Origin of the sequence: Vibrio hangzhouensis (genome assembly GCF_900107935.1) — a bacterium.
GTDB classification, from domain to species: domain Bacteria; phylum Pseudomonadota; class Gammaproteobacteria; order Enterobacterales; family Vibrionaceae; genus Vibrio; species Vibrio hangzhouensis.
The window spans coordinates 1-49,148 of the sequence record NZ_FNVG01000031.1 but is presented as its reverse complement, the minus strand read 5'-3'; the positions used below and the strand labels follow the sequence as shown (position 1 = coordinate 49,148).

44 protein-coding genes, 1 tRNA gene and 1 pseudogene are annotated in these 49,148 nt (G+C 46.6%); 20 read left to right on the top strand and 26 right to left on the bottom strand.

Annotated features, from left to right (window positions below):
- Positions 1-17 precede the first annotated feature (17 nt).
- Together C4S60_RS20830 and C4S60_RS20825 are read right to left on the bottom strand one after the other, a co-directional pair.
- Positions 18-94: transfer RNA gene (locus C4S60_RS20830), tRNA-Val, on the bottom strand.
- 174 nt (positions 95-268) lie between these two features.
- Entirely contained in the window at positions 269-928 is a 660-nt protein-coding gene (locus tag C4S60_RS20825) for a DUF2726 domain-containing protein (RefSeq protein ID WP_103882224.1), read from the bottom strand.
- A gap of 214 nt (positions 929-1,142) precedes the next feature.
- On the opposite strand from C4S60_RS20825, the gene C4S60_RS20820 reads away from it, so the two are divergent.
- Positions 1,143-1,655: a lipocalin family protein gene (locus tag C4S60_RS20820; protein WP_103882223.1), complete on the top strand. Its 513-nt coding sequence runs from the start codon at positions 1,143-1,145 to the stop codon at positions 1,653-1,655.
- A 12-nt stretch (positions 1,656-1,667) separates the two neighbouring features.
- On the opposite strand, the gene C4S60_RS20815 is transcribed toward C4S60_RS20820, so the two are convergent.
- Positions 1,668-2,429, bottom strand: a complete 762-nt coding sequence (locus C4S60_RS20815) for an MBL fold metallo-hydrolase (protein ID WP_103882222.1) — start codon at positions 2,427-2,429, stop codon at positions 1,668-1,670.
- Between the two features lie 120 nt (positions 2,430-2,549).
- Here C4S60_RS20815 and C4S60_RS20810 point away from each other — a divergent pair, with 120 nt between their 5' ends.
- Complete coding sequence (locus C4S60_RS20810; RefSeq protein ID WP_103882221.1) at positions 2,550-3,266, top strand: glycerophosphodiester phosphodiesterase family protein; 717 nt, start codon at positions 2,550-2,552, stop codon at positions 3,264-3,266.
- On the opposite strand, the gene C4S60_RS20805 is transcribed toward C4S60_RS20810, so the two are convergent.
- Positions 3,250-4,176 carry a LysR family transcriptional regulator gene (locus C4S60_RS20805; RefSeq protein ID WP_103882220.1) on the bottom strand — a complete coding sequence of 309 codons (927 nt, stop codon included), beginning with the start codon at positions 4,174-4,176 and terminating at the stop codon, positions 3,250-3,252. The two genes, C4S60_RS20810 and C4S60_RS20805, sit on opposite strands and share 17 nt — an antisense overlap.
- 101 nt (positions 4,177-4,277) lie before the next feature.
- On the opposite strand from C4S60_RS20805, the pseudogene C4S60_RS23985 reads away from it, so the two are divergent.
- The 3 genes and pseudogenes from C4S60_RS23985 to C4S60_RS20795 form a co-directional block, all read left to right on the top strand.
- Positions 4,278-4,709: pseudogene (locus C4S60_RS23985) on the top strand (EamA family transporter); the annotation flags it as partial.
- A gap of 3 nt (positions 4,710-4,712) precedes the next feature.
- Positions 4,713-5,210: a DMT family transporter gene (locus tag C4S60_RS23820; RefSeq protein ID WP_244183162.1), complete on the top strand. Its 498-nt coding sequence runs from the start codon at positions 4,713-4,715 to the stop codon at positions 5,208-5,210.
- A 110-nt stretch (positions 5,211-5,320) separates the two neighbouring features.
- A complete protein-coding gene (locus C4S60_RS20795) occupies positions 5,321-6,427 on the top strand; it encodes a M20/M25/M40 family metallo-hydrolase (protein ID WP_103882218.1) in 1,107 nt (368 codons plus the stop codon).
- Between the two features lie 56 nt (positions 6,428-6,483).
- Here C4S60_RS20795 and C4S60_RS20790 read toward each other — a convergent pair whose 3' ends face one another.
- The 3 genes from C4S60_RS20790 to C4S60_RS20780 all read right to left on the bottom strand — a co-directional run bounded on the left by C4S60_RS20790 (position 6,484) and on the right by C4S60_RS20780 (position 7,727).
- Positions 6,484-6,837: a ribosome recycling factor family protein gene (locus tag C4S60_RS20790; protein WP_103882217.1), complete on the bottom strand. Its 354-nt coding sequence runs from the start codon at positions 6,835-6,837 to the stop codon at positions 6,484-6,486.
- Positions 6,816-7,253 (bottom strand): DUF3859 domain-containing protein, encoded by a 438-nt coding sequence (locus C4S60_RS20785; protein WP_103882216.1) that lies wholly within the window; start codon positions 7,251-7,253, stop codon positions 6,816-6,818. The genes C4S60_RS20790 and C4S60_RS20785 overlap by 22 nt, the downstream gene beginning before the upstream one ends.
- Before the next feature lie 105 nt (positions 7,254-7,358).
- The gene (locus C4S60_RS20780) at positions 7,359-7,727 is read right to left on the bottom strand and encodes an ATP-binding protein (protein ID WP_103882215.1); all 369 of its coding nucleotides are present in this window, start codon (positions 7,725-7,727) and stop codon (positions 7,359-7,361) included.
- Between the two features lie 182 nt (positions 7,728-7,909).
- Between C4S60_RS20780 and metA the strand changes: the two genes are divergently transcribed.
- On the top strand, positions 7,910-8,851 hold the full coding sequence (gene metA, locus C4S60_RS20775) for a homoserine O-acetyltransferase MetA (protein WP_103882214.1): 942 nt from the start codon (positions 7,910-7,912) through the stop codon (positions 8,849-8,851).
- A gap of 51 nt (positions 8,852-8,902) precedes the next feature.
- Here metA and C4S60_RS20770 read toward each other — a convergent pair whose 3' ends face one another.
- A complete protein-coding gene (locus C4S60_RS20770) occupies positions 8,903-9,154 on the bottom strand; it encodes a DUF3081 domain-containing protein (RefSeq protein WP_103882213.1) in 252 nt (83 codons plus the stop codon).
- Between the two features lie 96 nt (positions 9,155-9,250).
- Positions 9,251-10,918 (bottom strand): AMP-binding protein, encoded by a 1,668-nt coding sequence (locus C4S60_RS20765; protein WP_103882212.1) that lies wholly within the window; start codon positions 10,916-10,918, stop codon positions 9,251-9,253.
- 228 nt (positions 10,919-11,146) lie between these two features.
- On the opposite strand from C4S60_RS20765, the gene pilW reads away from it, so the two are divergent.
- The gene (gene pilW / locus C4S60_RS20760) at positions 11,147-11,887 is read left to right on the top strand and encodes a type IV pilus biogenesis/stability protein PilW (RefSeq protein WP_244183160.1); all 741 of its coding nucleotides are present in this window, start codon (positions 11,147-11,149) and stop codon (positions 11,885-11,887) included.
- Here the strand turns inward: pilW and rlmF are convergent.
- From rlmF to C4S60_RS20740, 4 genes are all read right to left on the bottom strand, one after another.
- Positions 11,879-12,937, bottom strand: coding sequence for a 23S rRNA (adenine(1618)-N(6))-methyltransferase RlmF (gene rlmF, locus C4S60_RS20755; protein ID WP_103882210.1), 1,059 nt, complete (start codon positions 12,935-12,937; stop codon positions 11,879-11,881). The genes pilW and rlmF overlap by 9 nt on opposite strands.
- On the bottom strand, positions 12,921-13,430 hold the full coding sequence (locus C4S60_RS20750; protein ID WP_103882209.1) for a M48 metallopeptidase family protein: 510 nt from the start codon (positions 13,428-13,430) through the stop codon (positions 12,921-12,923). Before C4S60_RS20750 ends, rlmF begins: the two co-directional genes overlap by 17 nt.
- Positions 13,431-13,644: 214 nt before the next feature.
- The gene (locus tag C4S60_RS20745; RefSeq protein WP_103882208.1) at positions 13,645-14,829 is read right to left on the bottom strand and encodes a D-alanyl-D-alanine carboxypeptidase family protein; all 1,185 of its coding nucleotides are present in this window, start codon (positions 14,827-14,829) and stop codon (positions 13,645-13,647) included.
- A 412-nt stretch (positions 14,830-15,241) separates the two neighbouring features.
- Positions 15,242-16,510 carry a sensor domain-containing diguanylate cyclase gene (locus C4S60_RS20740; RefSeq protein ID WP_103882207.1) on the bottom strand — a complete coding sequence of 423 codons (1,269 nt, stop codon included), beginning with the start codon at positions 16,508-16,510 and terminating at the stop codon, positions 15,242-15,244.
- A gap of 310 nt (positions 16,511-16,820) precedes the next feature.
- Here C4S60_RS20740 and C4S60_RS20735 point away from each other — a divergent pair, with 310 nt between their 5' ends.
- From C4S60_RS20735 to C4S60_RS20705, 7 genes are all read left to right on the top strand, one after another.
- Positions 16,821-17,099 (top strand): hypothetical protein, encoded by a 279-nt coding sequence (locus C4S60_RS20735; RefSeq protein ID WP_103882206.1) that lies wholly within the window; start codon positions 16,821-16,823, stop codon positions 17,097-17,099.
- 102 nt (positions 17,100-17,201) lie between these two features.
- Entirely contained in the window at positions 17,202-17,426 is a 225-nt protein-coding gene (locus tag C4S60_RS20730) for a hypothetical protein (RefSeq protein WP_103882205.1), read from the top strand.
- A 278-nt stretch (positions 17,427-17,704) separates the two neighbouring features.
- The gene (locus C4S60_RS20725) at positions 17,705-18,829 is read left to right on the top strand and encodes an ABC transporter substrate-binding protein (protein ID WP_425275151.1); all 1,125 of its coding nucleotides are present in this window, start codon (positions 17,705-17,707) and stop codon (positions 18,827-18,829) included.
- Positions 18,830-18,835: 6 nt separating this feature from the next.
- Positions 18,836-20,542: an ABC transporter permease gene (locus tag C4S60_RS20720; RefSeq protein WP_103882203.1), complete on the top strand. Its 1,707-nt coding sequence runs from the start codon at positions 18,836-18,838 to the stop codon at positions 20,540-20,542.
- On the top strand, positions 20,508-21,155 hold the full coding sequence (locus C4S60_RS20715; protein ID WP_103882202.1) for an ATP-binding cassette domain-containing protein: 648 nt from the start codon (positions 20,508-20,510) through the stop codon (positions 21,153-21,155). Before C4S60_RS20720 ends, C4S60_RS20715 begins: the two co-directional genes overlap by 35 nt.
- Positions 21,148-21,753 carry a CDP-alcohol phosphatidyltransferase family protein gene (locus C4S60_RS20710; RefSeq protein ID WP_103882201.1) on the top strand — a complete coding sequence of 202 codons (606 nt, stop codon included), beginning with the start codon at positions 21,148-21,150 and terminating at the stop codon, positions 21,751-21,753. Before C4S60_RS20715 ends, C4S60_RS20710 begins: the two co-directional genes overlap by 8 nt.
- Before the next feature lie 166 nt (positions 21,754-21,919).
- A complete protein-coding gene (locus C4S60_RS20705) occupies positions 21,920-22,267 on the top strand; it encodes a YajD family HNH nuclease (protein WP_103882200.1) in 348 nt (115 codons plus the stop codon).
- Between the two features lie 60 nt (positions 22,268-22,327).
- On the opposite strand, the gene dkgB is transcribed toward C4S60_RS20705, so the two are convergent.
- The 5 genes from dkgB to zwf form a co-directional block, all read right to left on the bottom strand.
- Positions 22,328-23,134 (bottom strand): 2,5-didehydrogluconate reductase DkgB, encoded by an 807-nt coding sequence (gene dkgB, locus C4S60_RS20700; RefSeq protein ID WP_103882199.1) that lies wholly within the window; start codon positions 23,132-23,134, stop codon positions 22,328-22,330.
- A gap of 126 nt (positions 23,135-23,260) precedes the next feature.
- Positions 23,261-25,630, bottom strand: a complete 2,370-nt coding sequence (locus C4S60_RS20695; RefSeq protein ID WP_103882198.1) for a putative bifunctional diguanylate cyclase/phosphodiesterase — start codon at positions 25,628-25,630, stop codon at positions 23,261-23,263.
- A 9-nt stretch (positions 25,631-25,639) separates the two neighbouring features.
- On the bottom strand, positions 25,640-26,629 hold the full coding sequence (locus tag C4S60_RS20690) for a polyamine ABC transporter substrate-binding protein (RefSeq protein ID WP_160111392.1): 990 nt from the start codon (positions 26,627-26,629) through the stop codon (positions 25,640-25,642).
- A gap of 288 nt (positions 26,630-26,917) precedes the next feature.
- On the bottom strand, positions 26,918-28,366 hold the full coding sequence (gene gnd / locus C4S60_RS20685; RefSeq protein WP_103882196.1) for a decarboxylating NADP(+)-dependent phosphogluconate dehydrogenase: 1,449 nt from the start codon (positions 28,364-28,366) through the stop codon (positions 26,918-26,920).
- A gap of 93 nt (positions 28,367-28,459) precedes the next feature.
- Entirely contained in the window at positions 28,460-29,962 is a 1,503-nt protein-coding gene (zwf, locus tag C4S60_RS20680; RefSeq protein ID WP_103882195.1) for a glucose-6-phosphate dehydrogenase, read from the bottom strand.
- A gap of 360 nt (positions 29,963-30,322) precedes the next feature.
- Between zwf and C4S60_RS20675 the strand changes: the two genes are divergently transcribed.
- Entirely contained in the window at positions 30,323-31,693 is a 1,371-nt protein-coding gene (locus C4S60_RS20675; protein ID WP_103882194.1) for an L-serine ammonia-lyase, read from the top strand.
- 47 nt (positions 31,694-31,740) lie between these two features.
- Here the strand turns inward: C4S60_RS20675 and C4S60_RS20670 are convergent, their stop codons facing one another.
- Both C4S60_RS20670 and C4S60_RS20665 read right to left on the bottom strand, forming a co-directional pair.
- Positions 31,741-32,343: a response regulator transcription factor gene (locus tag C4S60_RS20670; RefSeq protein ID WP_103882193.1), complete on the bottom strand. Its 603-nt coding sequence runs from the start codon at positions 32,341-32,343 to the stop codon at positions 31,741-31,743.
- 42 nt (positions 32,344-32,385) lie between these two features.
- A complete protein-coding gene (locus C4S60_RS20665) occupies positions 32,386-34,188 on the bottom strand; it encodes a sensor histidine kinase (RefSeq protein ID WP_103882192.1) in 1,803 nt (600 codons plus the stop codon).
- A 170-nt stretch (positions 34,189-34,358) separates the two neighbouring features.
- On the opposite strand from C4S60_RS20665, the gene dsrO reads away from it, so the two are divergent.
- From dsrO to C4S60_RS20645, 4 genes are all read left to right on the top strand, one after another.
- Positions 34,359-35,123, top strand: coding sequence for a sulfate reduction electron transfer complex DsrMKJOP subunit DsrO (gene dsrO, locus C4S60_RS20660; protein WP_103882191.1), 765 nt, complete (start codon positions 34,359-34,361; stop codon positions 35,121-35,123).
- Positions 35,120-36,235: an NrfD/PsrC family molybdoenzyme membrane anchor subunit gene (nrfD, locus tag C4S60_RS20655; protein ID WP_103882190.1), complete on the top strand. Its 1,116-nt coding sequence runs from the start codon at positions 35,120-35,122 to the stop codon at positions 36,233-36,235. The genes dsrO and nrfD overlap by 4 nt, the downstream gene beginning before the upstream one ends.
- Positions 36,236-36,239: 4 nt before the next feature.
- Positions 36,240-39,332, top strand: a complete 3,093-nt coding sequence (locus tag C4S60_RS20650; protein ID WP_103882189.1) for a tetrathionate reductase subunit A — start codon at positions 36,240-36,242, stop codon at positions 39,330-39,332.
- 179 nt (positions 39,333-39,511) lie between these two features.
- The gene (locus C4S60_RS20645; RefSeq protein ID WP_103882188.1) at positions 39,512-40,528 is read left to right on the top strand and encodes a c-type cytochrome; all 1,017 of its coding nucleotides are present in this window, start codon (positions 39,512-39,514) and stop codon (positions 40,526-40,528) included.
- A gap of 63 nt (positions 40,529-40,591) precedes the next feature.
- Here C4S60_RS20645 and C4S60_RS20640 read toward each other — a convergent pair whose 3' ends face one another.
- From C4S60_RS20640 to C4S60_RS20625, 4 genes are all read right to left on the bottom strand, one after another.
- On the bottom strand, positions 40,592-41,611 hold the full coding sequence (locus tag C4S60_RS20640; protein WP_103882187.1) for a YcjF family protein: 1,020 nt from the start codon (positions 41,609-41,611) through the stop codon (positions 40,592-40,594).
- Positions 41,608-42,981 carry a YcjX family GTP-binding protein gene (locus tag C4S60_RS20635; protein ID WP_103882186.1) on the bottom strand — a complete coding sequence of 458 codons (1,374 nt, stop codon included), beginning with the start codon at positions 42,979-42,981 and terminating at the stop codon, positions 41,608-41,610. The genes C4S60_RS20640 and C4S60_RS20635 overlap by 4 nt, the downstream gene beginning before the upstream one ends.
- A 114-nt stretch (positions 42,982-43,095) precedes the next feature.
- The gene (locus C4S60_RS20630; protein ID WP_103882185.1) at positions 43,096-43,281 is read right to left on the bottom strand and encodes a hypothetical protein; all 186 of its coding nucleotides are present in this window, start codon (positions 43,279-43,281) and stop codon (positions 43,096-43,098) included.
- Positions 43,282-43,378: 97 nt separating this feature from the next.
- Entirely contained in the window at positions 43,379-44,899 is a 1,521-nt protein-coding gene (locus tag C4S60_RS20625; protein ID WP_103882184.1) for a fumarate hydratase, read from the bottom strand.
- A 181-nt stretch (positions 44,900-45,080) separates the two neighbouring features.
- Between C4S60_RS20625 and pabB the strand changes: the two genes are divergently transcribed.
- Positions 45,081-46,451: an aminodeoxychorismate synthase component 1 gene (gene pabB / locus C4S60_RS20620; protein WP_208623292.1), complete on the top strand. Its 1,371-nt coding sequence runs from the start codon at positions 45,081-45,083 to the stop codon at positions 46,449-46,451.
- On the opposite strand, the gene C4S60_RS20615 is transcribed toward pabB, so the two are convergent.
- Together C4S60_RS20615 and C4S60_RS20610 are read right to left on the bottom strand one after the other, a co-directional pair.
- Positions 46,437-48,134 carry an ATP-binding protein gene (locus C4S60_RS20615; RefSeq protein ID WP_103882182.1) on the bottom strand — a complete coding sequence of 566 codons (1,698 nt, stop codon included), beginning with the start codon at positions 48,132-48,134 and terminating at the stop codon, positions 46,437-46,439. The genes pabB and C4S60_RS20615 overlap by 15 nt on opposite strands.
- Before the next feature lie 7 nt (positions 48,135-48,141).
- On the bottom strand, positions 48,142-48,681 hold the full coding sequence (locus tag C4S60_RS20610) for a heme NO-binding domain-containing protein (RefSeq protein WP_103882181.1): 540 nt from the start codon (positions 48,679-48,681) through the stop codon (positions 48,142-48,144).
- Positions 48,682-49,148 lie beyond the last annotated feature (467 nt).

Sequence of the window (49,148 nt, the reverse complement as noted above, 5' to 3'; positions counted from 1 at the left end):
AAGCATTCAGAGAAGGATGGTGGGTCCGGGCGAACTCGAATCGCCGACCCCTACCATGTCAAGGTAGTACTCTAACCAACTGAGCTACGGACCCATCTCTCTGGAACGAGAAGGATATTAACCAGAGAGACCGGGCTGTGCAAGCACATTTTTGTGTTTTTGATACCGTTTGGCTTAGAAGTCATCAATTCGACTCTTTTTTACTCTTTTCTCCAGTAAAAACGTGAAGGCTATCAGATCCTTGCCTCAATCCTTCAAGGCTACGGTGTTAGTCATTAGCATCAAAAACGACGTTGTAGTTCTCGGTATACTGACACAACGGCTGGCGACTACAGGTAAAGAAGCGTCTTCCCTTAAAGTCGCCCTGAGTGGCCGTTTTAATGATCATCGGACTGCCGCAACGTTTGCAAAAACGGACCTCTTTATCGGCTTCAATCAGATCAATGTGCGCCGCTAACAAACGACGAATTTTGCTGACCTGATAACTCAGCTTAACCGATGCACCAATAAGCGGGATCCCGGCCGACTTGCAGACCTGCATGATCAATTTCTGCCGCTCTACCTTGCCTTTATCAAGCTTCTGGCCGTTGTCGTATTCAATAACAACCCTAGGTTGCATCGTGCGTGGGTCGCAGACAACAAAGTCAAAGTAACTACGAGCAATCACTTTATTGGCAATAAACCATTGCTTTTTATTAGTACCCTGTTGAGGTGTCACTACACTCGACATATTAACTTTGGTCAGAATGACACCATGCTCTCCCACCGCCTCTTTCAAAGCATTGTAGAAGGCCGTTTGAGCAGCGGACAACACAGGCCCCTTGATCTTGTACTGATATGTTTTTGTGTCTTCTTGCTTTACGAACACTTTGATCGCAACAAAGATAAATCCCACAAGTACAGCTAAAACAATGAATATCTCTAACATTGTGCGCATCAAACCTATTTGAGTAGACGGACGAGACCTTAGTTCGCTAAGCGCACTCCCGGCTCTTGGATTATTTAATAACTATGCAGATTAAGCTCTCTGATGTTTTGATGCAATCTTTGTGGTCTTTTGTTGTGGAACTAGCGTATATTTTAAGTAAATATAGTGAGTTACAGAACATAAGGAGTCTCCCTTGAAGCTATTTCCAAGCCGTATGCTTACCTTAGTGATTGCCCTTTTGGCGTTAGGCTGTACTGGTATGCCTGAGAGCGTCCAGCCAGTCAAAGACTTTGAACTAAACCGCTATCTGGGTAAGTGGTATGAGATCGCCCGTCTGGACCACAGCTTTGAGCGCGGGTTAGATAATGTCAGCGCCACCTACTCAATGAATGAAGATGGCACCGTCAGAGTAATCAACCGTGGCTGGGACAAAAAGGAAATGCGTTGGTCAGAGGCTGAAGGAAAAGCAAAATTTGTCGACGCGCCCAATATCGGCCACCTCAAAGTGTCCTTCTTTGGCCCCTTCTACGGCAGTTATGTCGTTTACTATCTTGAGCCTGATTATTCTGTGGCTTTGGTCAGCGGTTATAACTCAGATTATTTCTGGATACTGTCGCGCACACCCGAGTTAAGTCCGGATCAAATTGACCGCTATAAACAGCTAGCCTCTGAAGCTGGCTTTGCAGCCAACGAGCTGATTTTCCCTAAGCAGGATAAGTCGGAATGATGTTGTTAAACGCTACCGGGAATAAAAGCAGGAACGAAATATTCCCTTGAGCTTGATCTTAGTGACGCGCCAGTGTGTCAATGGACGCATTGGAGCGGTATCCAGGATATGCTGTTTAGACTGAGCATCGAACGTGACCGGACCGCGATGGGCCAGCAGAACCTGTTGCGCCCCCAGTTGATGGATCTTTTCGATAGAAGCGCGATATTGATTGGGGTGGAAGATAGGAAAAGGGGCGATCAATTGCTGCTTAACTTCCACCATTAAATCTGCCACGTACACCACTGATGCCATATGGTTGTAGACCGAAATGTCACGATCGGTATGGCCCGGTGTATCAAGAATGCGCCAGTCACTAAACAGGGGCACGCTATCCCCTTCTTTGACCTGATAATCGACAATCAAACGCTTTTTATACCAAAGGTTTTTTCTTGGCCTACCCATTCTGGCGGCCATCCACCAGGCAAGCATCAAATCGGTTAAATGCATCAAAAATCCATCCAGCCCTGAATACCATGCCTCCTCTTTCTCAGACGACACTATGTGTGCCCCTGTCAGTTTTCGCAGTCGATGGGCAGCTCCAGCATGGTCAGGATGCATATGAGTCACAATGATGGCCTTCAGATCTGTGATAGGTCGAGAAAGTTCATCACTAATGAACCTTAAAATGGTCCCCACATCGGCCCGACTTGCCCCATCCAACAAAAGCAGTTTATCCGGGTATTCAACAAGGTAAATTTGTTGTATATATCCTTGGATTTGGTGGATCTTCATCTCATAGTTAACTGGTCTGATGACTTTTCAACAAGATATCTTTATTGTTACATATTTGCAACATAAACATCAGCACGACTGACGACAACATCTCTATCAGCGTGGCAAATGAGGCTTAAAATGAGCTTAATCATCGCAGGACATCGTGGCGTGGCGGGTACTCATCCAGAAAACACGCTTTGCAGTATTCAGGAGGCAAAACACCTTGGCCTCGCCTGGGTTGAAGTGGATATCCAGCCAACGCGTGACGGGATATTGGTAGTGTGTCATGACCACACCGTGGAAAGGTGCAGTAATGGTTATGGCCGTGTGGACGAGCTGACATTAAGTGAGCTGAAACAACTCGACTTTGGCAGTTGGAAAGGTCCTGAGTTCACTGGAGAAAAAGTGCTTACGTTAGACGAGCTCCTCACCTATTGTCATGACAACACTCTGCACATTAACCTCGAAGTGAAAGTCGATACTCACGATGTCCAGTACGTTGTAAAGCTGTTGGCAGAGGCACTGTCCAAAAGCCCTATTGACCGAAACTTGTTACTGATATCAAGTTTCAGCCGAGAGGTGATGTTAACGCTGCACTCTGCTCGGCTCGGAGTCAAATTGGGGGTGTTAGGCAATCGCCTGAACCAGAAGGTCTTAAAAACCATTCAGGAAGTCGATACCTACAGCTGTCACCTAAATTATCGTTGGCTAACAAAGAAGCACATTCGATGGCTTAGGGAGCGAGAAGTAGAGATCTGGTGCTACACGGTCAACAATCCAAAGTCATTCCGCCACTTAGCAGAGGTAGATGCCATTTTCAGCGACTACCCGCAACGCTTTATGGATCACGCTTAACTGGTTTCATCGCCTCGACCATGTAGTCAATAAATGCTCGTCTGCGGACGGGCATAAACTTTGATTGGGGAAATTGCATGACGATCTCTCCCTGATACCGAGAGTTAATATTCCAATCCGGAAGCACTTGCAGTACGTCCCCTTGTTTTAATGCTTTCTCAACCACAAATTCTGGGAAAATACCTATTCCCATGCCACTTTTCACCGCGTTGAGGCGCATTTCAGAATGATTAACAGAATATCGCCCATCAACCTGAACCTTAACGTCCTCATCACCCTTCGAAAATAGCCAAACATTATCGTTAGGCTGTTCATTGAGGTACAAGCAATCATGGTTGAGCAAATTATTTGGATGGAATGGAATACCATTATTTTGTAGATAGGACTTACTGGCACACAAAACGGCTTTTATGTCTCCCAGTGTTTTTGCTACTAAGTTCTCTCGTGGAAAGTGGGTTAATTCAAAAACAATATCGAGATTATGCCCAAATGGATCAATAAATTCATCGCTGACCAACAGTCGTAATTTTGTTTTGGGGTAGCGCTCCAGAAACGGCAACATTAAAGGTTCTAATATGTGTCGACTAAATGCTTTCGGCGCCGAGATCCTTAGTTCTCCCACTGCTTCCCCACCCTCCTGACTGGCAATATTGGCAATGTCAGAGGCCGATTCCATTATCTTTTTACTAAACTCATAGACAACCTTGCCCGTATCCGTGGTGACCTGCTTACGCGTTGTACGCTCTAACAAATCAGCCTTTAGAGCAGCCTCTAAACGACTCACCTGTCGACTCACACCCGATGGCGTCATGCCCAACCTTTGCGAGGCCGCAGTAAAACTGCCTGCCTCAACCACAGTCATAAACGCGGCAATGTCTGGCAACAGCGCCATCAATTTATTTGAGTCCATCAGTCACAGGTCCTATGCATTTTGGAAGTATTATCACGTTGTTATTCATAAGTTAGCATAGCAACAGCGTCATTCATATGAAATATTATTAGGTAATTTAAATGGAAAGAAATTACGCACAAAGTTTCACTATAAATTGGGCCATCCTAGGTCTGCTACTCGTCTCAATCGTATGGGGTACAAGTTATGGGGTATCCAAACAAATATTAGAGGTCTTATCAGTGCCTCAACTCTTGTTTGCACGCTTTACTATAAGCTGTGCTTTTTTGCTCATCATCTTATATAAGAAAAATCTATTTAAGGAATTGGTCAAAAAACCACTACATTACCTAAAAGTTGGCGTGATAACAGGGACGATACTCAGCTGCATCTTTATTACCGAAACCTGGGCAGTACTATTAACCCAGGCAGGCCAAGTAGCGGTATTGATCAGTGTTTGTATCCTATTTACACCTTTGCTAGAAAAAGTCTGGTTAAAAGTGTCTCTCCCAAAGGGCATTATGTTTTACTGTTCAGTCGGTGTAGTTGGAGTGCTTATGCTGTCCGATATCAGTTTGCATTCAATGACATTCAATTGGGGTATCGTCTTAGTCATGGTCGCGGCAGCACTACGCGCAATGATGGTGGTCACCTGCCGAAAAGCATTCACAGGAGAAGAGTTTAATATTGAACTGATCACCTTTATTCAGTTGTCTGTGGTAGCAATGGTAAGTTGGGCGGTCATGGTATCTACCTCTTCATGGACAACGATAGCCTCGACCTTCAGTTCACTAGACGCTTTCTCGATAGCTAGTCTGCTCTATCTCACCTTTGGTTGTACATTAATGGCATTCTTTGTACAGAACTACGCTGTGAAGCACCTGCATGCGAGTCACGCTTCGTTGCTCATGGGGACTGAGCCCCTGTTCGGCCTTTTATTTGCGTCACTATTCTTGCAGGAACAACTTAACAACATTCAATGGCTAGGTAGCTTTCTGATTATTTCAACCACTGTTGCAGCTTGTTACCAATTTTCTAAGCAAAAGCAGCCTTAAAACTAGTCAATTCGACCAGGTTGCGGGGCTTTTATTGATTTATCTCAGGTCTGGCACGTAAACATAGAGTGTAAAGTGGGTGTCCCTGTTTCATAACGTGAAGAAATCCTATGACACTAGTAAATACCGACCGCCTGGTTAATCATTTTTTCGAACTGGTCAAGATCGACAGTGAGTCTGGAAACGAAAAAGCCGTTGCTGAGGCGATTGCTGAGCAATTGGGCGAACTTGGTTTCTCGGTGAGCAAACTCCCGGTTCCAGAACAGTACACAAACGGTTTTAATGTCTACGGCCGTCTTGAAGGTAAATTGGAAGGCAGTATCGTCTTCAGTGCTCATATGGATACGGTTACTCCGGGTATTGGTATTGAGCCCATTATTGAAGACGGCATTATCCGCTCAAAGGGTGAGACGATTCTTGGTGGTGATGATAAGTCCGGTATTGCAGCTGTAATGGAAGCGGTACGTTGCTTAAAAGAGCAAAATCGTGAACACAAAACCATTGAAGTTGCTTTTACCGTTCACGAAGAAGGTGGCCTGTTTGGATCTGAGCACTTCGATATGTCTTATATCAAGTCTGATAAAGCCATCGTACTGGATACCGGTGGTCCTATCGGCACGATTGTTACTGGTGCTCCTGGCCAGCAAAAGATCGTTGCTAAGATCAAAGGCCGTCCAGCTCACGCCGGTCTTGCTCCAGAAGAAGGCATCAGTGCCGCTATGGTTGCAGCAGATGCCATTGCCAATATGAAACTGCTCCGCATCGATTCAGAAACGACAGCAAACATTGGTTCTGTTAATGGTGGTCAAGCAACTAACATCGTTATGCCAGAGTTGACAGTGGTTGCCGAAGCGCGTTCACTCAACAGCGACAAGCTAACGGCACAAGTTAACCACATGGTTGAAACTTTCCAAGCGTCAGCTGAGAAATTCGGTGCAGAAGTAGAGATTGAATCAACGCGCGCTTACGACGCTTTCGTTATCGCAGAAGATGATGCGCACGTTTTGAAGATTAAACAAGTCTTCGAAGCAAACGGCATCGAAGCCAACACCAAACACACAGGTGGTGGTAGTGACGCCAACAACTTCAACGGCAAAGGTCTAACAACCGTTAACCTTTCTACTGGCATGGCAAAAGTGCATACTACGGAAGAATTTATTGCCATTGATGATATGGTTAAGATCACCGACTTTGTGATCGGCTATGTAACAGCATAAATTCAGGCCCGTAACCAAATTGCAGCTGCATTTCACACTCGCGGAATGCAGCTTTTTTATAATCCTTCATACTCATCAATGGCAGCGCGAGCTTCCACCAAAGAACAGCCTGACTCATGTATCAGTTCTGCAATGGTCACTTCAGGATTTCGCTCTAACACCCGTTGAATGGGAGACTTGTAATCCGCGAGAGCTTTATCAATGGCAATAGATATCCACCCCACACCGGCCGAGATTGCAAACGCCACCAGTTGATCTTTCTCTCCTGATAACGTCCAGTTGCGAGAACGTCGAATCCTTTTCAACTGACATTGATGGGCCCGTGCACAGTCCATTACCCGCGTCTTGTCTTCGACCCGATGAACAAAGCTGTTCAGACGAACCGTAATTAAAAACCGCGACGTTTCCAAAACTGACCTTCATCTCTGGCAATGACCTTAAACTTCTTTTCGGCAACAACGCGACCTTGCATCTCCAGTACCATGCGCCATTCACCGAGGTTACTTTCCAATCCGTCTACCGGGTGAAGCAGTTGAATGGTATCACCCAGATAGAAGTCCCAATCATTACTGCCAACATGCTCTTCTCCGTCAAAAGGTGCTAAGACCTGCCCTTTTTTACTGAGCACTCCGGGATGGTAAATACAGTAGCGCACCCGCTCTCCCTTCGCTTTCTTTATGTTGACGATAAAGCCAAACTCGATATGCTCGTCCGCAGGTACGATAGTGGTGAAATCCTGAATTTTTGGAAGCTCTTTTGAGCCCGAATCCCATGTCGAGTATATGCCGTAGGAGGTCATTTCAATTACTGGTGAACGTTTTGCCATTGAACAATTGATGTCTTAAGTGTGGATAGAAGAGTATACCTGACTCTCTCTGAAATGGGCGGATTTTGCTTACCATGTGATTTGGTTTCCACATCATGGGCGACATTAGTCCTGCCACCGACGACGCATTCTATCTACCACCTCATCACTTACCCCATGAATATTGGGGTAACTTCCATTGCAAACGATGACTTCTAATTGCGCCCGATACCTTTGCGCCAATGTGCGGTAGGCTTTCATTTCCCACAACCGCACAAACGTGTTAGCGATTACTACATCCTCTCCATTGGCAAGTGCCTTTTCTGCCTCGCTCTGACACCAGAGATGCGCCTGCTCAATCTTATCGGAGTCGTAATGATAGTCACCGTTGTCGTCCATGAAAAACATGTCAGCTTCAAAGTGCTTGCCGGGCAGTGTTTTCGCGAGCGTTGACTTTCCAGACCCCGGCAGCCCCCGAATAAGGGTCAGTTTCAATTGTGGATACCTTTATGTTTGAACCAGGTTTAATTGTACCCATATTTGCCAGTGAACACAGTGTAGGATTCATTCACTGCTGGGAATTGAACTAAAATTAACTATCGACAAGCAAAAACGTTTGCGTTAACTTTAGATGTATAGACGTCCAGAAGACCAAACATTAGCTTAGGGAGAAAGCTGTGCCAATTAAGATTCCCGATCAACTACCTGCATCCAATGTACTCAGACAAGAGAACATCTTTGTCATGTCAGAAACCCGTGCGGCAACGCAGGAAATTCGACCACTCAAAGTACTGATTCTCAATTTGATGCCTAAGAAAATTGAAACGGAAACCCAGTTCCTGAGACTTCTCTCAAACAGTCCACTGCAGGTTGATGTTGAACTGCTGCGTATAGACGACAGACCAAGTAAGAACACGCCAACAGAGCACTTGGATACCTTTTATCGTCAATTCGAAACGATCAAAGATCGTAACTTTGACGGGCTGATCATCACTGGTGCCCCTTTGGGACTGGTTCAGTTTGAAGATGTCATCTATTGGGAGCATCTACAAACCATCATGAACTGGGCCAGCAAACATGTTACCTCGACACTTTACGTATGCTGGGCTGCACAGGCGGGTCTGAAGTTGCTTTACGATCTACCAAAAAGAACGCGTAAAGAGAAACTGTCAGGGGTATATCATCACACCATCCAGAACCAATACCATCCAATCTTGCGCGGTTTTGATGACTCTTTCCTTGCGCCTCATTCGCGCTATGCCGATTTCTCACCGGAATATTTGGAGTCACACACCGATCTGGATATTTTGGCGACCTCTGATGTAGCGGGTGTTTACCTGGCAACCACAAAGGACAAACGAAATGTGTTTGTTACAGGTCACCCTGAGTACGATTCACATACGCTACATAATGAGTATGTGCGTGATTTAGGGGAAGGTATGGAGCCTGCGATTCCGGTCAATTACTACCCCAACAACAATCCGGACAACAAACCGATTGCCAGTTGGCGCAGTCATGGTCACCTGCTTTTTTCCAACTGGCTCAACTACTGTGTTTACCAGCAGACGCCATACGATTTGGAACACTTCAGCGAAGCGGCCTTTACGACAGACGAGTAACCTATTCCGACTAAAATTGGCTTCCTAGCGGTTCGGGAAGCCATTGAATACTTACTTCGCTAAGAGTGCCACTTTTTTCAAGAAACTATCGCGTAAATGTTCCTGATCGTACTCAAGGTGATAGGTATTGTGAAAGCCCACCTTAAGCTCAACACCATTGCCGCGCATAAAGACGTTATAGCCATCATAATCTGAAAAAGCCTCAACACCTTCATAGATTTTACCAAACTCTGTGTCGGTACCATGAGCCATGATGTTGTCGTAGGCCTGAAGGATTTTTCCGGGATCAAGTTCGTTTTTCATCGCTGTCTCCTACAAACGCAAAAGCCACACTATCAGTGTGGCTCAGAGGGTTACTTTGCGCCAATTTTAGCTGGCTATTCAGTGACCAGAAGCAAGTTATTGGTCTCTTAGTACTCGACGCAAAATTTTACCGACGTTGGTTTTAGGCAGTTCATCTCTGAATTCAATGACTTTAGGGATTTTATATCCGGTCAGATGTTTACGACAGTGCTGCTTGATGTCGTCCGCAGTCACCGCCCCATTGGTCACCAAAATGAGCTTCACGCGCTCGCCTGCCGCATCATCCGGAACGCCAACAGCAGCGGCTTCGATGATCTTCGGGTGTAAGGTCGCTACTTCTTCGATTTCTGTAGGGAATACATTAAAACCGGAAACCAAAATCATGTCTTTTTTGCGGTCTTCAATATAAAAGATGCCGTTTTCGTCCATACGACCAATATCACCGGAGTACAGCCATCCATCATCGGTCAGGACAGAACGAGTTTCCGCTTCCTGCTTCCAATAGCCTTTCATTACTTGATCGCCACGGATTTGAATCTCACCCACTTCATTCACATCAAGGGGTTCACCATTCTCATCCACAATACGCAGCTCGGTACTTGGCATGGGTACGCCTACAGCGGGAACATAAGACTGTTGGGTATGGACACCACCAGCGACAACAGGAGAACATTCAGTGAGACCATAGCCTTCGATAATTGGCATCCCTGTGATTTTCTGCCACTCTTCGGCAACGTGCTGCTGAGTGGCCATGCCGCCTGCAATGGTGAACTCGGCGTTAGAGAAATCCAGTTCTCTGAACTTGGCGTGATTATTGAGCGCAGCAAACAGCGTATTGAGACCAAATATCATCGTAAATGGATATTTACTCAAATCGTTTACAAAGCTGTTGAGATCGCGTGGGTTGGTAATCAGTAAGTTACTGCCCCCCATATACATCATCAGCATCATACTCACCGAGTTCGCAAAAATATGATAAAGCGGCAGTGGGGTTACGGCACGCTCTTTGTCTTTCGCGGTGCGCGGCCCAAAATGACCAAAAACCTGCAGCACGTTGGCAATGATGTTTCTGTGGGTCAGCATGGCCCCTTTCGCCAGACCAGTGGTGCCACCGGTATACTGCAAATAAGCCAGATCGCTGCTCTCAATAACAGGTGGTGCGAAGTTCATGCGCTGTCCGTCCGCCAGTACACGGCGTAGCGAAATCGCCCCGGGTAGGTGATATTTAGGGACCATCTTCTTCACGTACTTGATCACAAAGTTAACTAGCGTCCGTTTGTGAGGGGCGAGTTCATCACCAATGCTAGTCAGAATGACGTGTTTAAGACTTGTCTTCGAAACCACTTTCTGCAGGCTGTCGCCAAAGTTTGTCACGGCGACGATAATGGTCGCCCCAGAGTCGCGCAGCTGGTGTTCCAATTCTCTTGGCGTGTAGAGAGGGTTGACGTTAACAACCACAAGACCCGCTTTGAGTGCGCCTAAAATCGTGATGGGGTACTGCAGCAGATTCGGCATCATCAACGCGATGCGATCGCCTTTTTTGGCCTTTAATTCCGTCTGCAAATAAGCAGCAAACGCGTCGCTTTTCTCACTCAGATTACGATACGTTAGTGAATGGCCCATGTTGACAAACGCCGTGTTGTCGGCGAACTGGAGGAATGGTCGTTCAAACATCTCATTGATGTTTGAGTATTGGTCGATATCAACACATTCTGGCACATCGTCGGGGTAAGTCTTTAACCAGGGTTTGTTGTCTGCACTCATTGCTGCTTTACCTAATTGCTTCGTCACTAATACTGTAACCAAGTTAAATCAATAGATATAGATTTGAGTCATTATTCTAATTTATTTGCTTGTTTTATAGGCAATAATGCAACATTGCTCAAATTTTTTGCGTCACTGCTCGCATTGCATTTTAGCTGCGGTTTCCTCTGGTTCTCTCAAGATTACGATATGTATAGCATTTTCCCATTCATAAACAAGAGAGAAAGCGTGCCCAACAATTTCAAACTGTTTTGCCAAACTTTAACGCTTGCGCTGAGTATTCTGAATTACGGATGCGTTACTGTGGATGCCGAAGCAGAGGCCGAATCGGTAGACCCGGTCAGCGCGGCAGAATCCCGCATTGCGTTAGGGATAGCCTATATGGAGCGAGGGCACTACCTGCGAGCAAGGCAAGACTTCGAAAAGGCGTTGGAACTCGCCCCCGACTATTATCGTACTCACCTTTCAATGGCACACTTTCACCAGGTGGTTGGGGAGTTGGATTTGGCAGAGGATACCTACAACAAAGCGTTAAAACGTTACCCAAATAACGGCAATGTCTATCACAATTACGGCACGTTCCTGTGTAAACAAAATCGTTATGATTTGGCTGACCAGCAATTTCATCTTGCTATCCGTCAACCCTCTTATTTTAACATTGCCGACAGCTATGAAAATGCCGGATTGTGTGCACTAAAAGCCAGTCAGAACAGTAAAGCAAAAGATTACTTAGAAAAAGCGTTGGCACACGATCCCTTCAAGCCGAACGCAACCATACAATTGGCTGCGCTAGAGATGGGCGCTGGCAATTATACCTCGGCGCGTGTGCGTTTACTGACCTTCCACCAGCGCTACGGTTACCAAAAGCCGAGCTTAAAGCTTTTGATCGCTATCGAACAACAAAGCGGCAACGTTGTCATGGCCAGTCATTATCAGCAACAACTGAACCTACTGGAAGCATCAAAGTAAATGGATGGCAATGTTCTGGCGCTGATCCTTAGACATAAACGTCCAGGCAAGGAAGCGACTCTTCTTCTGTCCCTGAGACATTTCCTGAATCACGATGTCCATGGCTCCAAGTTTCTCAAGACGCTTTCTAAGCGGGCGAATATTGTCTTTTTTGGACAGCAAGGTGCTAAACCAAATCACTTGTGATGCAAAGTCTTTACTTTCCTGCGCCATGTTAAGTACGAAGGCCTCTTCGCCTCCGGGACACCAAAGCTCTGCATTTTGTCCACCAAAATTGAGTTTTTCACTCGATTTGGCTGCGCTGTATTGACCACGCGACTTTTGATTTTTGGAGAGATTGTTGTTTTTGCGCTCCGTGCCTTTTTGCGCGTCTTGCATCGACTTGTGGAACGGTGGATTGCAGGTTGTGGCGACAAAAAAATCATCGGAAGTAATCACGCCAGCAAAGATATGGTTGCTGTTTTTCTGATGTCGAATCTCAATTTTTCGCGCCAGTTTGTCGTTGTTATTGACTATCTCTTTGGCACAATTCACGGAGATTGGATCGATGTCCGACCCTACCCAATTCCAGTGATGACGTGTCGCACCCACAATCGGATAGATACAGTTCGCGCCGGTACCAATATCTAGCGCTTTAACCTTGAGGCGAGCTTTCTCAGGCTGCCCTTGCATCAAATCATATTGCAACCACTCATTGAGTCGATGTACATAATCCGCTCTACCAGGGATGGGTGGGCATAAATAACTCTCAGGAATGTCCCAATAGTTGATGCCATAGTAGGCCTTTAGCAGCGCGCGATTAAGCAGCTTAACAGCAGCAGGATCGGAAAACACAATCGTCGCCTCCCCCTTAGGATTGCTGACAACGTAATCTTTCAGCTCAGGGAGTGCTTGCGTGAGTTCAGCGAAGTCGTAGCGGCCATGGTGAAAGTTGTCTTTGTGAAGACCCTCAGCTTGACGTTTAACTAACTGAGTTTCTGAGCTCGGCTTTTTGTTCTTCTTAGTCTGACCCGGTTTGCTCTGAGCGCGTTTATTATTTTCGGTCTTCATGCTTAATTTCCTGATAGATCATAAATAGACGCGCATCGAACTCTAACTGATGGTAGTCAGGCTCCATATGACAGCATAATTGGTAAAACGATTTGTCGTGCTCTTTCTCTTTGATATGAGCCAGTTCATGCACCACTAGCATCCGCAGTAACGGCTCAGGCGCATGTTTAAACACGCTAGCAATTCGAATTTCGTTCTTGGATTTTAGCTTGCCACCATGGGCGCGAGACACATAGGTGTGCAAACCAAGCGCGTTGTTTATCAGGTGAATTTTATTGTCCCAAATAACTTTTGAAATCGGCGCTGTTTTTTTCATGTAGCGCTGTTTGATATCCATGGTGTAATCGAATAACGCTTTTTCACTCTGGATTTGATGACGCTCTGGATAACGCTTTTCAAACCAGGTAACAAAACGCCCGCTTTCAATCAGTGACGATACCTGTTCGATAAGGTTTTGTGGATACCCGGATATGTATTTTAGATTTGGGTTCATGGTCACTCTCAGCTTTATGGGAGCGACATTCTAGCCGGGTCTTGCTGTGAAGAAAAGATACTCTCACGATTTCCCGTACAAGCCGAAGAGTCAGGTTACCTGATAATACGTGCGTCAACCAATATGAACAGATTACATACCGCTTGTTGTATTACCAGGCATTCATTCCAATGAGCCATTACAGTCCGGGTAATTCTACATTACCCGGCACACCTCAACTCTCCCACAACCCTTTAGCATCAGAAAACAGGGACTTAAACCAGAGCACCACACTGTCCCAGGCTCTTTTGAATATGGAACCTTGTTCGACACTTGATTTGGCAATCAATGGCTCAGAGGCTACCTCATCGGTACCAATTCGCCAGGTGACGCTACCGACAATGTCCCCCTGCTTTACTGGGGCAATAAGAGGTGCGTAGATCTCCGTCTCCTTAGACAAACTTCTGTTGTTTCCTCTTAAGTACGTTGCGTACACATCTTGTTCAAAGCCGACCTGAACACTGGCTTGCTGGCCTTTCCAGACTCGTACGGTTGCCTCATTTTTATCTGCTTCGGCGAGTTGTTCCGTTTCATAAAAACGGAAACCATAATTAAGCAGTTGCCTTGAAGCCTCCACCCGTGTTTGCTGACTCGGCGTTCCCATGACGACCGATATTAATCGCATTGGCCCCTGAACTGCAGAACTGACCAGGCTGTAGCCCGCCTCCGAGGTGTAACCCGTTTTTCCTCCATCTACATTAAGAGAGTTATCCCACAACAAGCGATTTCGGTTGTACTGTTTGATATCCGCCCAAACAAACCTTTTCTCAGAATACAATTTGTACACTTCTGGCACATCTTCAATGATACGGCGCATCAAAGTCGCCATGTCCAGAGGGGTTGTATGAATACCCTCGCCATCCAAACCATGAGCATTTATAAACTGTGTACTGCTCATTCCTAACGTCGCCGCCCACTGGTTCATTAGTGCAACAAAACCACTCTCGGTTCCCGCCACGTGCTCCGCGAGAGCCACTGCCGCATCGTTTCCTGATTGAACGATCAGACCTCGCATAAGGTCGGCCACCGTGACGTTGTCACCAGGCTTGATGAACATTTTCGACGAGTCGGGAAACTTCACCGACCATGCATTTTCGCTTACTGCGACTTTGCTGTCCCAGGTCGTACGTCCGGATTCAATTTCTTTACCGACCACATAAGCGGTCATCAATTTGGTCAGACTCGCCGGAGCAAGTGCAACGTCTTTATTACCATCAACAAGAACAGCGCCAGATTGATAGTCCATAAGCAAATAGCCTTTCGCATTAAGCGAAGGTGGGTTGGGTGTCACCAAGGCAAAAACGGACGCCGATGAACACAAAGTTATAGACGCAAGCAAAAGTGACAAAGGTTTATTCATCTCACGGACTCCTTATTCTGTGAGAGCCACGTGCATACATCGATACAGGGAATTTCGACGCATTAACGTCTGTTTAAAATCTTCGATGTGGGCACGGAGCGAAAGTTTTTCTCCCCTCCCCTCAAACTAGAATAATATCGACAAGTTAGCTTAGTTTTTTTGTAAGATTTATTTCTATTTCTGCGACATAGCACTGTTGCGCTCCTCATCTGGCCACATCGGTTTCACGACCAGATTGATAGCACAGATTAACCTGAATATGACATTTTGGTATGAATCAGCCCCGACAGACGTGTGCAGCAGACTAAAAGACGAGGTTATCTTGGTAAGGAGGCTTCAAGGTAAAGGAATTTCATACTCTATAGATCCACACTTTGTAACAATCACTACCAAAGAAATGAAGTCTTAGTGGCTATGCGGTGCAATCGAAAAAGACGCTTTTCGAACCTGGATGTGTTTTCGCCTGATACATGGCTTTATCAGCCACGCTAATCGCTGTCGCAATGTCTACTTCCTGGCCATAACACAGAGTCGCTCCAACACTGATATCGGTAGTTAACGAGTAACCGTTTGTCAAAGCAATAGAATGGGATGTCACTTGCAGCAAATGGTCAGCCAGACTCAGCACATGCTCTTGACTATTAAGGCCCGGCAGAACAACCAGAAACTCATCGCCTCCCAAACGCGCAACAATATCATTTTGGCGGGTAAAATCTCGCAACCTGTTCGCCAGAGTCGTTAACACTTCATCACCACTGCTATGCCCATAAGTGTCATTAATCTGCTTGAAGTTATCAATATCGAGATACATGAAGGCGACTTTTTCGGAACGCTCTCTGCAATGGCTCAGCATGTCGTGAAGTTTGCTATTCAGTAGGCGACGATTAGGAAGTCCGGTCAAGGGATCCAGATTCTGAGCTTCAAGGGTTCTCAATTCTCTGGCTTTACGCTCGGAGATATCCCGTACAATCGCGAGCAGGTACTGTTCGTTGTTAAACTCAATCAAATTCACATTCGCTTCTATAGGAATCTCAGACCCATCTTTGCACTTGTGGGTCCCTTCAACAAAAACGTTGTGAGCCAGTTTCAATTGCTCAACATGCTCTTGCCAGGTCATCACTTTGCGAAATAGTGGGTTGATGTCCGGTACTGTCAGGCGAAGAAGTTCTTCTTTGGTGTAACCCAGTCGCTTATAGCCAAGTTCATTACAATTGAGGATTTGTCCAAAAGTGAGATCGGCAACATAGATGGCATCGTGAGACTTTTGAACCAACTGATCTAACAGCAACTCAGCCGCCTGAGACTGTCGCGTTCCTGATAGGTCAACGATCTGAGACATGAACCATAGTACCTCGCCATGCTCGTCGGTTTCGGCGACAATGTTGAGCAGAGCCAGAATTGAATGTCCATCTTTGTGGAGGTAGCGCTTATGCACCTGAACCGACCTATCCGGTGATTGGGTTAGTTTTTCTCTTACCTTATGATTTATTGCGATGTCTTCGGGATGAGTAAGCACCACGCCAGAAGACAGGATTTCAGTTTCGCTGTAACCCAGTAGTTTGCGCAGGGCAGGATTGGTGTAAAGAATTTCACCAGTTGAAGAACTCATCGCCGTTGGTACCGGCGTAATGTCAAATAAGCGCCTGATCGCTTTACTCATTTGATTGCCGATGTTTGACATACGATCCCCAGTGCTACTTCATAATTGTTTTTTTATACTTTTTCGGGCTTCCGTCCCCGGGGCTACTTGTCCTTTAAACAACACCTCGACCTTACCCATCTTCAACAGATGAGCTCTTTCTGGTATTGCTAACCAAACTATAGATAACTGAGTCACAAACCAGCCTTCATTTATAATTAATTTTGTTAATTACTCATAAATGAGACAATCTATAAACCACAGTTTTCACTGAAAATTACTCATTTGGTGTAATGTCCCTGGGATAGTTACTGAACTATCATCGCGCTTTCACTTCTCCAATTATCGCGATATGAGTAGCAAACCCAACCTTACTGACGCCACCCTTGAGCTCATTACTCAAGTTAAAGTCGAGCTCCCCCTGTATTCTGAAGACACATTTGTTTGCGGCCCAGATAACTCGTGCATCGGATGCCCTAAAAAGTTATTGGAGCTGGTTGAATCCGAGGTAAGTTACTGGGAAAGCGCCGTATCGAGAGGAATCATTCCAAACTTCGAAGAATTACGCCGCTTTGGCAAGCTCTGCAAGAGCGTCAAACGAGGTCTGGTTCGAAACGGTATTGTGAACTGAGCTACCAAGCCAAGATATTTTCAGAAACGACGAAATAAATGCCCTCGAACCTCGGTCTGTTGGTTCTCGTGTAACTGTAAAAAATGACTGAGGGCCGCCGTCATGAAAACCGAAGTAAAGCTCTTCCACTGTCAAAGCGATACACCATTGGCTCGCCTTTCTCTTGAATTCTATCAGGTCAACATGTTGCTTGATGAAATTCAATGCAGCTCATCTTACCCTCATTGCGAGGTCACCCGCATTGAGGTCTTCGAATCGGGTCATCTCGTTCGCTCTGTCACCGCATGCCTGACTCCTGAGTTAGAAAACCTATTTGAGCGATTTTGATCCCTGCCCGCGCCTCAGTTTTCTTTCTATACTCATTATCAATGCGAAAAATTAATCGAAGCAACTGAAATTTATCAAGTTCTTGTCCGGTCTGCTATGACAGCCATTTTTTAGGTTATATCTCTATAGATGGCGATAAGAGTATTGATTATCACGAACCAACCTTTAGTATCATTTAGTAACAATCGGGCAAGGTTCGCCTCTGATGGCATAACATGGATTATAAAATGAATAACAGAATAAAACGTTCGACCGTGCTTTCTACACTCGCTTTCACAATGGCATCGCTGTCTCTACCCGCGTCCAGCCAGACAGAAGCTCAGAACTGGGACTCCGTATTACAACAGGCACAGGGACAAACGGTTTACTTTCACGCTTGGGGTGGTAGCCAGGAGATCAACCGCTATTTGCAATGGGCGGGAAAGGAAATAAAAAGTCAGTACGGCGTGACGTTCAATCATGTCAAAGTATCCGACATCGCAGAAACGGGATCGCGCTTACTGGCAGAAAAAGCAGCGGGTAAAAATGAAGGTGGCAGTGTCGACATGGTGTGGATTAATGGCGAAAACTTTAAATCTATGAAGGATAACGCGCTACTCTATGGTCCATTTGTTTCTACCTTACCGAACTGGCAATACGTAGACAAAACATTGCCGGTTGATAGTGACTTCTCCGAACCTACCGATGGCCTTGAAGCGCCATGGGGCGTGGGTCAATTGGTATTTATCCATGACACTGACACATTAAACAATCCGCCGATGTCTTATATGGAAATGCTCAACTATGCCAAAGCATACCCGAATAAACTGAGCTACCCGAAACCACCCGAGTTCCATGGTACCAGCTTCCTGAAATCACTATTAATTGAGCTAACCGACAACGATCCAGCGCTATCAAAGCCAGTATCAGAAGCGGATTTTGCCGGTGTCACCCAACCTCTTTGGAACTATCTGGACGAATTCCATAAGGTCGCCTGGCGAGGAGGCAAACAGTTCCCGGCAGGGACAGCGGAAACCATTCAGCTTCTGGACGACGGTCAACTTGATCTGGCTATTACCTTCAACCCCAACGCTGTATTTTCAGCTCAGGCAAACGGGAATTTGAGTCCCACTACCAACGCCTATGCGATGAATAGCGGCGCATTGTCCAATATTCACTTTCTGGCCATACCCTGGAACGCCAACGCGAAAGCAGGTGCATTAGTCGCCATCAACTTCTTACTAAGCCCGCAAGCACAGTCTCGAAAAGGCGATATCAATATCTGGGGCGATCCTTCTGTGTTGAGCAAACAACACTTAACTGGCAGTGCTGCACAAACCCAGCAATTTAAATCAGTTGCCGAACCTCACCCTAGCTGGCAAAGCGCTCTCGAGCAAGAATGGCTCAAGCGTTACGGAAGCTAACCAACGATGTTAAGGCTGTTGTACACCCTATTGGTGATAGTCTGTATTCTGCCCACCATTCCGGGTCTGCTTGGGGTGGTGGTCGCTTCGCTGGGGTATATCCCGCCACTGAACCTGCATCATTTTGGCTTATCCGGCTTTGAGCAGGTTTTCTCCTGGCAAGGTGTGGAAACCTCTATTGCGCTTACCTTCACAACGGCAATTTTTAGCAGCTATCTGGCATGCCTTGTGACATTCGCCATTTTAGCGTCAAGTTGGAACAGTCGGTGGTGGAAAAGTATTGAGTTACTCCTCTCTCCATTACTAGCGCTGCCCCATGTGGCATTTGCTATCGGGTTTGCATTTTTGTTTGCACCTACTGGCTTTGGTGCGCGAGTTATGGTCGATGTCTTGGGGTTTGAGCAACAAAGCAGTGTTTCCGAGTTCGCCTGGTTGGTCAAAGACCCTTATGGTCTGGGATTGACCCTGATGCTGGCGATGAAAGAAGTCCCATTTTTGCTGTTGATGAGTATTCCCATTTTAAAACAGCTTAAAGTCCGCGAGTCTTTGCAGATAGCCACTTCGCTCGGTTACTCCAGCAGCGCAGCCTGGTGGCGAGTACTGTTGCCCCAGTGGTTTACCAAGATTCGCTTTCCGATGCTTGCCGTCATCGCCTACAGTCTCTCCGTAGTCGATGTCGCCCTTATCATCGGCCCAACCAATCCACCAACGTTTGCCGTACTGGTGTGGCAATGGTTTAACGATCCTGACCTCAATCTTCTCCCTAGAGCCAGTGCGGGAGCCGTAATACTGTTTGCCATAGCCTCGCTATTGATTGCTGTTGCGAGAACTGTTGAATACCTTGTTGTCAGCCGTTGTAATCGGTGGCAGTATTCTGGGCGCCATTCCATTCGCATACCGGGTAAAACGCTATTTTTGTCGCTCCTCACCGTTGTGGCTATCATGACGCCGCTCACGGTACTTTGGACATTCGCCCAGCGTTGGCGGTTTCCCGATGTTGTACCTAGCCAATACACGGTCCGCTTTTGGCAATACGAATGGTCAAGTATGTCAGGCGTTATTACTCAAAGCCTGACCATTGCCATCATTGCTGCGACCATCGCCCTGTTGCTAGCCATCATAGGCCATGAATATCGCAGTAAATATCGTCTTCAGGTACCCGGATTCATTATTGCCATTCCTATGTTGCTACCTCAATTGAGCGTTCTATTCGGTTTACAGGTGATGACCCTGTTGCTGAGTGATCAACACTATCTATTCTGGGTATGCTGGTCACACGTCTTTTTTGCGTTTCCGTTTGTCTATTTGTCGCTAGATGGTCCTTGGCGGGGCTTCAACAAGCGCTACACGCAGGTCTCTTTGAGTCTGGGTAAATCGCCACTACAAACCTGGCTTCGTATCAAACTGCCTTTGCTATTTCCTGCCATCGTCTTTGCCTGGGCGATTGGTGCCAGCGTCAGTTTAGCTCAGTATTTACCCACCTTAGTGTTGGGCGCTGGAAGGATTTCCACCATAACCACAGAGGCAGTAGCACTCTCCAGCGGTTTCGACCGAAGAGTGACCGCTATTTACGCGCTGTTTCAGGCACTACTTCCCTTGGTGTTCTTCTCCCTGGCGATTTTAATCAGTCGCCTGAACAACCGATATCGTCGAATTAAAATAAAAGGATGGCCAATTAATGACGCTTTCACTAGAAAACCTCACCATTCATAAAAACGGTGGTGAAGTGCTGTTTTCTGACTGCAGCTTCCAAATCGAATCTGGAGAGGTACTGACCTTAATGGGCCCCAGTGGATGCGGAAAATCGACGTTGCTGGATGTGATAGCCGGCCACCTATCGTCTGAATTTACTTTTTCAGGTTCAGTCACATTGAATGGACAACGTATAGAGCGCCTTGAACCACACAAGCGTCGTGTGGGCATCCTGTTTCAGGATGATTTGTTATTTCCCCATTTAAATGTGTGGGAAAATCTGGCCTTTGCGTTGCCCGACGACTGTAAAGGGATCCAGCGCGAACAATCCGCCATGGACGCGCTTGCCAGTGTGCAACTTACCCAGGTAGCCAGCCAATATCCCGAGCAACTCTCAGGTGGACAGCGAGCACGGGTTAGTCTGATCAGAATGTTGCTGGCCAAGCCCGAAGCCGCCCTTTTAGATGAACCGTTCAGCAAACTTGATAAAGAATTACGGTTTCAGTTTCGCGACTGGGTTTTCGAACAACTAACCGCGGCCAATATCCCAACGCTTATGGTCACCCACGATGAGTCGGATGTCCCTGCTGATAGTCGCGTCCTAACATGGCCATGGAATAATCACTATGCTTGATAGTCTGAGTATTAAAATCATCCGCAGGCCTTTGTCTACGGGTGCCAAGCTGTTGCACCGTGCTGACATTACCGCCAATCAAACCACGCTGTTTGGCTTTGGCATTGGCTGCCTGGCCTTTCCTGCACTCGTGTTGGAACAATATTGGCTGGCATTGGTATTGATACTTGTAAACCGCATTTGCGATGGACTAGATGGCGCACTGGCACGAATTCAGGGGATTACTGATGCGGGAGGCTTCCTCGATATCAGTCTGGATTTTCTGTTTTACTCCTTAATCCCTTTTGGCTTTGTCGTGGCTAACCCAGAGCAAAATGCTGTTGCCGGAGCTTTCTTGATTTTCTCTTTCATCGGCACCGGCACCAGCTTTCTGGCCTTTGCGGTCATGGCAGGAAAACGGGGCATTGAAAATCCGGTGTATAAACATAAGTCTTTGTATTACATGAGTGGTTTAACAGAGGGTACGGAAACCATTGGCTGTTTTATCTTGCTTTGCCTCATGCCCGCGCACTTTGCGACGATTGCCATCGTATTTGGTATCGCTTGTTGGTTTACAACATTAACTCGCATTTACTCCGGGTTTCAGACTCTTCAATAGAATGAACGATGGCCGTCGAACATCACGCGTTGCTGCCTGAAGTCAATGCCTATAAGGCAGAGCGTTGTTGATCGCATTAATCACACTTTCAGCGGCCAAAGTTTTCTACTTACGACACTGTGATAGAAACAGACCAACACTGACTATTTGGTTGAGAGAGTAATTTATGGCCTCTGATTTCTATGGCACAAGTGCGGCTTACGCTCGCAAAGAAAGTGGCTATCGCGAGAAAGCACTTAAACTGTATCCTTGGGTTTGCGGCAGCTGCGCTCGTGAGTTCGTCTACTCTAATCTTCGGGAACTGACCGTGCACCACAAGGACCACGACCACACCAATAACCCGGAAGATGGAAGCAATTGGGAACTGCTGTGCCTGTATTGTCACGATCACGAACACTCTAAATATACTGAACATGAGCTATACGGGAGTGAAGTAAAACCCGGGGAAGACAATCATCAGGCTGCCACACACAACCCATTTGCCGAACTAGGCAAAATGATGAATAAAAAATAGTGAATAAGAAAACGTCAGTGACTACTATCATCTGACGTTTTTCTTACAAACAGATTCGCGCTAATCCCATTCGGGAGCGAAATCAGGATTGGCTAACCGATGTCCACGATCCAATCCGGCAATAACCTTCATATCCTCATCATCAAGCGTCACCTGTGAGTAGGCTAAATTGCTTTCAATATTGGCTTTCTTGGTTGACGACGGAATCGTAACAAAACCCGATTTAGCCATCCAGGCCAACACTACTTGCGCCGCTGTCGCACTGTGCTTTTCAGCAATATGCTTAATCGAACCGTCTTTTAATACATCGCCGTAAGCAAAAGGCATGTACCCTGTGACAATCATGTTGTGGTTGCTGCAAAACTCAGTCACTGGCTTGTTTTGTAAATAGGGATGTACTTCAACCTGGTTGGTATACAAGACATTTTCGCCCAGAATCTCTATCGCCTGCCTCATATGTGCAACTGTAAAGTTCGACACACCAATATGACGAGCTAAGCCAGTGTCCTGAGCATGTTTCAGCTCCTGCAAATACTCTTCCATCGGTACTGCGTCATCTTTTAATGGCCAGTGAATCAGCAACAAATCCACATAATCTAGCTGAAGGTCGAGTAAACTCTCCTGAAGGCTTGGGATGAATGATGCCTTACCCAGTCTGTCCATCCATATCTTGGTGGTAATAAACAGTTCACTCCGTTCTACGGTCGAATCGGCCAATGCCTGCCCTACTTCTTTCTCATTGCCGTATATCTGCGCCGTATCAATATGCCGATAACCAGCCTCCAGGGCCATTTTCACTGAATTGTAAGCGTCTTCGCCTTTAAGCCGGAACGTACCGGCACCCAGCGTAGGGATAGAAAGGGGCATAACGTCTCCTTAGCAGTCATTGCTATGTGATTGTTAACCTTACTATAGATTCCGCAAGTGATACCCGTCCAGCGTTATATATGGAAACTGTCGCAGCTGTGCCGATAGACTAGTTGTACCGCCTAGCTAAGTACTTTCCAGGACTCGCACGTTTAAGTCGATTAACTCAAGAAACGCATTATGAGAAATGGGTTTACTCAACAAATACCCTTGCCCAAAGATGCAGTCTCGTTGCAGCAAATAGTCTTGCTGTAGCTCGGTTTCAATGCCTTCTGCAATTACCTGCAAACCATATATTTCGGATATTGCCAGGATAATATTGACGATCGATTGCCCCGAAACAGCATCAATCTGACCAACAAATGAACGATCAATCTTAATGCAATCTACCGGATAATGAGTCAGTTGACTAAACGCAGTATATCCAGTACCAAAATCATCCAATGACAGCAATATCCCCATTGCTCGTAAACGTTTTAAGGTCTCAATGCTCTCACTATCCGGAGATAACAGCCTGGTTTCGGTTAACTCCAAATACAACTTGCCTGCTGGAACAGCATACTGCTCCACCAATCGTGCCATCAAAGAAACAAAGTTATCGTTCTTCAGTTCTACTGATGAGATATTGACCGAAACGTAGCCAAGAAAACCATCGTCCTTCATCTTTTGATATTGGCTCAGAGCATGCTCTAATACCCACTGGTCGATGCGCTTGATCAAACCCGAAGATTCGGCAATCGGAATGAATACATCGGGACCAACGTTCAACTCCGCCAACGCTTTGCAGCGAAGTAATACCTCGTATCCCACGACAACTGAGTCTCTCATATCGTAGATTGGCATGTAGACCAGTTCGAAGCTGTCTTCCACCAGTGCTTTGTTGAGTTCGTCTTCAATCAATTGCCTGCGAAACACGTCTGCCGCGATGGTTTGATCAAACATCACGTAGCGGTTACGACCTTCAGCCTTCGCCCGATACATCGCCGCATCGGCACTTTTGAATATTGTGACCATGTCTGTTGGCGCACCACTGGTCAATGCAATACCGATACTGGCTTGTACCTGATGGCACACTCCATCGAGATAAAACCCGTGCTCAAACTCCGCCAGGATTTGACCTGCAATAGCCTTTGCGGTGTCTGCATTAGGAATTTGAGTCAACAGCACCGCAAACTCATCACCAGCGATTCTGGCGACGGCTCCGCTCTGGAAATACCCCTGACAAGTTTGGCTCGACATTACGAGCTTAAGTCGCTCGCCAAACTCCTTTAACAAACGATCACCGGTCACATGACCGAAATGATCATTGACCCACTTAAAGTTATCAAGGTCGATAAACAACAGCGCTGAATAGGTCTTAGAACTCGTCACTTCACTCAGACTGTCATTAAGTAGATGTTCAAAACTTCTTCTATTCGGCAATCCCGTCAAGGTGTCAAATGAAGCTAATCGTTGCAAATCTACCAATAATTTAAGGTAGGCGTTGTTGAGCTTCGAGACTTCATCCTTCCCCGGCAACAAATCAAAGTTTCTGGTCGACAATCTAGATGTATCATGAATGCGATCGTGAAGACGATTGATCGGATTAACTACTGTCGCCAAAAAAAGCAGACGAATTAAAAAAAAGCTTACTAAAGAAGCTGCAATAACAACAAATGTGATCAGTTGTCGACTTGAAATCAGATACTCATCTACTGAATGACTGGCAATCAGAAGCTCGAGCTGGAAAAAACTTGAACTCATCACTGCACGAATATCACCACCTTCTAGCACAATATCGATTTCTGAATCTGATAGTGGAAATTCGACGGCGACAGGTTTGAAATGAGAACGAATCTGTACGCCTATATTGCTCTCGAGCGAACGAGAAAACTCCGCCAAAGAGTTAATCTTTGCGATTTGAATAGCCACTAAATAACCGTTGGCAGGTGTGGCAAAATCATCATAGGTTAATAAGCGCGAGGAAAACATCTCTGACAATAATAAGTTCAACTCACCACTGTCAGTTTCATAGATAGCTAAGTTCTGTGAAAACCTGTCACTGGTTTTAAATGTTGACAGCATCTTATCGATGAACTGGAATGGATCTGTTGGAAGTTGCTGAGGCTGAAACGGGTCTTTCCTCGGAGTGTAATCAAGCACGACGCCATCACTTTGATTCACTATATGAAGGCTAGACACATCTCTCCCCAGATAAGTGCGCTGCAACATTTTGTACAACGCAGCATCCAAAGAAAATGCCTGATAGTGATGGTATTTCTCGTTAACATAGCGAATCATCTCCGCACCATTTAACGCTTCAGACAGGGTAGACTGATGGGTTCTGATTTCCAGGCGAATCTCTTTATCCAATGATTGCAAATCTCTTGCCAACCACTGCTTGAACGCATCGTAAGTGTTTGTTCTTGCAGCCTGATAAACCGAAAATCCACATAACGCAAATATCATAGTGATAAGTGGTAGCAAGGTAATGTCCACTTTAGTGACTAATCGCATTATCTTAACCTACCGCAGTGACTGCTGAATCTTAAAACGCAACCTCTGTCCATTTGAAGCAATAGGTTGATAGTGGTGGCTTTTCTCTAGTACTTCTTGATCTGGGAAGAGTCCCGAATCTGTTCGGTATTCCTCTGACGCTAACTCAAGCGCCTGAGTGACAGGTGTTGCCATCCATACTGACTCTGCATTTTGGATCGCAATCTCTGGCCTGGAAAGAAAACGAACAAACTCGAGGGTCTGAGGATGAATCTCTCCAGAAGCTGGAAAGGCCAGACACTCTGTCCATATGACCGTCCCCTCTTTAGGTACGACATAGGTCCAATCCGCTTGACCTGTTACTTCAGCAATCGAATACTCATCGCCTGAGTAACCCAATGCCATTGTCATCTCACTACTCGCTCCATGGCGATAGGCATACGAATCACCATACTCATAGGCAAGCACATGGGGGGCCTGTGTCTGAAATAAACCGTAAGCCTGCTTCAAGGTATCCACATCAGAAGTAAATGGGGATTGACCGGCGGCCAACAACGCACTTGCAGTTCCATCCACAATATCGCTGTACATTACTATTTTACCTTGGTGCTCTTTGGGAGGGTGAAACAGCTGTTTCCAGGACGTAATCGGTTGCCTTGCCACTTCACTTCGATAAACGATACCTAACGTGCCCCAACTGTAGGGAATGCCGTACTCACCACAGGCCTGTTGAAACTCTGAACCAAAGCGTTCCGGCATTGACCTGATTAGATCACTGACATTGTGAAACAGCTTCTTGTTGCCCATTATCTGCAAACTCCAGCCATCAACCAACACCAGATCGAAGCCATTGGCTCGACCGCTATTGATGACCTCATCCCTTAGATCTTCACTGGCAAAATAGTCTTGCGCTATTTTAATACGATGCTCAGATTCAAATTGCTCGACCAGCGTTTGGTCAAGATAACCAACCCAATTATAAAAAAGGATCTCTTGTGCTTGAGATCCAAGTGAAACCATCCACACCCAGAAGGTGAAAAGGCTTTTTTTTGACAACATCATCACTGTCCAAATTGTATCCTGGCTTGTTTGCTGACTCTCTGCCGGAGTCTATGCCAGTTATGTTCATTCTGAGCCCGAATGATATATCAACCCTGACTAATAAATCGATATGCTAATGATGCAACTGTGAATAAGATTCCGTTTACGCAATGTATTCTGGCGCACGTACGTCTCAATTTGCTTAGCTTGAACCAAAAAAAAGCCTTACGACATGCATCGTAAGGCTCTATTTAATCAACTTTGTGATTATACGTCGTAAGTCGTAGAAGCAGTATTACCGCCTGTACCAGTCCAGTTAGTGTGGAAGAACTCACCACGTTCACGGTCGATACGCTCATACGTGTGAGCACCGAAGTAGTCACGTTGAGCCTGCAGAAGGTTTGCAGGTAGACGTGCCGTTGTGTAACCATCCAGGAACGTAAGAGCAGATGTTGTACAAGGCATTGGGATGCCCGCTTCAAGAGACTTAGCGGCAACCTTACGCCATGCTACCAGGCTGCTTTGTAGAATGTTCTTGAAGTACTCATCTGAACCCAGGAATGCAAGATCTGGGTTTGCTTCGTACGCGTCACGGATGTTGCCCAGGAACGCACTGCGGATGATACAACCACCACGCCACATTAGCGCCACGTTACCGTAGTTCAGGTCCCAACCATTCTCATTTGACGCTTCACGCATTAGCATGAAACCTTGAGCGTAAGAAATGATCTTAGAGGCTAGTAACGCTTGACGTAGTGCATCCACCCACTCTTGCTTGTCGCCTTCAACTGGAGTGATTGTCTTACCGAATAGAGATTCAGCTTCAACACGTTGCTCTTTAAGCGCAGATAGGCAGCGCGAGAATACAGACTCAGAGATAAGCGTTAGTGGAATACCTAGGTCTAGAGCGTTGATACCAGTCCATTTACCCGTACCTTTTTGACCCGCAGTATCAAGAATCTTCTCAACTAGCGGCTCGCCGGCTTCGTCTTTGTAGCCAAGGATGTCAGCCGTGATTTCTACTAGGTAGCTGTCTAGTTCAGTCTTGTTCCAATCAGCAAATACTGCCTGCATTTCGTCAGCAGACATGCCTAAGCCGTCTTTCATGAACTGGTAAGCTTCAGTAATTAACTGCATGTCGCCGTATTCGATACCGTTGTGCACCATCTTAACGAAGTGGCCAGCACCGTCGTTACCAACCCAGTCACAACAAGGCTCGCCAGCGTCAGTTTTTGCAGAGATACCTTGGAAGATAGGCTTAACCGCTTCCCAAGCTTCAGCAGCACCGCCTGGCATGATTGAAGGACCAAAACGTGCACCTTCTTCACCACCAGAAACACCAGTACCGATGAAGTGGATGCCCTTTTCACGGCACTCAACAACACGACGGTTAGTGTCGGGGTAGTTGGTGTTACCACCATCAATGATGATGTCACCTTTGTCTAGCAACGGTACTAGAGCTTCGATGAACTTATCAACCACTTCACCCGCACGCACCATTAGCATCACTTTACGTGGTGACTCTAGCTTCTCTACTAGCTCTTCTAGTGAATATGCACCAACAATGTTGGTGCCTTTAGCAGCACCTTCCAGGAACTCGTCAACTTTTGCAGCAGTACGGTTGTGAGCCACTACTTTAAAGCCGTGGTCATTCATGTTTAGGATAAGGTTCTGACCCATTACCGCCAGACCAATTACACCAATATCACCTTTCATTGTTCTCTCCATCAATTCGGCAACTTAACTTGCTGCTTTAAACTTGTTGTCGAGCTAAGTTGTGCAGCGCCCTCAGCTCGACCTAATCGGCAATTACAGTTCGCAGTAGTCTGTATCAGTCAGGTTCTTACATGGGAAACGCCATGCGCGACCATCACTTTGTAGCAGTTGATCAGATTCCTGAGGCCCCCAGGTACCACACGCATAACCAAACAACGCTTGTGGATCCTGTTTGAAATCCAGAATAGGTTGCACAAACTCCCAACATGCTTCTACGGCATCACTTCTTGCAAAAAGCGTAGCATCCCCATTGAGTGCATCAAGTAACAAACGCTCGTAAGCAGTAAGCATTTGTGTCTCTTGCAGCGATGCATAGTGGAAGTTCATTTTCACTTCCTTAGCGTGGAAGCCAGCACCGGGCTCCTTGAGACCGAAGCTCATCTGAATGCCTTCATCCGGCTGAATACGGATGATCAGTTTGTTCTCTGGCGCATCCTGACCAAATACCGGATGTGGTGTGCGTTTAAAGTGGATAACCACTTCTGTCACACGAGTCGGCAATCGTTTACCTGTACGCACATAAAAAGGTACGCCGTTCCAGCGCCAGTTATCGATAAACATCTTGAGGCCAACGTAAGTTTCGGTACGCGAATCGTCAGCGACACCTTGTTCATTGCGATAGCTCGGTAAGAACTGCCCACGAACGTTTGATTCTGTGTATTGACCCAATACCAAATTGTCACGGAGATCTTGTTGCGACAGTGGACGTAGACATTGCAGTACTTTTACTACTTCATTACGGATTGCATCGGCATTGATTTGCGCCGGAGATTCCATGCCAACCATCGCAAGAACTTGCAGCAGATGGTTTTGGAACATGTCGCGCACCGCACCAGACCCATCATAATAACCGCCACGTTCTTCTACGCCCAGGAATTCAGCACCAGTGATTTCAACATAGTCCACATACTGATGATTCCATAGTGGCTCAAACATCGCGTTTGAGAAGCGAAGTACCAGTAGGTTCTGAACCGTCTCTTTACCCAAATAATGGTCAATACGGTAGATTTGGTGTTCCTGGAAATGCTCGTGGATTTCTTGGTCCAGTTTGCGGGCAGACGCCAGATCATAGCCAAATGGCTTTTCGATGATAAGACGTTTCCATCCATCGCTTTCCCCGTTTAAACCGTGTGCCGCAAGACTTGCTGGAATAATGCTATACAAGCTAGGCGGTGTAGCCAGGTAGTAAAGGGTATTGCGTTGCTCAAAGCCATATTGCTCGGCAACATCATCAAGACGCGTAGCCAGTTTGGCATAATCTTGAGTGTCTGAAGTATCAATCGCTTGATAGTGAAGATGATTACAAAAAGCATTGAGCGTTTCTGGCTCGGTCTTTTCCATCTCTTGTAGCGACTGTTTTAGCTTTTCTCGGTAAGTCTCGTCACTGTATTGAGTGCGGCTAACACCAAGAATCGCGAATGATTTAGGCAGTTGATTACTAGCATACAAATGGTAAAGCGCAGGGATCAGCTTACGGTACGTAAGATCCCCTGAAGCACCAAAAATTACGATGCTGCTATTTTCAGGTATTACCATCTTTTTTCCTTAGACAATGGGGGCAATTGTTTAGCGGACGCAATGTTAACAGCGTGCTAGATAAAAAGAAAATAAGTTTTGCCTATAGGTAAGATAGGCAAATTCACGCCATACATGACCTCCGACCAGACACCTGAAAATCTTGCGACACGCTATTAGATCAAACACATATAAAGTTAGTAAAACTGCACTTTAATCGCAGATCCTGCTACTAATAGGGCAAAATTAGACCACATAACATCATCACTTGTGGCACAATTCAATATAATGTAAACATATGGTTAACAAACGACACCATCCAGAGAGCGGTGGTTCAGGTCAGTCTCAATCAGACAAACACTAATTACAGAGAAGGTGAGCATGCTTTCAATATTTGAGATATATAAGATAGGCGTCGGCCCTTCGAGTTCGCACACAAATGGTCCAATGATCGCTGGCTACCAGTTCACAAAGTTGATCGCTGAAGATCTTGAAAAGGTGGCACGAGTTCAAGTTGACCTCTACGGTTCCCTATCACTGACAGGAATTGGTCACCATACCGATCGTGCGACGATTCTGGGTCTTCTCGGAAACAAGCCAGATACGATTAAAATTTCCAGTGCTAACCAGGCGATGAGAAAAGCGATCGATGAAGGTGAATTGCCTCTTTCAGGCACGCACAACATCGCATTCAACTACAAAACCGATATGCTGTTTCATGAAGAGAACCTTCCTCTCCACGAAAACGGCATGACCATCTCTGCTTTTGATAGCAAAGGTAGTCGTATTGGTTTTGAAACCTATTACTCAATCGGTGGCGGTTTTATCGCTACAGAGCACGAACTGCAACACGGTAAAAAAGAACAAGAAGTAGCTGTCGAATTCCCGTTCCAAAGCGCGGATGAAATGCTAGAACTGGCAGAGAAAAATGGATTGAGTCTGGGTGGAATGGTGCTCCGCAATGAGCTTGCTTTTAAAGCTCTTGAGGATATCGATGAAAAAGCTGAGCAGATCTGGCGCGTCATGACGCGCTGCATGGAGCGTGGCTTTGAGACCGAAGGGATTCTTGATGGTGGTCTCAATGTGACTCGCCGCGCCCCTAACCTGTTGAAAAAACTCGAAGCCAATGCGGCTATTGAAAATGATCCAATGGAAATCATGGACTGGATAAACCTGTTTGCGTTTGCCGTCAGTGAAGAAAATGCGGCCGGCGGTCAAGTCGTCACCTCTCCGACAAACGGAGCAGCAGGCGTGATTCCAGCGGTATTAATGTACTACCACAGATTCATTAAAGAGCTCGACACCAAGCAGCTCAAAGATTTCTTAGCCGTATCGGGCGCTATCGGTATTCTATATAAAACTAACGCCTCTATCTCTGGTGCCGAAGTCGGCTGTCAGGGTGAAGTGGGCGTATCGTCGTCAATGGCGGCGGCCGGTCTGACAGCATTGCGCGGTGGCAGCAATGAACAGATGTGTATTGCAGCCGAGATTGCCATGGAGCACTCGCTTGGTATGACGTGCGACCCTATTGGCGGTTTGGTTCAGGTTCCTTGCATTGAGCGCAACGCCATGGGTGCAATGAAAGCAATCAACGCTTCACGCATGGCACTAAAACGCACCAGTAAGTGTCTCATCTCTTTAGATAAAGTCATCGATACTATGTATCAGACAGGTAAAGATATGAACAAGAAGTACCGTGAGACGTCACAAGGTGGCTTGGCGCTAATTCATTTGGCTCCGCCTTGTGAATAACACTCAAGAATCGGACAAGCCCACGTATCTCATTATCGTGGGCTTGTTTACTCAACTAACCCGTACACATAAGCCAATTCTGCTACAGTACGGGCTGAGAATTTTTTCATCAAGCTTGCTCTGTGAACCTCAACTGTTCGTTCTGCGATGCACAACTCATCGGCAATAGAACTGTTTCTCTTACCAGCAATCAGCAATCTGAGAATGCCCAACTCTCTGTTGGTCAGGCTATCCAAGGCTTCTTTGCCCGCTAGCAGTCTTGCATTGACTTCCGATTGATACAGGGCTTCCCTAATCGCTGGCAACATGGTTGCGGCCCGAACAGGTTTTTGGAAAAAATGGACGGCACCTAGCCTGAGCGCCGATACCGCCATAGGCACATCACCATGCCCGGTGAGAAAAATAACCGACAACGGGCTGTTTTTCTCTGCCAATATTTGATGAACCTCTTGCCCCATCAACTCAGGCATTCTGCTGTCCAGAATCACACAGCCAGGCTCATGAATCGAGGCTTGAGAAAGAAAAAGCCGACCATCATCAAAACTTGCCACATTAAAGTCATATTCTGCCAGTAGCAATTCCAGAGAATCGCGCACAGATTCATCATCATCAACAACATAAATAGGCAGACTCTTGTTCAATTTCAACATCACCTATTCTCCGCTCGTCACATCTTTGCCAATACTGGTTTGTCACACAGCTTCGTCCAATCCCGGTAGTGTAACGGTTACCTGGCATCCGTGCGGTGATTTGGAGCAAATTGTTAAGGTTCCCTGATGTTTCTCTATGATATCACGACAGATTGTCAGTCCTAATCCCAGCCCGTCCTTTTTACTCGTTACCAACCCTTCCAAGGGACGCTCTACTTTTAATCCGGTGCCATTATCGATAATGGTAACTATTAGTTTGGGGTTAGAATACTCAACCTGTATCTTAACTGTTGCCTCGTAGTTCGAGGCGAGGTATTGTTGATGAAACAACTTGCATGCATCCATGCTGTTGTTCAATACGTTGATAATGACTTGCTGAAGACCGACTGCGTCTCCTTGTATGTCGAATTTTTTCCCGCAAATCACGACTGAAAGCGCTACCTTCTCATTACGGATCCGATTTTGCAGTAAGTCGACACTGTCTCTGACTATCTGGTCAATATCACAATACTCTTTCACTACTGGCTGGTGTTTTATCAGAGCCCTCAATCTCTGAACAATTGCATCTGCCCGGTCGACTTGCTTTTGAACTTTTTCCAGCAATGGAAGTACCTCTGCCGATGGTTTCTGTTTTTCAACACGAAGTGCAACCCCTTCACAGTAATTCCGAATAGCAGCAAGAGGCTGATTCATTTCATGGGCCACGCTTGTACCCAATTCACCAACAATCGACAGACGTTGGGAGTGCTCCAGAAATTCACTCTTTTCTTTCAACCGAAACAGAGTCTGCTCAAGCTGTTTCTTGCTTTTGCTAAATCTAAACTCAAGCCAAAAATGATAACCATTGAGAACAATAACCAGCACAAACAATCCCCAGGCCCACTGTTGGCGCTGACTTAGCCAACGATAAGCATCAACCCACCAGGGTTGCTGGAGTGGATGTAGGTCTAATGCCTGATAAAGTTTGTCAACCGATAGGAAGCTCACTGGCGAAGTCCAACCTGAAGCCCCTAAGGCGTGAAGAGGTTTACTCTCTGCTGGCATCGCCAGAAGAAACTGAGTCATGACTTTTGCCAGCGTCTCTGAACCTGTTGGCGTTTTCGCAAAAGACCAGTTTGGATAAAGTTGAGTGGAAGCCTGACAATGAAATTGTGCATGTGGTTTTAGGTTGATGACACGATAATTATCTTTGTTCAATAACCCTTCGACTGACATTTTTTCAAGCAAACATGCGGGAACCACCGAGGCTTTGACGACATCATCACGCAACTGATAGAGGCTCGCATCTATGGGAAAACCGAGGAAGCGGACATCGGCAAAAAAGCGACTCGTATCGATCCCCATTTGTTGGAGTTCGTAGCGCATCGTTAGGAAACCGCCAAAGGCATTCTGAGAAACAGCAGCGATGGGCAACCCAAATAGGTCTTGTACCGAATGATAGGGCGAGTCCTTTTTGACGATTAAAGCAGTACCGATGCCATAGTTTGTATTATGGGGTGCGCCACTGGTAAGTGTCGCCAACCACGAAAATGCATACTTTCGACCTAACTGTACGGCTTGACCCGGGTTAGTTAATACAAAGTCCAGTTGCTCCTTTTCTACCGCTTCAGCCATACCTCTCAAGTCATGAGGGTGCAATTCAAATGTCACTTCTGGAATACGCTGGGACAACCAATCCAAGGTCGGCTGCCATCGAATTTGTGCGTCCATACTGCCGCGAATCGCCAGTACGCCCACTTGGACCAACTGCTGATCTGGCGGTAGTTCTTCTTGAGCATGGCTGGAAAAGAGAGTGAATGAAAGCAGAGCAAAAACAAACCGTTGCTTCCAATTACTGATGCGCATTTAGCTTTCCCTTCTGGCAATAGTGCACACAAAGCATACCAGTAACTCCCCATGCTATTCCCTTGTTTCAGATCAAGAATGACTAGGATATGTGGAAATCCACAATTTTTTCATCCTTCCTGATTTCTGACAATGAACAAGTCAACCCAGTAATTCAATTAAGGTGAACTATGGACTCCTCCAAGAGACGCTTTTTAGGTGCACTCACCACCGGGGCTGCACTCATACCCGTGACCGGTGTAGGTGTCGCCGCCGCGGACACCGTGATTCGCAACAATCAATCTGACGACCGACAGGGATTAGCAGGAAGAAGATACGGCATGGTTATCGACCTTCGCCGGTGTGTGGGGTGTCAGGCCTGTACCGTCGCATGTGGCATTGAAAATCAAACACCAATCGGTCAGTTTCGAACCTCAGTAAAACAGTATGATGTCGTATCAACGGATACGGAGAACCAACCGCAATGTCAGGCTGTCATGTTACCGAGGCTTTGCAACCATTGTGAAAATCCGCCATGCGTCGCGGTATGTCCTGTTCAGGCTACTTTCCAGCGAGAAGATGGAATTGTCATGGTTGACAACAAACGCTGTGTTGGTTGCGCCTACTGCGTACAGGCCTGCCCCTACGACGCCCGGTTCATCAATTCACAGACACTAACCGCTGACAAATGTACGTTTTGTGCCCACCGCATCGAACAAGGATTACTGCCCGCCTGTGTCGAAACCTGCGTTGGCGGTGCCCGGGTTATTGGCGATCTCCACAATCCCGATAGCACCATTAACCAACTTCTCGAAGCCAATAAGGACAATATTCGGGTACTTAAACCCGAGCAGGGAACAAAACCACATGTTTTCTATATCGGCCTTAACGAACACTTTGTCACCCGCATCGAAGGCAGTAGCGCCATCTACCAAACTCAAGGAGAGCACCAATGAAAATAACTGAAGTGTTAATTACTCCTCAAGAAATAGCCTGGCTCCCCTGGGCGGCTCAGTATTTCTTCTATATTGGTGGTGCCTATGCAGCTTCCATACTCTTTCTGATAGCGCTGATTTGGAGGGAGAAAACCAGTCATCTGTTGAGAACCTCACTGGTACTCACTATGGCCATCAGCGCCATTGTCGGAGCGCTCGCCCTGAGTGCGGATTTGCACCAACCCGCCAGAGCATGGCATTTCTACGCACATTTTACACCGTGGTCGTGGATGTCACTCGGCTCCATTTTCCTTCCTCTGTTTTGTGCTCTGTCTGTCATTACCGCGTGGCTTTATTTGAGAGACGACTTAGTTGCCATCAGAAACTCACCAAATCAAGCACTTAAATTTGTGGGCCATTTAAGTTTTGGGTCTTGGAAGACCACTCATCGCCAGTTGCTCTTTGTTGCGTTAGTCACCATGCTTTCTGGCTTAAGCATCGCTCTATACACCGGGGCTGAAGTGGCGGTGATAAAGGCGCGGCCTTTATGGAATCAATCCGCCTCACCATTGCTTTGGTTTGTCACTGCCTTTTTGTCAGCCATCGGCTTTAGTCTCATCCTTTGCCTGCTTCAGGCCGGAAAACGACTCCGCACCACGTTCAATCCATGCGATATGCTACTGATAACTCGCACGCTCAAGGTCACTGGTGTACTGGCCATCATCTTGCTGTCAATATGGGCCTCTAACGATCCCATGTTTCATGTCTATTCTCAGCCAACCTGGTTTTACTACCTGATGGCGCTGTATCTATTGTTTGTTTTGTGTGCACTGCTGCCAACATCGACCACTCTGCTTCCCAAGTCGCTTTCGGGCACAATACTCACTGCCGCAATGACATTAGGTGCAGCATGGATGACGCGTTGGGTAACGCTAATGGAAACACAGCGCATCGCAAAATATGATGCAGGCCTTTACCCTTACGAGCTTCCTGTCGGCACTGCTGGATATTTGGGAATACTCGGCATGCTCGGACTTTGGTGCACATTTGCTCTCATCACCAGTGAGCTAACCCGTGTGCAGCACTCACACCAAAACCCTTCTTCACTTGCTAACGAACAATTCGAAAGGTAATTCTATGGACAGCAAACGTCGTCAACTTCTTAAATCCGGGCTGGCTGTCGGTGGCCTTGGAGTCTTCGCTGCAGGTTATTCCACGACCGCAAAACATACGGTAGATGGGGCAGTCAATGGTTCAGCTGGTCAATCAACGGATCATCATCACCACGGTAATTCCCTCGTACCAGAATATCGTGTCACTAACGACAACAACCTCACGGCCAATCCCGCTCAAAGAGTGAGCCCGTCGATGTGTTTTGGATGCTGGACTCTATGCGGTGTGAGAGCGAGAATTGACAATCAAACCGATGATATTCTCAGAATCGCAGGCAATCCTTACCATCCACTATCACAAAGTCATCAACTACCGTTCGAAACGCCTGTAAAACAAGCGTATTTGTCACTCTCCGGGGAGTCGGGACTGGAGCAACGCTCCACCGTCTGTGCACGTGGAAATGCCATGTTAGAACTGCAAAATAGCCCCTATCGAATTACCCAACCCCTTAAACGGGCTGGTAAGCGAGGTGAAGGAAAGTGGCAACCCATCAGTTATGAGCAGCTCATTACAGAGATCACCGAAGGTGGTGACCTATTTGGTGAAGGTCAGGTAGAGGGGCTCCGAGCCATTCGTGATGTCAAAACCCCGTTAGATGCACTCAACCCGGAGTACGGTCCCAAAGCGAATCAGTTGCTGGTAACAAATGCCGGCAATGAAGGACGTGATGACATCCTGAAACGATTTGCCTTGAACAGCTTTGGTACACGTAATGTGGGTCACCATGGCTCTTATTGCGGTTACGCGTTCAGAGCCGGTAGTGGTGCGTTGATGAATGATCTAACCAAATTCGCCCATCTAAAGCCAGATTTCGAACACACTGAATACATTCTGTTTATTGGTATGTCGGCTGGTCAGGCGGGTAATCCGTTCAAAAGGCAAGCGCGACTGCTTGCCGAAGCTCGGGCCAAAGGTCAATTACAGTACACCGTTGTCACGCCATCAATGCCTGCAGGATCGATGAACCTCTCGACCAAAGAGCACAATGACTGGCTAGCCATCAAACCCGGCAGTGACTCAGCTTTAGTCCTGGCAATGATGCAGTGGATGTTTGATCACCAACGATATAATCAAACATTTCTAGCACAACCCGGTCCCTTGGCGATGAAACGAGCAAAAAATGCACACTGGTGTAATGCGACACACCTTGTCATCAGTGACCCTGATCACCCGAGAGACGGAAGCTTCCTCAGAGCCTCCGATGTTGGTCTGCCCTATTCTGGGAAACCACGCTCGGATGGCGACCCCTTTGCAGTAGTAGACGCTCTCACTAATACCCTGTCTGTGCATACTCAGGAAGGCGAGGCCGTTCTTTTCGTCGATCAAATCATCAACCTTAACGGGGCTTCTGTCGCCGTCAAATCTTCTCTGCAACGTCTGCGTGAAGAAGTAGACAAACATGACCTCAGTTTTTACAGCCAGCAGTGTGGCATTACTGAAGAAAAGATAATCGAACTTGCTGAGAAATTTACCAGCTTTGGAACTAAGGCCGTCGTGGACACGCATGGTGGAAATATGCACACCAATGGCTTCTACAATTCCTACACCATTCTGATGCTCAACGCACTCATAGGGAATGTAAATTTAAAAGGTGGCGCCATGGCCAAAGCCGGTGGATATCCGACTTCGGCCAAAGGTCCTAGATATGACTTCACCGCTTTTTCCGGAAAAGTGGGCCCTAAAGGGGTATTTCTATCCCGAAGTAAGTTTCCTTATCAAAAAACCAGCGAGTATAAACGTCGTGTCGCCGCCGGCGAATCACCTTATCCAACACGAGCTCCGTGGTATCCCATTTCTGCGCCGCTGCTTACTGAACACCTGTCAGCAGCGATCGATGGTTATCCTTATCGGGTAAAGGCCTGGATAAACCACATGGCCAACCCCCTCTATGGCGTACCCGGATTGAAGACATTGCTTGAAGATAAGCTCAAGGATCCCAAACAATTGGGCCTGATTGTTTCCATCGACGCTTTTATTAACGAAACCACGGCACTGTCTGATTACATCGTTCCCGATACGATTAGCTATGAGAGTTGGGGAATGGCGACCCCATGGCATGGCGTACCGACAAAAGCCGTGACGGCTCGGTGGCCAATCGTTGAGCCCAGAACCCAAAAATCGCCAGATGGCAGACCGATCAATCTGGAAAACTTTCTGATTGATCTAGCCAAAAATCTAGGACTTGGAGGGTTTGGAACAAAAGCAATCAAGGCTCAGGACGGCACTTGGCACGATATTCACAGTGCAGAAGACTACTACTTACGTTCAGCTGCTAACCTTGCCTTTGCTAAAGGCTCCGTTCCCAATGTTTCGGCCGAAGACATTTTCTGGTCCGGTCTGGATCGTTTGATGCCTGCGATGAATAACGCCTTGTCGCCAGACGAGGTAAAACGCGTCGCTTTTATCCTCGCCAGAGGGGGACGCTTCGAAAACGCATCACAGGCTTATCAAGAGGAGCAAATGAAGCACAAATGGATGAAGCCCTTAGCGATTTGGAATGAGAAAGTTGGCACCTCAGTGAATACCATGACAGGTGAGAGATACGTCGGTTGCCCCACTTGGCACCCGCAACGCTTGAGTGACGGTACCCCAATGGAATCACGCTATCCGACAACAGAGTGGCCGTTCTCGCTGACTAACTTTAAATCCAACATCCACAGCGCGGTTTCCAATCTCTCGCCAAGGTTACAGTCGATAAAAGGGACCAATCCGGTCTATATTCACTCTCAGGATGCAGCGATTTATGCATTGAAGAGTGGAGATTCTGTGATTATCGAAACACCCAGCGCCTCGCTAAGGGCACAAGTGTTGATCATCGATGGTATCAGACCTGGCACGCTTGGCTTCGAACATGGATTTGGGCATAAAGAATTAGGGCAGCGTGCCCATTGGATTGGTGATAAACAACAGCCAACAAAACTCCATTCAGAGGATGGTGTGAATATTAATGAGATTGGACTTATTGACCCTACCCGGCAGGGAAAGGGGGTACTGTTAGACTGGGTGGTCGGTGCTGCATCACGTCAGGCACTACCCGCCAGAATTCAAAAAGCGTAACAATCTAGTTATCGTCGCCCTTAACGTTGGTTAGGGCGACGGTTTGTTTCGATGACCCGACACATTTTGGGTTTAAGATCACACTCACATTCTCCATGTGGATTTCCACAATAGTGACACCTCGCCAATACCCATAAAATTAAAATGGTTATTAACAATTCACTGAGGAGTCCCACGTCATGAAAATAATATGGCCCATCGTTTTATGTTCCTTCTCTGTACTTGCCAGTGCCCCAGACCCCGAGGATTATCCCGCGCTTTTTGAGTATAAGTGGTTACCACCATCGATGTCATCTTTGACTGACAGTGAACGACAGGTTGTCGAGTACGGCAAGTCGTTATTAACTCACACTTATAAATATTTAGGTCAAAACGCTGAAGTACCCTACTCAGGAAATAAACTCTCATGCACCAGTTGCCACCTTAGCGAAGGGACGAAACCCAACGCCGGTCCATTCATTGCTGTCAGTAAAAAATATGCGGGAGAAGGGCTTTACAGTTCGCGTACTGACGAATATCGAACACTACCCATCAGAATCAATGGCTGCTTCCAGCGTTCAATGAATGGAAGTGCGCTCCCTCAAGAAAGTGCTGAAATGCAGGCTATGGTCGCTTACATGGAATGGCTAGCAACCGGATTGCAGGTAGAAGACTGGAAATCAGTTCCTAGTCTTGGAATGGGGCCAGACCTTGAACTGCTATCTCGCGCTGCTAGCCCTAATCGTGGCGCTGAAGTCTATAAAGACGAATGTGAGACTTGTCACGGAGAGAACGGTGAAGGTCGTTGGGATGCAGACGAACAGAAATATCGTTATCCCGCGTTATGGGGCCCAAATAGCTTTAACAATGGAGCAGGGATGAACAGACTTCGAACAACGGTAAAATTTGTCAAACATAACATGCCTTACGGCAAAGAAGACTTAACCGATAACGAAGCTTGGGATGTATCAGCCTATATCGTCTCCCAGTCTCGCCCATTGTTTGCTAATCAATTATCTGACTGGAGCGGAACCAGTCCGGACGGTACCCCTAACTGGAAGAAAAAGAAAGTCGACGCATTTTACCCCAACCTCTATCCAAGAGCGGATGGCACAAATGACTTAACCCAACCTCCTTATTTTCCTGTGGAGCAACATAAATTTGGTCCCTATCAAGAGATGCTCGATCTTCAACAACAGCTGATCGCGGAACAATAATACCCAGCAAGGACAGGGAATTTCCTGTCCTTGTCTAATTATTACTACTCGGCTAATCGTCGGCTAACTCAACTTGCTCTTCAAGCTTTCCAATACAGACTTACGAATTGAGCCTAGTTTTGGGCGTTCCTCACTTGGAAACGGAATTGGTCGCATTAAACTAATAGTCTTCAAACCCAAGCGAGCTGTTAGCAGACCCACACCTAAACCTTGCCCTGCCCTTGCCGACAGCTTCTCGGCCAGGTTCATCGACAGGATATCGGCACTCGACTCTATCGCCAGCTCACTGGCACCAGCCAGAGCAATATTCATCAACACCAGTTTGAACAGCTTCAATCTAGACCAGTAGCCCAGCTCTACACCATATATTTCCGAAAGTCTGTCTATCATTCTGAAGTTGCGCCAGGCGATCAGCAGCATGTCAGCAATCGCGAGTGGACTTAGAGCCACCAAAAGTGCCGCTTCTCCCGATAACCGGGAAACCGCAGCGAGTGCCTGTTTATCCTGCTCTTTTATCACCATCGACTGGTACATATTAAGCACTTCGGCATCACTGTGCGCGCTGTGTATACTATTCTTCCAGCGATCAAACGCTGGGTTTTCTGGCTGTACACCGGCTTGTTGAGCAAGCTTTTGGCAAAACCTTTCTCCCTGGCCGACACCGTCATTTTCAATCAGAGCCTCAGCCTGCTCCTGAACAGAGAAATGATCTTTCAGTTTACGAAGTTTGTAGAGCTCTTTACCCAATGCGCCTATACCCAGAGTCGCGATAACCGTTACAAGCGCTGACCAACCTAGGGAAAGGTAATCTCCCGTATTAGCCGCCGTAATCACATTATCTATCGCTTGCCACCCGACAAGTCCGGTAAACGTCGTCAACAGGCTCGTCGCAATCCACCCCTTCTTGCCACTACCTTTAACGACCTGCTCTAACTCGACCTCATTTTTGTGCTCGGTTGCAATCTGCTCTACCGGTACAAACGTCTCTTCAGCTTCAAATAATTTCTGAGTATTTACATCAGTCGCATCCTCCTTAATGGACGCTTCATCAGTAAATACTTTTCTACCTTTAAAATCACTCATCGAAGCTTATCTCCAATCAAATATTGCAGAGCCTTATCAAGGCGAATGTGCGCACAAGGCTTATCGCTTGCCCCTTCAAGAGGTCGAAACGAGGTAAACTCAAAACGATTATCTTGCCAGTACTCAGGTTTAGGCAGTCGCGCCGGGACATCCCCCGGATACAAGGTCATGGTTTCGTTATCCAGTGTTGTCCCCCTCAGTGCAGCAGAGCTTTCACTTCCCTTACCGACAAAACCGGCCTCCGTGGCGCGAATGGAGGCAACACTCATACAACTCATCTCAATATTCTCGAATGCCGTCTCTTGCCAGGCCGGGTGCACCATTTGTTGTAACAGACTCACCAAATTGTTGTGTTGGTCCGGAGTCACATGATCGGCCTTAGTTGCGGCAAACAGAATTTTATCAATACGCTGTGCGAACAATCGACGCAGTAGATTCGACTGTCCATAACGAAAACTTTTCATGATCTGCTGAAGCGCTTCTTTCATATCATGAAACGCCTCATCACCAGCCATGAGTGGCTGTAAGCAGTCAACAAGAACAATTTGACGATCAAAGGTAGCAAAATGATTCTTGTAAAACTGCTTCACCACTTTGCTCTGATACTCTTCATAACGCCGTTTCAACATTGCGTAGCCACTAGTTTTGCTGGTCTTTTCTAGCGGTTCTTTACAAGGGAAAAATTGCAGAACTGGCGCACCAGTTAACTCTCCCGGCAACACAAAACGTCCCGGTTGAACCCAATGCAAACCTTTGTCTTTACACGCATACAGGTAGTCAGTGAAGCTTTGAGCGATGTCTGCTATGGCTTTTTCATTCTGTTCATCTTTTGCATCGAACTGCTCCAATTTGGCTAACCATGTCTGCGCGCACTCGAGCCTGATGCCTTTCAAACCTTCAAATTGCATTTCACTCCACTGTTCAAACGTCAGATCCATCAACGGCAAATCCAATAGCCACTCGCCAGGATAATCAATGACATCGATATACAAGGTCGACGTCTTACTCAGCAGACGTTTCGCACCCTTAGCTGGCTTATATTTTACCGCAAGACGTATTTCACTGACGTCACGGGTAGGCTGCGGCCACTCTGTTGGCACGGAATGCAGTTGATCCATGGCATCATCATAAGCAAAACGGGGGACCATCAAGTTGGATTGTGGTACCCGCTTGGCGCCAACCAATCGCCCTTCCCTAGCGCAATCAAGCAATGGCAAATTATCGTGGGTAGAAGTGTGTAACAGTTGGTTAACGAGAGAGGTGATGAACGCGGTTTTTCCAGCTCTTGACAGGCCTGTGACCGCGATTCGGACATGAGAGTCCATGCTGCGATGCAGGAGATCTGATACTTCTTGACCAATACGGTTCATTCAACGTGCTCCGGTGAAATTAATAACTTTATTTTGCACTATACGAGATTAACGAAACATGAACAAAAAACCCCTGAAACTGTTCAGGGGTTTGGATATCAATAGTGAGCAGAGTTAATCTTCTTCTATTAGCTTATAGATAACGAAAAGCGCAATCTCCAGAAGCACCGTCAGTGCACAGGTCATGGTCACATACTTCTCATTGAAGATACTAATGCCGTGTAAAATCAGATCGTAGCCAACGAAAAATCCCACTACTAACAGTACCGCTACTTGCAATATTTGTATAAATCGAGGCATATGAGCTCTCTCCTTCGTTCTTTTTATTCAGTATACGCCTGAATTATAGATAAAAAAAAGCGAGTATGTTTTCACACACCCACTTTTTATTGTCGCTTTAAGAGGCTTTTTCAGCTTCGGCGATTTTTACTTTCCAGGTATCTGGACCAATTTGGTGAGCATTCGCACCACTCGAGTCCACTGCGACGGTTACGGGCATATCTTCAACCTCGAACTCATAGATCGCTTCCATACCCAGATCTTCAAACGCCACGACTTTCGCTTTTTTGATCGCTTTAGCTACCAAGTATGCCGCGCCACCAACAGCCATCAGATAGACGGCTTTGTGGTTTTTGATCGATTCAATCGCTGCTGGACCGCGCTCTGCTTTGCCAATCATTCCTGTCAGGCCAGTTTCGGACAGCATCATCTCAGTAAACTTGTCCATACGCGTTGAGGTTGTCGGGCCTGCAGGGCCTACCGCTTCATCACCAACCGCGTCAACGGGGCCAACGTAGTAGATAAATTTGCCTTTAAAGTCGACACCTTTTGGCAAGCCTTCACCACTCTCCAACATCCCTTGAATACGTTTATGCGCTGCATCACGACCTGTCAGAATTTTTCCGGTAAGCAATAGTGTCTCGCCCGTTTTCCACTCTTGAACGTCTTGTTTAGTAATGGTATCCAGGTTGACCCGACGTGTATTTTCGCCAGCTTCCCAGGTAATATCTGGCCACTCTTCCAGTTTTGGTGGAGTCAGCTCTGCCGGCCCCGAACCATCAAGCGTAAAGTGAACGTGACGTGTCGCGGCACAGTTTGGAATCATGCACACAGGCTTAGAAGCGGCATGAGTTGGCGCGGTTTTGATTTTTACATCAACAACAGTTGTCAGGCCGCCAAGCCCCTGAGCACCAATACCTAGCTTGTTTACCCGGTTAAAAATGTCCAGACGAAGTTCTTCTTCTGCATTCGAAGGGCCGCGTTCAATAAGCTCTTGAATGTCGATATGCTCCATCAAGGATTCTTTCGCTAATACTGCCGCTTTCTCGGCGGTACCACCGATACCAATGCCCAACATACCTGGTGGACACCAACCGGCTCCCATCGTCGGCAGTGTTTTTTCTACCCACTCAGCGATGTCATCTGAAGGGTTTAACATTACCATTTTAGTTTTATTTTCTGAGCCGCCGCCTTTCGCCGCGATCTGAATTTCAACCTTATCACCTGGCACCATATTAATATGTACGACTGCAGGCGTGTTGTCTTTGGTGTTGATGCGTTTACCAGCGGGATCCTTAAGCACCGAAGCACGCAGCGGATTGTCTGGGTTGGTATAAGCCTGACGAACGCCTTCATCGATCATCTCTTGAACCGTCAGCTCCGTGTCCCATTGAACATTCATTCCAATGTTTACGAAACAGGTAACGATCCCCGTGTCCTGACAGATCGGTCTGTGACCTTCTGCGGACATGCGGGAGTTAATCAGGATCTGCGCGATCGCATCTTTCGCCGCTTGGCTTTCTTCCTTTTGATAAGCTTTGTCTAGGGCTTGAACAAAGTCGAGGGGATGGTAATACGAGATGTATTGCAATGCATCAGCGACACTGCTGATAACATCTTCTTTACGAATAACCGCCATTGAATACCTCTTTTGTAATTTTAGCTTCCAGTCTGACGGGCTTGCTATTCCGTGATCTATACCGGCTTAACACGCAGTATTTTCAGGGATAATTGCCCGACTTTTTATTGTGAAAATATGATACTCTTGCTTTCCACTATGCGCCATGAGTGCGACAACGTTTCTGTCACAATTTAAGCAAATGAACAAAAAACAAAGCCAATCTATTCAATTCATTGACATTCCATACTATCCAGAGCTCGCAACAGAGCGCTTTGCGACTATTGAGCAGCTCCCCTGGTCAATGCTACTCAAGTCCTCAACGACTCCACATGAGAACAATCGCTTTGATATATTGGTGACCAAACCTATTGCGACAGTAGAGTCATTCGAAAATGAATCGGTAGTAACAGTAAATGGTGAGCGTTCGACCTCAGACGAAGACCCGTTTGTATTGATTAATCATCTGATTGACACCTTGATTGGCTATACCGACGAACATAGTGAGTGGCCCTTCATTGGGGGTGCTGCGGGGTACTTTGCGTACGATCTTGGACGACGAGTAGAACGCATCCCAACTATTGCCGCTGATGATATTGAAGCAGCCGATATGGCAGTGGGTATCTACGACTGGGCGCTCATCGTCGATCATCAACAACACAAAGCCACCATAGTGGGTAATAATTGCGAAGAGCACCACCAATGGCTTACTTCACAAACGCCGCCAGACGAGGCACCGTTTCGCTTAACATCGGATTGGCAGTCCAACATGACAGAAAAAGCCTACCAGCAAAAGTTCGATTCAGTGCAGAACTATTTGCATGCAGGTGACTGCTATCAGATCAATCTGGCTCAACGACACACCGCTGATTATCTTGGCAGTGAGTGGCAAGCCTTCTGTAGACTGGATACCCAGAATCAGGCACCCTTCAGCGCGTTTATCCGGACAGAGCAAAGTGCCATCCTAAGTGTCTCTCCAGAGCGTTTTTTGCAGCTCGAGCACGGGAAGATTGAGACCAAACCTATTAAAGGTACCCGACCACGCTCCAATGATGCTGAACAAGACCAACGCTATGCCGAACAACTCCAAAATGCGACAAAAGATCAGGCTGAAAACCTGATGATTGTTGATCTGCTGCGGAACGACATTGGTCGTGTGGCCACACCGGGCAGTGTTCAGGTTCCCAGACTTTTTTCCATCGAGAGTTTTCCTGCTGTGCACCACCTGGTCAGTACCGTTACCGGCGTGCTCGCCCCTAAGTATAGTGCCACGGATCTACTTAAAGCATGCTTCCCTGGCGGCTCAATTACCGGCGCCCCGAAGGTACGTGCCATGGAAATCATCGAGGAACTGGAACCACATCGACGCAGCGTTTATTGTGGCAGCATTGGCTATATCAGCGCCCATGGCGTTATGGACACAAGTATCACCATAAGAACGCTTATAGCCAAAGAAGGTAAAATACACGCCTGGGCTGGAGGAGGTATCGTGGCAGATAGCGAATGCAGCTCAGAATATCAGGAGACATACGACAAGCTTGGTAAAATACTACCGGTCTTAGCGAACCTGTAAGCTCTCGCTGCTCGCCCACTTAGTGAGCGTCAAGGTTAACTCTTGAGCGGTATAAGGTTTTGATAATATGTCATCCATCCCTACCGCATAACATGTTTGACGCTCTTCAAGCGTTGTGCCCGCAGTCAGCGCAATGATGGGGTTGGTATAATTAGATTCACGCAAACGACGGGTGGCTTCAAAGCCATCCATGACCGGCATGCGGCAGTCCATGAAAATAATGTCGTATTGCCGTTTCGCTGCCCACTCTAGCGCCTGAGCGCCATTAACAGCCAGATCGGCCTTTATTCCCAGCTTACTGAGCATCTTGGTGATCACTATCTGGTTCATCTTGATATCGTCAACAACCAATACGTTAAGTGCTGAAAGGTCGGATGCAGGTTCCTTGGGGTTGGCTTGTTGTATTACATCGGCATTGTGCTGGATAAACATCAACGGAAGAATCACCCGAAAAGTGGTACCTTCTCCTAACCGACTGTCCAAGGCAATTTGTCCGTCCATCAATTCCACCAGACGTTTACAGATAGCCAAGCCTAAACCTGTACCTTCATAATTTCGCGTACTGGACCGGTCTACCTGAATAAATGGCTGGAAAAGGGAGCGCTGCGCCTCACTGCTAATTCCGATTCCTGTATCCGAGACTAAAAATTCTACATCACTGTCCCTAACGATCGCGTTCAGCTCTACTCTCCCCTGATCGGTGAACTTAATCGCATTACCTATCAAGTTGACAAAAATCTGTGTCAGACGCTCCAAATCTCCTTGGATTAATCGACCCGATAAACTGTCCGCGTTGATCGAGAAACTTAGCCGCTTTTCGGCTGCCTGATGTTCGAAAATGCTTCGTAGCGTCGATTCTAGCGTGTTCCAATCAAAAGTGGTTTCAATGAGTTCCAACATCCCTGCTTCGATCTTACTAAAGTCCAACAGGTCGTTTATGATGGCTTTTAATAGCTGTCCTGAGTGATTTAAGTTTCGGTGGAGATCTTTTTGTATTTCTGTTAGACCGGTATCAGCAAGTAACTCAGCGCTACCTAACAAACCGTTGAGTGGGGTTCTTAGTTCGTGGTTAATCATCGCCAAAAACTCACGGGTTGAACGCTCTGAAGCCTCAGCCCTTTCCTTTGACTCAACTAAACGCAAGTTGATCAATTGTCTGGAAATAGAACCGGTCAAAAGTTCACAAATCAAGGACAGTTGGCTGCGAACAAAGCTGTTGTTATATTCATTGTTGGCAACAGTTGCCATCAGTTTTCCAACTCTATTTTGCTCAACCTGAATAGGGATAGTTATAGTAGCAACATCCTCGCATTCAAAGTGTCTGGAGGTAGTAATTGATGCGGTCGAAAGTGTGGGCAGTAATTGGTCTTGAAGCTCTATCGAGCAACTAACATTACTCGATATGTCTTCGATATGTTTCACCAAACCATTTAATAACACATCATCAAGATTGCTTCTTAACAGAGTTTTACCAAAGTAGATAAGGATGCGCTCAATTTTCTGCTGAAAATGCAGCTTCTTAAAGCTAGCCTGAGACCGTTTTTCGACCTGAATCAGCGCGACTTCAAGCTTTTGATTGGCATAGTACAGCTCTAGACTTTTTGCCTCTAAAAGTCGTTCTGCTTCTTTACGTGCCGCGATTTCTCGTTTGAGCTTCCTTTCAATGGCTTGACTGCTGGTCATAGTACTCTCACGATACAGTTAGATTAAACCGAACGAGGCTGCCATCCTCCATCTGGGGAGTCATTTGAACACGAACGCTTTCACCAAAATGCTCCGCACACCCCTCTATCAAACCTAAGCATACATTCGACATACATCTCGCGCTCTGGTAATCCATTATCATTTCCGTTTCTGTCTCACTTATGAAATCGAACTGGGGCGGATGCGCATCCGAATAGAGCTTCTTAACCTCTACATGTATGTAATCTTCTACGTGACGGAGAAACTGAAACGTGGTCGAGCTTGTGCCAATGCTCGCGGTTGGAGGAATGGAAGCGAGTAGCGTCTTGAATACGGTTTTACCAAATACCTGTTGTAATGTCGTAGCGTCAATGTTGGTTTTCTTACTTAAATTCACGATCAGTTTGACCAGGTCTTTATGGTCATAGCTGCCGACGGCGGTATAAATACCCTCATCACCGGACATTTCCAACACCTCATCGAGAACTTCCAGCCCAAACTGTTGTTCAACTAACTCCATGAATTCGGTAAAAATAATGCCTTTCATACTATTTTCCTTTGTTCCCTAAAGATTTCCGTATCAAATTATTGCCTTCGCCTTTCTTTAAGTTTTAGAACAAAACGACCACTATTCCAACTACTGATCGTTTGTAATCAAATAGCTATATACTCAAGTGACCTCAAGATGTAGGACTCAGAGCTTCATCAAGGTGTTCAGTTCAAGGAAAATAGTTGAAGGAATGGCTATTCCCTTTCGAAGCTATTTGACGCAGAAATGGGCACCTTGATGAGCTCCCAAAGGGCGAGTTTTCTTGGCTTATATGCTTTGTTAGCGATTTTCGATTTAGAGCCACTAGATCTTCAAATCACTGCCGCGCCTAGAAGCCAAGTAATTCTCGCTGAACAAGCATCTTGAGGTTACTTGAGTATAGTGCCCTATCAAGGCTATAGTGCAGTGAGGCGAGTATCTCAATTGGAATGGCAACGGCAATATTTACATATTCAACAGCGTCG

What these genes read in the sequence shown, in the direction of transcription:
- C4S60_RS20785 (WP_103882216.1), bottom strand. Translation starts at nt 7,253, where the DNA reads ATGGCAAAACGTTCACCAGTAATTGAAATGACCTCCTACGGCATATAC.
- C4S60_RS20815 (WP_103882222.1), bottom strand. Translation starts at nt 2,429, where the DNA reads ATGAAGATCCACCAAATCCAAGGATATATACAACAAATTTACCTTGTT.
- C4S60_RS20765 (WP_103882212.1), bottom strand. Translation starts at nt 10,918, where the DNA reads ATGAGTGCAGACAACAAACCCTGGTTAAAGACTTACCCCGACGATGTG.
- C4S60_RS20715 (WP_103882202.1), top strand. Translation starts at nt 20,508, where the DNA reads ATGACGCTTTCACTAGAAAACCTCACCATTCATAAAAACGGTGGTGAA.
- C4S60_RS20730 (WP_103882205.1), top strand. Translation starts at nt 17,202, where the DNA reads ATGAAAACCGAAGTAAAGCTCTTCCACTGTCAAAGCGATACACCATTG.
- C4S60_RS20805 (WP_103882220.1), bottom strand. Translation starts at nt 4,176, where the DNA reads ATGGACTCAAATAAATTGATGGCGCTGTTGCCAGACATTGCCGCGTTT.
- rlmF (WP_103882210.1), bottom strand. Translation starts at nt 12,937, where the DNA reads ATGAAGACCGAAAATAATAAACGCGCTCAGAGCAAACCGGGTCAGACT.
- C4S60_RS20725 (WP_425275151.1), top strand. Translation starts at nt 17,705, where the DNA reads ATGGCATCGCTGTCTCTACCCGCGTCCAGCCAGACAGAAGCTCAGAAC.
- C4S60_RS20650 (WP_103882189.1), top strand. Translation starts at nt 36,240, where the DNA reads ATGGACAGCAAACGTCGTCAACTTCTTAAATCCGGGCTGGCTGTCGGT.
- C4S60_RS20720 (WP_103882203.1), top strand. Translation starts at nt 18,836, where the DNA reads ATGTTAAGGCTGTTGTACACCCTATTGGTGATAGTCTGTATTCTGCCC.
- C4S60_RS20825 (WP_103882224.1), bottom strand. Translation starts at nt 928, where the DNA reads ATGTTAGAGATATTCATTGTTTTAGCTGTACTTGTGGGATTTATCTTT.
- C4S60_RS20690 (WP_160111392.1), bottom strand. Translation starts at nt 26,629, where the DNA reads ATGGTTTCACTTGGATCTCAAGCACAAGAGATCCTTTTTTATAATTGG.
- C4S60_RS20695 (WP_103882198.1), bottom strand. Translation starts at nt 25,630, where the DNA reads ATGCGATTAGTCACTAAAGTGGACATTACCTTGCTACCACTTATCACT.
- C4S60_RS20625 (WP_103882184.1), bottom strand. Translation starts at nt 44,899, where the DNA reads ATGGCGGTTATTCGTAAAGAAGATGTTATCAGCAGTGTCGCTGATGCA.
- C4S60_RS20750 (WP_103882209.1), bottom strand. Translation starts at nt 13,430, where the DNA reads ATGAACCCAAATCTAAAATACATATCCGGGTATCCACAAAACCTTATC.
- C4S60_RS20675 (WP_103882194.1), top strand. Translation starts at nt 30,323, where the DNA reads ATGCTTTCAATATTTGAGATATATAAGATAGGCGTCGGCCCTTCGAGT.
- C4S60_RS20795 (WP_103882218.1), top strand. Translation starts at nt 5,321, where the DNA reads ATGACACTAGTAAATACCGACCGCCTGGTTAATCATTTTTTCGAACTG.
- C4S60_RS20770 (WP_103882213.1), bottom strand. Translation starts at nt 9,154, where the DNA reads ATGAAAAACGAACTTGATCCCGGAAAAATCCTTCAGGCCTACGACAAC.
- nrfD (WP_103882190.1), top strand. Translation starts at nt 35,120, where the DNA reads ATGAAAATAACTGAAGTGTTAATTACTCCTCAAGAAATAGCCTGGCTC.
- C4S60_RS20810 (WP_103882221.1), top strand. Translation starts at nt 2,550, where the DNA reads ATGAGCTTAATCATCGCAGGACATCGTGGCGTGGCGGGTACTCATCCA.
- C4S60_RS20615 (WP_103882182.1), bottom strand. Translation starts at nt 48,134, where the DNA reads ATGACCAGCAGTCAAGCCATTGAAAGGAAGCTCAAACGAGAAATCGCG.
- C4S60_RS20610 (WP_103882181.1), bottom strand. Translation starts at nt 48,681, where the DNA reads ATGAAAGGCATTATTTTTACCGAATTCATGGAGTTAGTTGAACAACAG.
- C4S60_RS20745 (WP_103882208.1), bottom strand. Translation starts at nt 14,829, where the DNA reads ATGAATAAACCTTTGTCACTTTTGCTTGCGTCTATAACTTTGTGTTCA.
- C4S60_RS20640 (WP_103882187.1), bottom strand. Translation starts at nt 41,611, where the DNA reads ATGAGTGATTTTAAAGGTAGAAAAGTATTTACTGATGAAGCGTCCATT.
- C4S60_RS20705 (WP_103882200.1), top strand. Translation starts at nt 21,920, where the DNA reads ATGGCCTCTGATTTCTATGGCACAAGTGCGGCTTACGCTCGCAAAGAA.
- C4S60_RS20630 (WP_103882185.1), bottom strand. Translation starts at nt 43,281, where the DNA reads ATGCCTCGATTTATACAAATATTGCAAGTAGCGGTACTGTTAGTAGTG.
- C4S60_RS20635 (WP_103882186.1), bottom strand. Translation starts at nt 42,981, where the DNA reads ATGAACCGTATTGGTCAAGAAGTATCAGATCTCCTGCATCGCAGCATG.
- pabB (WP_208623292.1), top strand. Translation starts at nt 45,081, where the DNA reads ATGAACAAAAAACAAAGCCAATCTATTCAATTCATTGACATTCCATAC.
- C4S60_RS20645 (WP_103882188.1), top strand. Translation starts at nt 39,512, where the DNA reads ATGAAAATAATATGGCCCATCGTTTTATGTTCCTTCTCTGTACTTGCC.
- C4S60_RS20735 (WP_103882206.1), top strand. Translation starts at nt 16,821, where the DNA reads ATGAGTAGCAAACCCAACCTTACTGACGCCACCCTTGAGCTCATTACT.
- C4S60_RS20670 (WP_103882193.1), bottom strand. Translation starts at nt 32,343, where the DNA reads ATGTTGAAATTGAACAAGAGTCTGCCTATTTATGTTGTTGATGATGAT.
- gnd (WP_103882196.1), bottom strand. Translation starts at nt 28,366, where the DNA reads ATGAAAGGTGATATTGGTGTAATTGGTCTGGCGGTAATGGGTCAGAAC.
- dkgB (WP_103882199.1), bottom strand. Translation starts at nt 23,134, where the DNA reads ATGCCCCTTTCTATCCCTACGCTGGGTGCCGGTACGTTCCGGCTTAAA.
- C4S60_RS20665 (WP_103882192.1), bottom strand. Translation starts at nt 34,188, where the DNA reads ATGCGCATCAGTAATTGGAAGCAACGGTTTGTTTTTGCTCTGCTTTCA.
- dsrO (WP_103882191.1), top strand. Translation starts at nt 34,359, where the DNA reads ATGGACTCCTCCAAGAGACGCTTTTTAGGTGCACTCACCACCGGGGCT.
- C4S60_RS20710 (WP_103882201.1), top strand. Translation starts at nt 21,148, where the DNA reads ATGCTTGATAGTCTGAGTATTAAAATCATCCGCAGGCCTTTGTCTACG.
- C4S60_RS20820 (WP_103882223.1), top strand. Translation starts at nt 1,143, where the DNA reads ATGCTTACCTTAGTGATTGCCCTTTTGGCGTTAGGCTGTACTGGTATG.
- C4S60_RS20740 (WP_103882207.1), bottom strand. Translation starts at nt 16,510, where the DNA reads ATGTCAAACATCGGCAATCAAATGAGTAAAGCGATCAGGCGCTTATTT.
- zwf (WP_103882195.1), bottom strand. Translation starts at nt 29,962, where the DNA reads ATGGTAATACCTGAAAATAGCAGCATCGTAATTTTTGGTGCTTCAGGG.
- C4S60_RS23820 (WP_244183162.1), top strand. Translation starts at nt 4,713, where the DNA reads ATGCTGTCCGATATCAGTTTGCATTCAATGACATTCAATTGGGGTATC.